Raw genomic sequence first — 56,985 nt, 5'->3', positions numbered from 1 at the left:
CCCCCCCCCCCCCCCCCCCCCCCCCCCCCCCCCCCCCCCCCCCCCCCCCCCCCCCCCCCCCCCCCCCCCCCCCCCCCCAGATCACTCGACCCTACGACCGGCCACCGAACGGCGTCGGGGGCTTGCGCCTCCCGGCAGCTCGGCTCAGTGTGCCGCCGTCTCCCGAGACCCCGCGGCAGCGCGCACACCCCGTGCGCGGATGAGCACGAAGCCCCGCAGCGCCCGCGGCGCGCGCCACGGACCCGCGACCCAGCCCACGACCGCCGCCACCAGCGCTCCCACGATCACGAGCACCGCTGCGCCTCGGAGCGGCGAGAGAGCGGCATCGAGGAGAGCGTCGACCACCCCCGCAGGAATCTCCGACGAGACGATCCCGCCTGGGGCCACAGCGCCGACCACGGCGAGCGCCACCACGAGCACCGTCATCGTCGCGGCCACCGCGATCCCCGCCCACATCAGCGCGATCCACCGGCGCCGGGCGACCGCGACACCCGCGCCGATCAGCAGCAGCGCGACCCACGGCAACCACGCCCCCGAGACGACGGCGACGTCATATCCGCGCTGAATCGCGGGAAGAGCATCCGACTGCGCCACCGCGATCACCCTGTCGGTCGAGGGGATCTGGTCGGCGAACGTGAACCCGTCCGACACCAGCATCTGCTTCGCCGCGTCGACGATCGGTGCGAGCTGGATGCCGATCGAACCGTCGTCGCCCAGACCCACCAACGCATCCGGATCACCCTCGAGGGCTGCGGTCAGCTGCACGTGGCTGATTCGCAGCGTGTTCGTCCAGACCGTGTCGAACCCCTCGGATGCGACGAGGTCGCTCACCTTCGACCGCACGAGCGATTCGAGTCCCTCGGTAACCGATCCCTTCAACGCCTCCAGCGCCTGCGTCGCGACGGGACCGGTGCCGAGGCCGATGATGCCGTCGATGGCGTCGGAGGCGAGCTGCGCAATGCCGACCTGCTCAGCGATGACGCGAACAGTCTCGTCGGTGACGAAATCGCGCACCGCGGGGTCGTTCGCCAGCGGCGCGTAGGTCTCGACGAACCGGTCGGTGTCGGTGAGGGTCGTGTGCGCCCACGCCGCCGCGGCGGCCACCGGTGCGAGAAGCGCACCGACCACGATGAGAACCGCGGCCACGACGGTCCGCGCACGGCCTCGCTCCCGACGCCGGTCGGTCGGAGGCACCTCGGCGTCCCCACCGGTCGTGTGCGCCATCTCTCCCCCGTCGTCACCGCGAGCCCCACGCTCGCTGCCCACAGGGTAGTGCCGCGCACGACCGGCCGCGAGAAGAGCTCGACACCGGCGTCGGCGTCAGAACGAGTCGGCCGCCTCGTGCTCGGCGGAGCAGTAAGGATGCGCACCTCGCCAGACCGCACGGTGGGGGCGAAGCGGCGTGCCGCATTCTTCGCAGGTCACCGTCGTTTGTCCGTAGAGCATGCGGTTGACCGCATCTCGCAGGCTCGGGCCGGGGCTCGCGTGCGCTCGACGGACGGCCACGCTGGCCCGCCGCGGAAAGGCAATCGTCGCCATGTCATCTCCCTTGAGGCCCGCCCCGGTCAGGGGTGCCTCCGTTTCGGGGCGGGCTGTCGGTGAGCATACATCCGTGTCCCCCTTTTGGGGGACAAATCAGGAAAACCCTGGACTTGGAATTGAAAGTCGCCCAGAATTCGCCCGACATGAGAGGGATCTCACCCGCCGCGACCGCGTGGGGGTCTAGCTTGATCCACAACGGTCGATTCACTGGGGAGTCACCATGGTCATTCTTTTTCTGCTACTGCTCGTGCTCTACGTCGTGATCGCCGGCGGGGTGGCACTCGTCTTCGGGCGCGCCGCAGCATCCGCCGACCGTCGACAAGAGACGGAGAACTCCGAGCGCGAACAGCGCCTGAGCGCCGAGCGACCCGCCGTCACCTGATAGCCGACATCACGCGCTGAGCACGCCACGCGGCGAGCGCGGGCCGGATTTCACGCGCGTTAATATGCGGTGACCGATGCCGCGGGCGCCGCGCGGGACCCGAAAGTGAAAGAACGCTTACCTCCCCGTAACCGCCGATCGCCCGACGGCCGATACGCTCAGCCGTGTGACCACGGCTACCCGCATCGCGCATCTCGGTTCGCTCACGGGCGTCCGAGCGTTCGCCGTGTTCCTCGTCTTCTGGCATCACGCCACGAACCGCTTTGACGAGGTTCATTCCTCAGGCATGGTCGGGGTTTCGTTGTTCTACGTCATCAGCGGGTTCGTCATGGCCTGGACCGATCGACGCACCGACACAGCGATGACGTTTTATCGCAAGCGGTTCGCGCGCATCTACCCCGCCTACTTCGTCGTCTTCTTGTTGTCATGCGCCTGGCTGTTCCGCATCGGCGACCTCAATCTCACAGACTTGCCAGCCCTCTTTTTGGTACAGGCGTGGGTGCCCGACCAAGCGATCTACTTCGGAGCACAGGCGATCTTCTGGAGTCTGTCCTGCGAGATCTTCTTCTATGTCGTCTTCCCACTGATCCGCACGTTCACGCGTCAGCTCAACCGGAACGGGCTGTTCGCCCTCGGTGGCGTCGCGACGGTGCTGTCGATCACATGGGGGTCCGTCGGTGCTGCGTTCCCCGATGACACCACCCAGTGGGCGTTCGTCATCTTCCCTCCGATCCGGCTGCCCGAGTTCGTTGTGGGCGTGGTCATCGGCACTCTGGTGGCGGGCGGCTGGCGACCTCGTATCAGCCTCTGGTTCAGCATCCCGCTTGCGACGGCAGCCGTGGTCGCGGCGATGTTCCTGCCGTACCCGATGGGGCACTACGCGATCACGCTCATCCCGTTCGCGATCCTCGTTCTCTCCCTCGCCGTGAATGACCTCGAAGGTCGCCGTTCCTTCATGCGCTGGCCTTGGCTCGTTCGGCTCGGAGTCTGGTCGTACTGCATCTACCTCGTCCACGGACTCGTGCTGTGGACCGGCGACGCTGTCGGCCTGCGACTCGGATTTCCGCCCATCGTGGTGGTGCTCGCAGCCGTACCCCTCTCAATCCTTGCCGCGTGGCTGCTGCACGTCGCCGTCGAGCGACCTGCAGAGCGTTGGCTCCGTCCCGCTCGGCGTGCTCGTCTCGACGACGATGCGAAGGTGTAACCTTCGCCGCGGCGGTTTCATGCGCGTTAACAAGTAGTGGCGGATGCATCGCACCTGGCCGAGTCGGGCTAACCTCCCACGTATGGTGCGCGCTCGGGGCAACGACTCTGCGCCTCGCGTGCGCGTGCTCCACTCACTCGCACCGCCGGACGGCAAGACCCGCTACGTCGATCAGATGACGGAGGGGGCGCCCAACGATGTCGCAGTGACCTACTTCTCGTGGAAGTCGGCACTGCGGGGCGGCTACGACGTCCTCCATATCCACTGGCCGGAGCTTCTCCTCAGAGGTAAGACCCGCCGGATCCGGTTCGCAAAGCGTCAGGCGATGCGGGCCACTTTGATGCTTGCGAGGGCGCGACGCATCCCGGTGATCCGCACCGTGCACAACGTGAGCCCGCACGAATCGGGCACGCGTGCGGAGCGCCGACTCCTCGACCGCATAGACCGTGTCACGGCCATGTCGATCCTCCTCAATCCAACTACTGAGGTCCGGTCGCCCGCCCCGACCGTGACGATCCTCCACGGCCACTACCGAGACCGCTTTGCCTCGCACCCCCGCGCCCCGAAGGAGCCGGGCCTACTCCTCTACTTCGGAATCATCCGCCCGTACAAGAACGTCGAGGCCCTCATCGACACCTTCTCGTCGCGACCGCGCCCGGGATCGCGACTGCGAATCGTCGGGTCACCGACTACTGAGCTGCGCGAGCCCATTCGCCGGCGAGCGGCGGCAGCGGCGAACGTCTCTGCGGCGCTCGAGTTTGTCGATGACGGAGACCTGGTTCGCGAGATCAGCGCGGCCAGTCTCGTCGTGCTCCCCTACGCCGAGATGCACAATTCCGGTGCCGCTCTCGTGGCGCTCTCGCTCGATCGCCCCATCCTTGTGCCGCGAAGCCCGTCGAACACTGCGTTGTCTGCCGAGGTCGGGCCGGGATGGGTACTCGAATATGACGGGCCCCTCACCGACGCTGTACTGTCGGCCGGAGTGGATGCTTCTGCCTCCCTCGCCCCGAGCGATCGCCCAAAACTGACTGGCCGCGACTGGGACGAGGTGGGCCGTCGCCACCGCGACGTCTACATCGCCGCGATCGCGGCAGCCGGGGGAAGGAATCACCGATGAGAGTTCGGGTCGAATCAGGCGCCGTACGCATGATGGCAGCGACTGTGGCCATCGCGTCGCTCGCCGTTCTGGCGGGATGCGGAGGCGGCCGCACCGACATTCCCGATCCCACCTCGAAGGTAGAGCGCAACATCGTGTATCGCGAGATCGATGGCCAGACGCTGGCGCTCGATGCCTGCCTTCCAGTCAATGCGGACGAACCGGTCCCAGCCGTCGTGCTTGTGCACGGGGGCGCTTTCCAGGAAGGCGACCGCAAGACCATGTCGGGTATCTGCGGCGACCTGGCCGATGCGGGGTTCGCGGCGTTCTCGGTCGACTATCGACTCGTGCCGTCCATCTATCCCGCCCAGCAGGACGATGTCGCCGCAGCCGCCGAATGGCTTCGAGACGCGGCCCAGCAAGACAGGTTCAATCTGAACGATTCCATGTCACTGCTGGGGAGCTCTGCCGGTGCGATCATCGTCATGACGGCCGCTGCATCCCTTGCCGGAGCGGGCACCCCTGTCGATGCAGTGGTCGGCCTCTCGACGGCGGGGGTACTCACCGAGGACGCCCGCGAGCTCGGCTCGCCTCCGCCTGAGCTGGAGCTCGTGGTGCAGGGGTACCTCGGGTGCGCGAAGCTGACGGAGTGTCCGTCCGCGGTCGTCGCCTCGCCGGTCTCGGTCGCCGCCGCACTGCCACCCACGCTTCTCATCCACGGATCGGCGGAGCTGATTCCCCTCGCGCAAGCGGAGGCGCTCGTCGCCGCGATGAACGCCGCGGGCGTCGAGAACGAACTCGTCGTCGTGGACGGCGACAACCACGGCCTTAGCCTGCTGAACAGCAAGACGCGGGCATCGTTGTTCGATTTCCTCGAGGCAGCATCGTGATTCGACGACACAGTCCGACTAGAAGCCACAACATCGCGGCAATATGGCGACGGTAGATTCAGAAGGTCTCGAGGGTCTTGGGGGAACCGCGAGACGTGGTTTGTCTCACAGATCCCCCTTTGCACGGCTCGGCTCCTGCGCGACAGACGAACGGAACACGTCATGACTAGCACCACGGTCCTTCGATCCCTTCGGAAATGGTGGTGGGCCGTTGTCGTGCTTACCCTGATCGGCGGCGCCGCTGGCGCGCTGTCCGTCGTCATCATCGCTCCGACGTATAAAGCGACGGGCTCGCTGGTCGTGACGTACAACGCCCCCGTGGGCGCAAGCTCATCAGACCTCGCGCAAGCAAACAGCTTCGCGGTTCAGAAAGCTATCGCCTACCAGCAGATCGCGCTGTCGGAGAGAGTGTTGTCAGCCGTGATCACCGACCTCGGGCTCAGCGACACCCCGGAAGAGCTGGCACTCGACCTCGAAGTGGTCGCTCCGCTCAACACACCCATACTTCAGTTGTCGGGCAAAGCCGGCACGGCGCAGGATGCTGCGGTCCTTTCTCAGGCCTACATCACGGCGTTCACCAACGTGATCACCGAGGTCGAGACTCCGGCAACCGGTGGGGCGGCCCCCGTTCGCATCGAGACCCTTCAAGACCCGGTCGCGCCCCCCGAGCCCGAGACGCCCGACCTGCTCGTGAACACCGCGGTAGGCCTCGGCGCGGGTCTCGCGGTCGGCCTCATCTGGCTCGCGGTCGCTGCGGCGACCGACCGCCGCATCCACACCCGTGACGAGATCACCGCGACGGCGGCACTGTCGAAGCGCCGCATCCTCGGCGGAGTACCCGCGGCGCACGGCGCGGCCGGCGTGGCCCTCGTCTCCCAGCCGCTCGGTCGAGAGGCAGAGGCCTATCGCACGATCGCCGCCACTCTGGGTCACACACCCGATGCGCGCCTGGGTGTCGTGGCTATCGCGGCCGCAACCCCCCGTGACAACACCTCCGCCCTCACCGCCAACATCGCTCTGGCCATGAACGAGTTCGGTGTCCGTGTGGCTGTCATCGACGCGAACCTCCGCTCGGGTCGCCTCTCCGCACTGCTCGGCCTGACAGGGCCAGGCCTGGCGGAGGTGCTGCGCGGAGACGCCGAGCTCACCCCGTCGCTGCACCAGACCGAGGGCATCACCGTGCTCGCGGCGGGCAAGAGCGTCGACAGCCCTGCCGAGCTGCTCTCGGGGGCAGAGCTCGGCAACGTGGTGAAAGAGCTTCGTGCGTCGCACGACATGGTCTTCATCGATGCTCCGCCCGCGCTTCCGCTCAGCGACACGATCTTCGCCGCGTCCGTCGCCCAGTCGACGGTCTTGGCGGTATCGGCGGGCCGCGTCACGACCGGCCAGCTCGATTCGGCGGCGCAGGCCCTCGAGGCCGTCGGCGTCGAGGTCATCGGCGTGGTGATGATGAACGCCCCCGTGCGAGGCAGCGACGCCGACCCGTCGACGTCTCTCTACCGCGAGCTGCAACCGGCTCGCAAGACCGACTGACCGGATAGCTCAGCCGTGCGCATTGCGATCCTCACGACCAAGCTCAGTGGTGGCGGTGCGGAGTTCGTCGCGCGCGTCTGGGCGGAGTGGCTTGCGGCCCACGGGCACGACACTCGCATCATCACGACCTCGCCGACGGATGAGACCCGGCTGCCGGGCGGCGCTCGGGTGCGCCCGCTCGGCGCGACGGGGCACGCCCGACTCGTTCGAGCTCTGCGGCGCGAGCTGATCCGCGAGCCGGCCGACGCTCTCGTCGCGGTGCAGAGCTACCCGAACCTGCTCGCGCTGGCCGCTACCGTCAGGTTGGCGAATCGGCCGGCCGTGTTGATCAGCGAGCGCAACATCACCTCGCGCGAGGGGGAACCCCCGACGCGCGGAGAGCGTCTGAAGCTGCTGGCCGCTCAGCGCTTCTATCGCCGAGCCGATGTCGTGGTCGCCATCTCCCACCCCGTCGCCGCCGAACTGATCGGCGCGTACGGCGTGCTGCGCTCCCGTCTGGTCATCGTGCCGAACCCGGCAGGGCAGCGTTCCGAGGTGAGGGCACGTCACCGGCAGCAACCCTCGCCCTTCGATCCGGAGGCACCGCTCAACCTGGTTCTGCCCATGCGGCTCGTGCCTCAGAAACGGGCTCCGCTGGCCGTGGCGGCGGCCGCGATCCTGCGCGCGCAGGGCGTGGACGCACGGTTGGTGTGCTTCGGCCAGGGACCGGGCCTGGATGAACTGGAGCAAGCTGCACGTGCGGCCGAGGTGCCGCTTTCCATTCCCGGCTGGACGTCGGACTGGGTCGCTGACACCCCGGCCAACGCGATCGCGGTGCTGCCGTCCTACCGCGAGGGTTTCGGCAACGTGCTGGTCGAGGCCGCCTTGGGCGGCATACCGAGCGTCGCGGTCTCGAACTCCTACGGCGTTGCCGACGCTCTCGTTCCCACGATCTCGGGCGAACTGGCCCTTGCGGGCACCCCCGAAGACCTGGCCGCCGCCATCCTCCGCGCACGCTCCGCATCGATCGGTCGCGTCGACGAGTGGGCTCGGCGCTTCTCGAGCGACAACAGCGGGGCGCTCTTGTTGCGTGCGATCGAGAAGGCCACGCGACGCACGTCCCGCACCGGCCCACGCCCCCGGCCGACCGTGATGGTGTCGGCGGTGGGCCAGTTCGACAACGTCGGCGATACGGTCCTGCGCCGCGGTTTCCTCGACCATCTCCGCACCCTCGGCCCGCTGCGCGTGTACGTCGGAGACAAGTCGGACGACTACATCAGCGGCCTCGGCCTGCAGCAGGGCGACATCGCCGTCCGCAATGGCGCCCAGTGGCGTCGGGCGGTCTCACGTCAGCTCCTCGCCGGGCGCGGCATCTATGCCTTCGACACCGGCGAGACCGAAGCACAGGCGCCGTTCGCGCGCCGATATCTCAAGCTCGCCCCGCTCCTCGCGATCAACCGGCTTCGCGGCGGCTTCGCCGTGCAGCTGGGAACGGGCGTGCGCGAGTCGACTCCGTGGCGCCGGCCGATCGCTGCGGTGCTGCGCGTGTGCACGATGGTCACCTGGCGCGACGACATGAGCCGTCGCATCATGGGAATCGGCTCGGTGACCCCCGACTGGGCGTTCGCGCTGGGGTCCGACGACGAGCTCCTCACGGACGACGCTCGACCCCGGCCCTTCCTCGCCATCGCGGTGCGCCAGGGCCTCAGCCATGCGGCACGCGACAAGCCGACGGCAGAGTGGATCGCGACCGTTCGCCGGCTGGCGGACACTCTCGGTCTCGAGCCGGTCGTGCTCGCGCAGATCGAACGCGACGGCCCCCTCGCCGACGAGCTGGCGGAGCGACTCGGATGCACGGCAATCACCTGGGTCGACGACAATCACGCGCGCCAAGAGGAGCGCCTGCGCTCCGTCTACCGCGACAGCGCGATCATACTCACCGACCGCCTGCATGCGGCTGTCATCGGAGCCACCGAGGGTGCGGTGCCGGTCGCTCTCACCACCGGTCCGCTCGACAAGGTCACGCGGACTCTCGAGGGGGCGAACATCGTCGGCACCAGTGTGCCCCGCGCCCTTCCCTCGTACGACGAGGCGCTGTCGGTGATGACGGATGCGCTGAGTCGCCGCTCCGAGATCATGCGTGCTGTCGGGCACGCTCGAACCGTCCTGAACGACCTCACCGCCGCTCTGCGCACGCGCACCCACGGATAGGAAGCCGGCCATGACCAGTCCACTCGTGTCCGTCATCATTCCCGCTTACCGCGCTGCGGAGCATCTGTCTGCTGCGGTCGACCGGCTCGATCGCCAGACGATCGAGGCCCCCTTCGAAATCGTCATCGTCGACGACGGTTCTGACGACGGCACCGCGCAGACCGCCGAAGCACTGGCGCAGACCTACCCCCGGGTCCGCTTCTTCGCCCTCCCCGAGAACGGGGGTGTCGCGAGAGCGCGCCAGCGCGCGGTCGCGGAGGCGCGGGGCGAGTTCCTGTGGTTCGTCGACGCCGACGACACGTGGCCGGATGACGCCCTGCGCACACTCGTCGCTCTTGCGCAGCGCAACGATGCCGACATCGCGGTCGCTGACGCGGAATTCGTCTACAGAGACGGCACGCATCGAAGACTCTCCGCTCCGGTCTCGGCTCCCACCTCGGGCCGAGAAGGATTCCGCATGCTCCTCCGAGGAGAGATCACCGGGCACCTCTGGAACAAGTTGTTCCGTCGCGAGGTCATGACCAGGGCGTCATTCGCCCCCGCCCGGGTGCAATCAGACCTCGTCATGGTCGCCGATGCACTCACTCACGCACGCCGCGTAACATATTCGTCACCACTTGTTTACCAGTATTTACTGAGAGACGACTCGATCATAAATTCGGTATCGAAACGATCCGATAGCCTCGCTATTATCGACGCAGCAGTCAACCGAGACGCTGCAGGTCTCGGTCTGAAGGCATCGAACGATTACCGCTATTTCCGCGCTCGGTACATCCATCTGTCAGGTCTGAAGGATGCCCTGTTCGCGGGCTATTCCCCCGCCGAGCGGGCAATTCTGATCTCGGAGCGACGACGCGCCCTCACCATGCAAAACATGTGGGCGGTCGCTCGACGACGCGATATGAGGCGCCTCGCACTATGCATCACGGCGAAAACATCTGTGCGTGCTCACCGCGCACTGCTCGCCCTCGCCGAGAGGTAGCCGCAAGGTAGGCGAGCGCCTTTCTGTTCGCCGATCTCAGGGGCTGATGATGTTCGACCGACCCATCACAAGGCCTAGCGCCTTTCTTCTCGCATTCCTGGTTGCCTTGACGGGTGTGCTGATCTCGACTCCGGCAACGCCCGCACAGGCGGCCACCGTCTCCTCCGCAGGGACATATGAAGACAGCTCGCCCAACATCACCTACACGGGCAGCTGGTCGCGGCTCTCGTCGTCCGGGTCCAGCGGCGGCAGCATCCGCCACACGAGTTCGACAACCGCGTCCGCGACCCTGACCTTCACGGGTGCGTCGATCACCTGGTACACGTGGAACTCCCCCACCGCAGGAATCGTGAACGTCATCGTGGATGGCAAGACCGTCGCCACCGTCGACAACTACGCACCCTCGAGTACCACCGGCATCGTCGGCTATCAGGCCGACGTCGGTCCTGGCACCCACACGATCAAGATCGTCGGGTCGGGACAGAAGAACGCGAAATCCAGTTCGCGCATCACGCACATGGATTCTTTCGTCGTCGGCGCGGTTCGCTCCGTGCCCAACCTCGACACCCCCGGACGCATCGGCGAGTGCCCGGACGCGACGACGACGGTCTCCACCGCTGCCGAGCTCACCGACGCGCTCGGTAGCGCACAGCCCGGGTCGGTCATCCGACTCAACGACGGCGTCTACACCGGCGAGTTCACGCTGCAGGTAGTCGGAACCGCTGCCCAGCCGGTCTGGCTCTGCGGCGGGCGAGGGGCCGTGCTCCAGACGGGTTCGGTGAACACGGGCCTGGCGTTGCGGGTGCATTTCTCGGCCCACGTGCATGTCGCCGGGTTCAGCGTGACGACCTCGCTCCAGGGCGTGATGGTGAAGAACAGCCGCGATGTGACCGTCAGCGACCTCGCGGTGTCGAACATCGGGTACGAGGGCATCCACCTCTACGCGCAGACGACCGACAGCGCCGTGCAGTACAACACCATCAGCCGCACGGGAGTCCGTGACGTCGCGTACGGCGAGGGCGTGTACATCGGCACGTCTCAGCGCCGGTGGTCAGAGGTGACGGCGGGCCTGCCCGACAAGTCCGACCGAAACAAGATCATCATGAACACGATCTCCGATACGGGCGCAGAGCACATCGAGGCCAAAGAAGGAACGACGGGAGGAATCATCGGGGGGAACACCCTGTCCGGATCCCTCCCCGGGTCCCGCTCCCTGGGGTGGGTGCTGGTCACCGGGAACGCCTGGACGATTGCCTACAACGACGGTTCCGATGCGGTCGAGCATGCATATTCGTCGATGGTGTGGTCGAATTGGGGGTACGACAACGAATTCTTCGCTAACACGGGGACGGCGAACTCCTCTGGGTACGGCGTCTGGGTTCACGACAAGAACCGCCGGGTGAAGGTTGCGTGCGACAACGACATCACCTCATCCGGAAGCGGGCTCACGAATGTCTTCTGTTCTCCATGACGAACATCGTGACCACAACGAACACCAGAGCGACGGGCGCCGCATCGCGGTTATCGTCACTCGGCTGACGGGCGGCGACGCCGAACACATCGGAGTGGACCGCCTGCGTTGGCTGGCCGGCGCGGGGTACGACGTCACCGTCGTCCCCGTGTCGGCCGAGCCGGCCGACCGTTCTCTCGCCCTGCCGGCCGCGGTGACGGTGAGGTACCCCGACGGAGGGCGGAGCGGGAAGGTCCGCAGCATCCGTCGCCTGCTGTCGGAAACGCCGTTCGACATCGTTCTCGCCCTGCAGACCGGGCCGAACCTGCTCGCGGCGGAGGCCGTCGCCGCAATGGCGGCGAGGCCGATCCTCGTGCTCACCGAGCTCGAACTTCTCACGTCCGGCCTCGCTCGCCCCGGTATCACCGCGATGCGACGGATCCGGCGCGCTCGGCGCGCGTATCCGGAGGCCGACCTGGTGATCGGCTCGTCCCATCCGATCAGCGCCGAACTCAGCGCCGCCTTCGGCGTGCCGGCGAGTCGGAGCCTGGTCGTTCACGACCCGGTGCTCCCCGCCGCCGCGAACCCTATCGCGCGCTCGATCGATCCATCGGCCGGTATCCAGCTGGTCATCGCCAACCTCCTCGTCGCCGCGACCCGGCCCCACCTCGCGATCCTCGCGGCGCGAGACCTGAACTCCCGCGGTGTGCCCACGCACGTCGTGGCCCACGCCGAAGGGCCTCTGGCCCGCGAGGTGGCGGCTCTCGCGAAGCGCTCCGATGTGACGTTCACCGTCTCACCGCGCGGCGAAGGGTGGGCCGCCCAGCTCGCCCCGAACGCGGTGGTGCTCCTTCCTCACCGTGCGGTCGGGCTCGGCCGCGTTCTGGTCGAAGCCGCGGCGCACGGCGTCCCGTCGGTAGGCATCTCGACCGCCTTGGGCGTCGCCGATGCCCTCATCCCGGGCATCACCGGTGAACTCGCCTTCGATGATTCACCGTCTGCGATCGCGGACGCCGTGTACGCGGCTGCCCGCCTGGGAGTGACGGGAATCGAAGGCTGGCTCGACCGGTTCTCTTCCGCCACGAGTGGTGCGGTGATGGGCCGAGCTCTCGACTACGCAGCCGCGCAGCGCGTGGCCGTCTGAGGTGCGGGTCCGCCGCAGGTACGCGTTAGCCGCTGTCGCTCTCGCCCTCGCCTTCTTCTGCGTCACGCTGTCTGTCTCGCTCTCCCCGACGACCTCAGGGGAGCCGTCGCCGACACACACCGAGGCGGTCGAGGACCGTACCCTGACGACCAGTGGTGACGCCGAGTACCTCGCCGGGTACGAGTACCTCCGGGGCGTGAACGTCTACAGCTTGATCTTCACCGGCAAGGGCATTCCGGTGGCAGCGCTGGGTGAGCCTCAGTCCAGCTACGACTTTCTCGCGGAGCGCGGCGTGAAGATCGTTCGTCTCGCCGTCCCGTGGCAGCGCCTGCAGGAGATACCCGACGGCGGCGACGCCATCGACGGCCTGAACGAGCCCGTGAACGTCGAGTATCTCGAGATGGTCGCGGAGCAGGTGCGCCGTGCCGGAGCGGCGGGTATCCGCACCGTCATCGACCTGCACAACGGCTGCACCTACCCATGGGGGGCCGCCGCACCCATCGAGGGCAGCGTCCTCTGCGGGCGGGGCATCACCGAAGCCCACGTGACATACATCTGGTCCACCATCGCCGAACGCTTCCGCGACGATCCGAACGTCGCGGCGTACAACATCTTCAACGAGCCGCGCTTCCAGGTGGGCGTAGACGTCTACATGTACTACTCGCAGGTCGCCGTCGACGCGATCCGCGCGACCGGCGACACCCACTCGATCTGGGTGGAAGGCATGCTCAGCGACGAACGCGGCCGGCTCGCCTCGATCGCCCCCTGGGGTCCGTGGATCATCGACCCGCTCGGCCGCATCATCTACTCGGAGCACTTCTACGCGGATTCGCAGCTCGAGTACATCGCCGAGGAAGAGACGCGCACCATCCTCACGCGACTGCGAACGTTCGGCGACTGGTGCACGCGCTGGGAGGTGCACTGCGCTGTCGGGGAGGTCGGATGGGCTGCGGGCGGGCCCGGCGAGCAGTTCTCGCAGGAGTCGGCCGACGGGTGGGCCGCCCTCTTCGAGGAGTTCTACACGATCGCCGACCAGTACAAGCTGGACGTCACCTACTTCGCGGCGTCGGGAACCCACCGGTTCGGAATGCTCCTCGCCTACGTGCCGAGCCAACCCGGCATCCCCGCTCGCAGCGGCATCGACACGGCGCGCTCGCAGGCCGAAGTGATCGAACGGCACCTGTCGAAACTCGCCGGCGAGTAAGGCGCCGCACCTTCGGCCTGCGCGCCACGAAAATCGGCCAACGATTGTTGCACGCTCGCTAGCTTCGCGTAAAGAGCGCGACACCAGATTGTGCACTGGGTTTCCGCTAGGCGTATCTTGTTCACAGGGGGACGCGAACAGATCGCGATCCATCTCTTCACTGGGGGAACGGTGGCGGGGTGGCGCGGTCGTCGTCGTCGATTCGACGTCATCGCAAATGGGGGCATCGCACGTGGGGGAAGAGATCCCGGGTTCCGGGGGGAAAGTATTGTTCGTGTGCTCGAGCGGGGGGCACCTCACCGAGCTTCTGAGGCTGCACCGGCGCTTCGATTCCGATCCAGAGAGCCTGTGGGTCACCTTCGACACACTTCAGAGCCGCCACTTGCTCGAAGGTCAGCGGATGGCGGCACTGCCCTACATCGGGCCCCGCGATCTGCGCGGCACGATCGCCGCGGTGCCCGCACTCGAAAGGATTCTGCGCGGGGAGGGCTTCGACGCCGCCATCAGCACAGGCGCCGCCGTGGCGACGACGGCATTACCGCTCGCCGCCTTGCACGGCATCCCGAGCACCTACGTAGAGAGCGTCAGCAGGCTCAAGGGCCCCTCACTGACGGGGCAGATCCTCCGGCACACGCCGGGCATTCACCTGCGAACGCAGAACCCCCAGTGGGCCGACTCTCACTGGAAGGCATATCCCAGCGTCCTGGAGGACTTTCGGAGCGAGCCGACCACCGATCGCAAGGCCATCCGCAAGGTGTTCGTCGCTCTCGGGACCATTCAGGGCTACCGCTTCGACTCGGTCATCGATTCGTTCCTGGCTACTGGTCTGGCCAACCCCGAGACCGTATGGCAGCTGGGGTATACCTCGCGTGATGATCTCCCGGGCCAGGTCCACGACTTTTTGCAACCCGACGAGTTCAACCGGCAGGCTCGTGAGGCGGACCTCGTCATCACTCACACCGGCGTCGGAACCCTGGTCGACATGCTCGCGTCGGGCATTTACGCGGTCTATGCGGTCCGGCGCGCCTCTCGAAACGAGCACGTCGACGATCACCAGGTGGAGCTCGCAGATCTCGTCACCTCGATGGGCGTGGGCATCCCGGTGGAAGGACCCGACCTCACGCGCGAGATCTGCGAGCGCGCGGCCCGGCGACATGTGATCGACAACGCCCGTCTCGACCCGGTGTGGCGCGCAGCGTGACGGGGCGCGATCGAGCAGACGGTTCTCCGAAGCAGCGACGCCAGATCTTTGCGGTCGGTCGAGGCCAGTACGAGAACATCGGCGATGTGCTCCTGCGTCGTCCGCTCCTCGACTGGGTGCGCGAAGCGGGCCGTCTTCACGTGTACGTGGGTCATTCTCCCGATGGCTATGACGCGGGGCTCGGGCTCCGAAGTGACGATGTCGTCTATCGCTCCTTCGCGCGGTGGTACCTCGCGCTGTTGAGAGCGGCAGTCGCCGGCAGAGCCGACTCCGTCTACAAGCCCGGAGAGGTGCAGCTGACCCTGATCGGCATGAAAGAACACGTCGTGATGTTGCCCGCCGTTGCGCTCGTCCGGGCCCGTGGTGGCCGAGTCGCACGCATCGGCGCCGGAGCGCGTAACTTCGCCCGACTGCCCCGCGCGATCATGTGGCCGTCGAGCGCGCTCAGCAACTACACGCGGTGGCGAGACGACCACACCGCGCGCTACCTCGGGTTCGGCTCATCGATGCCTGACCTCGGATACAGCGATGGACTCTCGGACGACCTTCTGCGCGCCTCCGCGGTCGCGCCGTCGGACGACCGCGACCTGCTGGTGGTCTCACTGCGCGAGGACGACGAAGTCGCTCCTCGTCCTTATCCGGATTCTGCGTGGATCGAGGGCATCCGAGAGGCGGCGAAGCGCCTAGGGCTGCGGATCGCCGTCGCCACGCAGGTTTCGGTGGACGACGAGCGCACCCGGCGGCTCGCGGTGGATCTCGACGCGCACGAGATCGTCGACTGGCCTGTCCTGGCCGGACATCTCGATCAGGAGCAGCGCCTTCGCGCCCTCTACCGGCGTGCGCGCATCGTCGCGAGCGATCGGCTGCACGTGATCATCGCCGGGTACACGGAAGGAGCCGTCCCCGTAGGCCTGCAGCTCGATGACTCCTTGAAGATCTCACGCCACTTCGACACGATCGGCGTGCACGACATCTCCATCAACACCATCGGACTGTCGCCCTCCGAACTTGCCATGCGGATCGTCATGGTCGACGAGCGCCGCGCCGACATCCTCGAGGCGCTCCCGCACGCGCGGACGCGCCTCCTCGGGGTGAAAGAGGATCTGCACCGCCTCCTGCGGCGTGCGGGCTCCGGTCGCCCAGATGCCGAGCGCGCCGCACCCGATCAGCATGGCGCGCGCGGCAGGCAATCGCGCCCTATCGTCTACCACGTCGGGCGGGCCGGTGACGTCCCGGGAGGCATGACGCAAGTCATCAACGCCTACCTCGGGTGGGCCTTCGAGGGATGCGATGTCGACGTGATCGTATCTCGCGGCAACCCCGGCGATCACGTGACCGGAGTCCGTCACCTTCTCGCCGCGCGCACCCGGATCGCAGAGATCGCCCGCTCCCGCCGCCCCGCCGTCATCGTCGTGCACCTCTCCGAGCGTGGGTCATTTCTCCGCGAGGGCCACCTCGCCGCGTTCGCAGCACGGCTCGGCTTGCCGGTGATCGCGCACCTGCACGGCAGCGAGTTCGCCCGATACGAGCGAGAGCACTCTGCGACGGTCGCCAAGGTGCTGGGCGTGTGCGCGCATGTCATCGCCCTATCGGAGGAGACGCGATCGATCGCCGCCGGCCTAGTCGGAGCCGATCTGGTCAGCCTCCTACCAAACGCCATCCCCGTCGCGGACCCGGTCGAGAAGCAGAAGACTGTCGTCTTCGGTGGCGTCGTCTCTTACCGGAAGGGTATTGACGTGCTTCAGGAAGCGTGGCGACGACTCGCTCTGCGCCACGAGGATTGGACGTTGCTCATCGCGGGCCCGGTTCGCGACGCTCAGCTTGTCGACGATTGCTTGACGCGCGCCACCTTCCTCGGAAGCGTGTCGCACGAGCACCTCATGCGCTTACTCGACGAAGCATCCGTCGCCGTCCTGCCGTCCCGGGACGAAGCGATGCCGATGTTCATTCTCGAAGCGATGGCTCGCGGCACCAGCGTCGTATCCACGTCTGTCGGTGGCATCCCCGCGGTACTCGGCGGCGGGCACGGTGTCGTGGTGGCCCCCGACGACGTGGACGCTCTCGTCGTGGGCCTAGAAGGCCTGATGTCCGACGCGGAGCGCCGCGACCGGATCGCCAGCCGGGCGCACGAGCGATTCATCTCGCACTACTCGGCGGAAGCGGTGTTCCCGAACGTCGAGAGGGTTTGGCTCTCGCCTCTCGGTGCGCTGCCGGACCTTGTCGACCACCCTCCGCACGGCTAGGACGGCCATGGCGATCAGCCGACGACTTCCTCGCCGCCGCGCGGCTCCCGCCATCGCAGCGGTCTTGCTCGCCGCTCTGACCATCGCAGCCGTCATCGTCATCCCTCGCGCCTTCGTCGGCCCCGCTCCCCCACCGTTCTCTACTGTCGACCCCGACTACCTCGACGGCAACGACTATCTGCGCGGAGTCAACGTCTACAGCCTGATCTTCGCGGGGGGTGGCGTCGCCACCGCCGATGTGGGCGAGCCGCAAACGAGCTACGACTTTCTGAGCGGGCGGGGCGTCTCGATTATCCGCCTTGCCGTGCCGTGGCAGCGCCTTCAGACGATTCCCGCAGGTGGCACCGCCGCCGACGGTCTGGAGCAGCCGATTGACACCGAGTACCTCGACATGGTCGCCGAACAGGTGCGTCGTGCCGGAGCGGCCGGCATCCGCACGGTGATCGATCTGCACAACGGCTGCACCTACCCCTGGGGCGCGGGCGAGTTCGTGGAAGGGAGCCTGCGGTGCGGCGACGGCATCTCCGAGCAGCACGTCACGACGATCTGGTCGACGATCGCCGAGCGTTTCCGGGACGACGGGAACGTCTTGGCCTACGACGTCTTCAACGAACCCCGATGGTCGGTCGGTGTCGACACCTACAAGCGGTTCGCCCAGGTGGCGGTCGACGCCATCCGCTCCACCGGCGACGCGCACACGGTGTGGATCGAGGGCATCCTCAGCGACACGCGCGGTCGCCTCTCAGCGATCGCGCCGGACGGGCCCTGGATCGTCGACGAGCTCGGGCTCGTGATGTATTCGGAGCACTTCTATGCCGATGAGCGAGGGCCGTTCGAGCCGGGCATCGTAGCAGAACAGGTCTTCGACCGGCTGCGCGAGTTCGGCGACTGGTGCGAGCGCTGGGGCGTGCGGTGCTCGGTCGGCGAGGTCGGGTGGCCCTCCGGAGGTCAAGGCGGGGTCTACTCCCGTGAATCGGCCGAAGGCTGGAACGCCTTCTTCGAGCAGTTCTACTCGATCGCCGACGAATACAGCTTCGACGTCACCTACTTCGCAGCGTCCGGATCCAGCGATGCCGGCACTCTCTTGGCCTACGTCGCCAGCGTGCCCGGCATCCCCTCCACCAGTGGCATCGACACGGCGCTGTCGCAGGCAGAGGTGATCGAGCGGCACCTCACCCGACCTAAGAGTGGGTGAGGTGCGCGCACGACGCCTCGTTAGTTGCGGATCGTGACTCGCACCGCCGACGAAGTGCCGGTCTTCCCCGCCGCGTCGCTCGCCCTTGCCGTCAGCGTGTACGCGCTATTGGGCACCGTCGCGGTGTCGAACGACACCCGCCACTCGCTGGCGCTGTATTTCGTCGCGGCCGCGAGAAGCCTCGTGCCCGAGTAGATCCCGGCGCTGACGACGCCGACGTTGTCCGTGGCGGAGATCCGAGCGGTGACCGTTCCCTTGATGGTCTGCCCCGCGGTGGGCGAGATGAGACTCACGGAGGGCGCCTGCGTGTCGACCACCACAGGGGCGTCGGGAACGCCCCACCTGTCCATAGCCGCCGCGAAGTCGAGCTTGACGAACCCAGGCGTGCTGTGTCCGTTCGTATGAGTGCGCACAGAGGCCTCGGCTGCGGTCGAACTCGCGCGCTGCTGGAGCGCGAGTCCGTGCGACCCCGGGGGCACCGTCGTATCGCTCTCGTTCGGTGTCGAGACGACGACGCGCAGTCGCTTGCCCTGCCACGCCGAGGCGGCGTGTCGCGCCGGATTGGCGGCGTCGATCGCGGCAACGTCGGGGAAGGCGCTCAACATTGCGTCGCGCTGGATCCCGCCCGCGTCGTAGTGCGCTCGCAGGTCGTACGTACCGTTCACGGTGTAGAGCCCCGCGACGTTCGCGATGATGCCTCGCGCATATGTCTCCACCGCAAGGGCCCCGCCCGCCGACGTGGCACGGAGGACATTCGTCGAGATATTGAAGACAGAGTTCATGTAGGCGGTGCCCGCTTCCTGCAGCGCTACCGCCGTAGGGTGCGAGTAAAGCGTCCCGCCAGCCGTCTGGCAGATCGCGATCGACCCCCGGTCCACCACCGCCTCGGAGTGCGAGAGGAACCCCGCCTGAAGCGCGTTGTGATCGGTGCGGGCACCGTGATAGAACCACACAACGGGAACGGGCGCACCGCCGGGCTTCGCAGTCTGCGGCACGAAGATGCGTGCGACGTCGCCGTTGATGCGTACGTTGATGTTGTCGTACTGCGTGCCGGCCGCAGTCCGCTGGTTCGCTTTGCGGTAGTACTCGGCCGGCAACGTCGGCGTCGCCCCTGCCGCCGTGGCCGGTGACAGCGACGACCCCGCGAGGGCGAGACCGCCCAGCCCTCCCGCGGCCCCGGCCAGGAACACCCGTCTCGAAAGGCCGCCCCCGCTATTACCCTTCTGCTCAACATTCTTGTTCATGGCACTTTCCCGTCGTCTGAGAGATCGAGAAGGCCGGATCGCGCTTCCCCCCACGGAACATGGCATCACACCTGGGCGGGTTAAGCACTACTGAATTGCGAAAGGCTTGTTTCAAGACCGTTAAACCTCGCCCCGCGTATCATCCGGTCTCTTCTGCACCTCCGTCGTGGCCGCGCCCCCGTCGGGTGCGCGATCGCGTTCCGAGGCGGGAACCGACCGTGGCGTCTTCGCGCGGAAGGGATAGACGAACAGCCAGGAAACGCGGGTGAGGTAGCGCGTCAGAACGATGGAAACCACGATCACCGCAGCAGTCATGCCGGCGAGCAGGAGCAGCCCCCGGTCGGGGAGAGGATCGTCGAACGCTGGGATCAGTGAGAGCCCCGCGGCGAAGAGCGCGATCACGAACACGTGCACGAGGTAGATGTTCAGGGCGCGCTGCCCGATGTAGCTCACCCAGCCGAGAAACCGCAGTCGCACGAGGTACACCGCGAGCGAGAACACGGCTGCGACGACGAGCGCCTCACCCACGAGCACGACGCCGGGGACGTAGATGGCAATGGGAGCGGCAAAGACCAGTCCGCAGAACGCTAGGAAGGCCGCCCATAGCAAGAACGCCTTCCACGCGCGCGTGGACTCGACGGCGGAGTAGATGCGTCGGTGGAACGCCGTCCCGATCACGAAGAAGATCAGGTACTCCGCCATGCGGTTGAATCCGCTGTTGCCAGTGTCGAGCATCCCCGAAGCAGCGAACGCCCCGACGACTGCGGCAATGGCGAGTAGCACCGCGATCGGCGCTTTGCGGAACACCCAGACTACGAGCGTGAAGAGAAAGAGCGCATAGATAAACCAATACGAGCTGATCGGCCAGAAGAGAATCCCCAGCAGCGCGAGCGGGTCCTGCGCCGAGCTGCCCGCCCCATCCGAACGAACATTGGGGGCGATCAGGTAGAAGATAAACCGGATGACAGACCACAGCACGTAGAGGTACAAGTACTGCCGTAGGCGACGTCGCCATAGGTCGGCGAACGACCAGGTGCCGATGCGAGCCTGGAACATTCCAGATATCAAGAAGAAGGCCGGCATTGGAAAGAGGTCGAGCACGATTCGGGCCCGACCAATACCTGCGATGTCCATGCCCGTAGATGTCAGGAAAAGCGCCGCGTGGTAGGCGACGATCAGAATGATCGCCACTCCTTTGACGAAATCGACCCAGTCTCGTTTTCCGACGTCATCGCGCAGCAGCACGGTGCTCCGAGCTTTCGTTGTCCCCACTCTTACATTCCCCCCGTTGGCCGGCTAACCCGCAGCGCCGGCACCGATTCGTTCGATGTTCGCCCGCGCCGCCCCACGGGCACGGACCAGTCCGCGTTCGACACGCGCCCGGCTGTCGTCTGAGTCGAGGATGCTGCGCACCACGGCGACCATCTCCTCCCCCATCCCGCGCCTCGGCGTGACACACAGTTCCGGCCAATCGAAGAGCCTCATGAGACCCTCGACTTTCCCCTGCGTCGCGACGGTGACCGCCGGCACTCCCCTTGAGAGCGACATCACCGCGAGATGCATCCGGCCGGTGATCGTGACGGTCGCCGCGTCGGCCAGCGTGCGAATGACCGAGGGAGCAAGCATCTCTTCGATCAAGGTCACGCCCGCGCCACCGACCGAGGCCGCGACACCTCGACAGGCCAAGAGATCGTCGGCCGTTGTGCGTATGACATGCGGAAGAAGAACGACATGCAGTCCGCGTGAGCGCAGCTCCTCGATGAGCAACGCATACTCGGGCACCTGATCGACCGTGCGGGCGATCAGGCCGCTCGCGTTGACGAGGGCATACGGGCGCGGCAACGACGCGGCCACGTCGGGGAGCACCGGGGCCAGCCGATCGTCGGTGAAGACGATGTCGGCCGTTTCGACCACCCCGACAATGCCCGCATCCCGAACCCTTCTCGCCGATTCGGGATCACGCAGCAGCAGTCGCGCCCCCGCCTGCCCGGCCGCGCGCAGGGCGTCCCACGCGGGGCGAGGTGCGGCACTGTTCCAGCTGAACCCGATGACGGTCGTATCGAATCCTCGGCGCGCGGCGGAGGCCGCGAGGGTCGCTCGCCGTATCGAGGGTCGCAGCGTGTAGACCCCGTCCATGATGTCGGCACCGATGATCGACACGCTCGCGGCGCCGGTCAGTACCCGCCCGAGGGCACGGACATCACGTTCGTGCGCCGACCCCTGCCCGTAGAACAGGTTCGGCAGCGCCTCGATCCTCGCGTGCTCGGCGAGGTCGGCGGGAAGGTGGAAGTCGTCACGGGCACGGGTGATGATCGTGACGGGCTTGTCGGCCGCGGCGACGAACGCCTCGACCATGGCCTGGTCTCCGATGTTCCCGGCTCCCGGAGGGGCGACGAGCACGTGATGCGACGAGCCCGGACTCCCCACGGAGGCCTCGACCAGAGCACCGAACCGGCGACGCGTGTGTCCCACACGGTCGACGAGTCCGCGTGCCTCTTTCTTCACGCGCTGTGTGATCCTGCGCAGTTTCATAGGTCGGCCTCCTGGGGCTCCGTCGACGGCGGGGCGGTGCGGGCAGACCTCTGACGCTGAAAGAACCGGCGCGCGCCCGCCATGGCCCTCACGTCGCGGCGGAAGGGAGGAAAGACCAGGGCGATGATGGCGAGTGCCGCGAGGAGAACGGCCGCCCCGACGAGGATGCGCACGATCGAGAGGCTCTCGGGGATGGCCATCGTCGACGCATACGACGCCGCGGCGGCCAGCGCATAGACCACGATCGTCCGCAGCGCTCCGACGAACAGCCGCCCCGCCGGGGCGATCGAACCGCGCACGAGCCAGACGATGCCCATGGGCCACAGGAGCGCGTTGCCCAGGGCGTACGCCCAGGCGACGCCTTCCACTCCCCAGAGGGCTCCCCCGATGATGAGCCCGATGACGAGAGGCCGCGTGATGAGGGTGTACCAGAACTGTCGCTTGGTCCGGCCGAGCGAGAGCACGACCCAGTACGTGGCGAAAGAGGCCGCCTGGAAGAGTCCGGCGACGGCCAGGATCTGGAACAGAGGCACCGATGGCGCCCACTGCGATCCCAGCGAGATGGCGATGATCGGCGCGGCCTGCGCGACGCAGAGCGCAAGCACGAGGCTCACGATGTTCAGGAGGGTGATCTGCCCGAATGTGAGGAACTCCCGGTAACGCGCCGGCTCGTCACGGAGTCGTGACAGCGTGGGAAGCGCGACCCTCGACGAGGGCGCGTTGATCTGATTCAGAGGCAGCGACATGAGCTGGAACGCCCGGTTGTAGAAGCCGAGGCTCGAGGCGCCGAAGACGCGTCCGATCACGAGAGCGTCGACGTTGCGACTCGCGTAGACGAGCACCTGGGAGGCGACGAGCGGCCCACCGAAGGTGAAGAAGCTGCGCATCTCCTCACCCCGTCGGGGCAGTCCCGGCATCCACCGTGCCACGAACGGCAGGATCAGCACCTGGAAGAGCACCTGGATGACCTGCTGCGCGACGAGCGCCCAATACCCGAAGCCCGCGACCGCCAGGATCAGCGCGATTCCGAGACCCACGGCCTGCGCGGAGATCTCCACGGACGCGAGCGCACCGAAACGGAATCGGCGGTTCAGATCGGCCCGGAACTGGGTCGAAATACCGTTGAGCAAGAACGTCGCCGACAGCGCCAACGTCACCGCGATGAGTCGATCGTCGTCGTAGAACGCGGCGATCGGTACGGCGAGCGCGGCGACGATCCCGGTCAGGAGCGCTCCGATGCCGGTGTTGATCCAGAACAGGTTCGATCGCTGCCCGACGGAGAGCGTCTTGGCCTGGATGGCCGCGCTCGACAGACCGAAGTCACGAAGAATCTCGCCGACTCCGATGATCGCGATCACCATCGTGGTGAGCCCGTAATCGGCCGGAGAGAGCAGTCTCGCCAGCAGAACGATACCGCCCAGCTGCACGAGGATGCGTATCCCCTGCGCCCCGAGAGTCACCGCGGCTCCCCGCGATGCGACGGCCCCGAGACCTCGCCCCCCCGAGCCCACCGTCACCCTCTCCGCAGAACGGGTTCAGGTGCGAGGGGCTCGAGCGGAGCCGCGTTCGCCAGATCGCTCGGCTCGAAAGCCGCTTCGCGCGCATCCGGCCGACGTCCCCACCGAGCCGCGTCGTCGCCCCGGCCATGGACGGCCATGATCACGAGGAACCCGAGAAGGATGTGCATGGTGCGCACGGCGTCGATCGAGTTGAACCCCGCGAGCGCGACGACATAGGCCACCATCGCGAGAATGATGCTCAGATTGCCCCTGGTGCACGCCTGCCAGATGAGGGCCGTCATGAACAGCGCGAAGAGGATCAACCCCGGGATCCCGATGCTGATCAGCAGCTGGAGGATGGAGTTCTCGATGATGATCGTGTCGAACAGTCGCGACGTGATGCCGGAGGTGCCCGGGCCGGTGCCTATCCATCCGGAGAGGTCGGCCGCCCGGAAGGCCACGTCGACGGCCCGGTCACGGACGTCGGCCGAGATCTGCGACTCGATCGAGTCCGATCGCTCCACCAGGGGCCCGGCGTTGAGCACGACCACCGCACCGATCGCGGAGACGACCAGCAGCTGCGCCCACCGCGAGATGTTCTTCCACCCCAGGAACAGCGGCGCGAGCAGGAGGGCGAACGCCACGGCGACGCCGACCCCCGCCACAGAGCCGCGGGACACCGTTGCCACGACGCCGCCCACCGAGATCGCACCGGCGAACAGCGGCCACAGCTTTCCGGACTGCAGCCAGGCGCCGATGCCGATCGACGCCGGGATCGTCATGAACGCCGCCGCGAAGAGCGGGTGCGAGAACGCGGCGCGAGCCCGGTATACCGAGAACTCGAACTCCTCCGTCGGGGCTCCGTACACCGGCGAGAACTTGAGCACCATCTCGATGAGCAGGTAGATCCCGACGAGCACGCCGATGACCAAGACCACCTGCGCGAGTAGACGTGCTTCGGCTCGGGCATTCGGAACCAGCAGCGGCATCAGCACGCTCACGGCGAAGGCGAGGGTCCAGCCGACGGTGGTGTCGGATCCTCCCTCGAGCGCCGTACTGACGATGAGCCAGAACAGCAGCAGCACGGCGATCGCACCGATGGCGAAGCGCGGACCCATCGGGCGATGCTCACCGTCGGTGGGGAGGTTCTCGGCCGGGGTCTGACCCAGCACGAGACGTCGGAACACCCAGATCCCCATGAGGATCGCCAGCGGTGGCAACGCATTGAACGGACCGTCGCTCGGGATGAAGCGCGTCGGTGCGAGGGTGAGGATCACCAGCGCGATGGTCGGAATGACATGCACCGGGATCACGAAGAGCGCGATCATCACCAGGGCCGCGACGGGCAGCGCGATAGCGATCACGAGCCCGACGAGTTCGGGTGGAATGGCCGCGAGGCGCACGATGACGTTCAAGAACCTGAGGATGCCGAGGGTCATCCCGCCGGCGAAGAGGCCGCCGAGCGCGATCAGCAGGGCGATGCGCGCACCGCGTCGCCACCCGCCGCCGACGACGACGAGATGGCCACGACGACGCGTCGGGCGGTCGCCCTCGCGACGCGGCGTGAGCCGATCGATCATCGAGGTCATCGACGCCCCCACCCCGGACGACATGACTGTTCCATAGTCACGAACCTAGCCGCCCGGAATGAAATCCCTGTTTCCGAGCGATTAATCCTGCACCGTCGTGTGGCCTCTCGACAACTGCCGGTCACGTGCGTCTGCTAGAAAGAGGCATCGCCCCTTGTCGCGATATCTCTTCCGCCGCCAATGATCGCCGGCTTTCAGGCAGTTCCTTCCGTCCCTCTGAGGAGTCTCATGCGTCTGTCCGTGATCGGCTGTGGGTACCTGGGTGCGGTTCACGCCGCGGCGATGGCGTCGATCGGCCATGAGGTGGTCGGCATCGACGTCGACGAGCGCAAGATCGCTCAGCTGTCGAAGGGTGAGGCGCCGTTCTTCGAGCCCGACCTGCAGGAGCTGCTGACCGCCGGCATCGCATCGGGCAACCTCACCTTCACCACCGACATGTCGGCGGCCCAGGGCGCGAAGGTGCACTTCATCGGCGTCGGAACCCCGCAGCAGAAGGACGGCTACGCCGCCGACCTCACCTACGTCAACGCCGCTGTCGAGGGGCTCCTGCCGTACCTGAGCGAGGGCGACCTCGTCGCCGGCAAGTCGACCGTGCCGGTGGGCACCGCCGCCCGCCTGGCCGAGAGCGTCACCCCGACGGGTGCGACGCTGGTGTGGAACCCCGAGTTCCTCCGCGAAGGGTGGGCGGTGCAAGACACGATCGACCCCGACCGCCTGGTCGCCGGCGTCCCCTCCGACGCGAACGGCGCCACCGAAGAGGGCGAGCGCGCAGCATCCGTGCTCCGCGAGGTCTACCACCCGTCGGTCGCGAAGAACACGCCGTTCATCATCACCGACTACGCCACCGCCGAACTCGTGAAGGTCTCCGCGAACGCGTTCCTGGCGACGAAGATCTCGTTCATCAACGCGATGGCCGAGATCGCCGAGGTCACCGGCGCCGACGTCACCACCCTCGCCGATGCCATCGGCCACGACGCCCGCATCGGCCGCCGCTTCCTCGGCGCCGGCATCGGCTTCGGCGGCGGCTGCCTCCCGAAAGACATCCGCGCCTTCGCCGCCCGCGCCGAAGAGCTCGGCCGCGGCGAATCGGTCGCGTTCCTCCGCGAGATCGACGCGATCAACCTCCGCCGCCGCGACCGCGCCGTCGACCTCGTCGTGCAGGCCTTCGACGGGCAGGTCTTCAAGAAGAACATCACCGTGCTCGGCGCCGCCTTCAAACCCCACAGCGACGACATCCGCGACTCGCCCGCCCTCGACGTCGCCGTCCGTCTCCACGGCCTCGGCGCCTGGGTCACCATCACCGACCCCGCCGCGATCGAGAACGCCCGGCGCATCCACCCGCAGCTGAACTACGTCGAAGACCGCGACGAAGCCCTCCGCGGCGCCGACGCCGTCATCGTCGTCACCGAGTGGGACGAGTACCGCCGCGAGCTCCCGCCCGAGCACGCCGCATCCCTCACCAGCGGCCACATCGTCATCGACGGCCGCAACTGCCTCGACGCGAACGCGTGGCGCGCCGCCGGATGGACCTACTACGGAATGGGACGCCCGTGAGCTCCGGCCACCCGATGGCAGAAGTGAGCCCCCGGTTCGTTCTGGGGGGATGAACGTCGCCGGGGGCCGGCGCTCAGACCGGAACAAGTACGTGGGGGGATGACTTGCCCGATGCGCGAGTGAGCGCTCCTCCAGATTACGCGGGGCCCCGCACCACCGATGTAGGCATTTCGGGGGACACGACACGCGCGCCGCGGCGCGCGCACTGTCAAGCGGTAGCCGTGGTGGCGTTCGTCGCGTTGAGTTGACCGAATGCAGCCACCCGCGAATCGCCCGCCCCACCCCGTCGTCATCATCGGCGGTGGAAACGCCGGGCTGTCGGTCGCGGGCCGGTTGCGCCGTCAGGGCGTCGGCGACGTCGTCGTCATCGAGCCGCGGGAGCAGCACGTATACGCGCCGCTGCAGTCGCACGTGGCGGGCGGGCTCGCGCGCGCCTCGGAGGCGGTGCGCCCCCAGGCCGACGTCACACCATCCGGGGTCGAATGGATCCGCGACCGTGTGACGAGCGTTGCTCCGCACGACGACAGCGTCACTCTCTCCTCGGGCACCGTGGTGCGGTACGCGCACCTCATCGTCGCCGCGGGGATCGAGCTGCGGTGGGATGCGGTGCCGGGCCTCGCCGAGGCGATGCGCACGCCGCTCGGCATCTCGAGCTACACGCACGAGCTCGCGGCCAAGGCTTCTCTCGCCCTGCGCGATATCCGTGACGGCACCGTGGTCTTCGTCCAGCCGCCCGAGCCCGCCACCTGCGCCGGCGTCGCCCAGAAGCCGATGTATCTGGCGAACGACTGGTGGCGGCACGATCCGCGACGCCGCGTGCGATCCGTTTTCGTCTCGCCGGAGTCGCAGGCCTTCCGGATCGATGAGATCTCCGACGAGCTGCAGCGCAAGATCGACGACTACGGCATCGAGACGCGATACGCGCACGACCTCATCGAGGTGCGCCCCGAGAGCCAGGAGGTGGTGATCGGGCGCGGCGGCGTCAGCGAGACCGTGCGCTACGACCTGCTGCACGCGGTCCCACCGCAGGCCCCGGCGGCGTGGATCGCCGAGAGCGGGCTCGGCGACGCGGACGGTTTCGTCGATGTGGACGAACGGATGCTGCGCCACCGCCGCTTCGGCAACGTCTGGGCGTTGGGCGACGCTACCGCGATCACCCCGACGCGGTCGGGCGGCGGCATCCGGCCGCAGGCCAAGGTGCTCGTGAAGAACCTCGTGGCGGTCGTGGCGGGCAGGCAGCCCCACGCCGTCTACGACGGCTACACGGTGACCCCGATCACCGTGAGTCGACGCACCCTCGTGTTCGCCGAGTTCGATCGAGACGACCGTCTGGCCCCGACCGTACCGGGGTGGCGGACCCTGTTCCGCGAGCGACGGCTGACGTACCTGCTCGACCGGTGGGTGCTGCCGTGGGTGTACTGGAACCTGATCCTTCGCGGGCGTGCATGACGGTGCCCCGGATACCCTTATGCTGAGCGCCATGATCGCTCTCAGCAGAATCACCGACCAGGCCGAGTTCACCGCCCTGAACGGCGTCTCGGGCTTCTTCGGGTTCCTCATCTACGTCGTGGTGGTCATCGCGCTCTGGCGCGTGTTCTCCAAGGCCGGCTACCCGGGGTGGCTCGCGATCATCCCGATCGTGAACGTGTTCGTGCTGGTGAAGGTCGCCGGGTTCTCCGCGTGGTTCGGCCTGCTGTACCTGATCCCGATCGTCAACATCGTCTTCCACATCATCGTGTCGTTGCGCACCGGTAAGGCGTTCGGCCAGGGCGCGGTGTTCTCGATCTTCCTGCTGTGGCTCTTCTCGTTCATCGGGTACCTGATCCTCGGCTTCGGCTCCGCCACCTACGACAAGCGCCGCATCGACGCTTGAGTCCCGCCCCTCTCATCGAAGAGCTCGGCGCCCGCACGCGCACCGAGCGCTGGCGGCGCACCGCGCTGCTGGCACTCGTCGTCTACGGTGTCGCCGTGCTGCTCATCGCGTTCTGGCCGGTGCCCGTCGACAGCGGCGCCGTGGGGTTGCTCGACCGCATCGAGCGTCTGCTGCCGTGGGCGACGTACGGACGGATCGAGGTCGCCGCGAACGTCGTGTTCTTCGTGCCCCTGGGGTTTCTGCTGAGCCTCGTGCTCGAGCATTCCCGCTACCTCGTGCTGCCCATCGGGCTGCTCACGACGATCGCCATCGAGGGGCTTCAGGCCGAGCTGCTCGACGAACGTACGGCGAGCATCTCCGACGTGCTCGCGAATACGGCGGGCACCTGCATCGGCATCCTCGTCGCCGCTGCGATCATCCACCGCCGCGACGTCGACCCTCCGGGGCGGCGTAAAGTCGCGGGATGAGTAGCGACGAGAACGACACCGCCCCGACCGGCTCCGACACCGACCTCGGCAAGCTGATCGCGAAGGTCGACGACGAGCACGGCGAGGACGGCGCGGCCGCGATGGCCGACCAGCTGCGCGGCAAGGTCGAGGAGACCGAGGCCGAACCCGAAGCGCCCGGCGACCTCGAAGACTGACGGCTCTGCACCGAGAGCCCAAGACACCCGGGCGCGCTTCGCGCAGCATCCGGGTGTCTGGGGCTTTCAGCGTGGAAATGACCTCGGTCAGCTGAGCCTGCGGCGGTAGATGGCGATCGCGGCGGCGTAGGCGACGACGAGGATGCCGAGGAGCCACGCCAGCGCCACCCAGATCGCGCCTCCAACGGGCTGGCCGGCGAACAGGGCGCGCACCGTGTCGACGACCGACGTGACCGGCTGATTCTCGGCGAACCAGGCAACCGGGCCTGGCATAGAGTCGGTCGGCACGAACGCCGAGCTGATGAAGGGCAGGAAGATCAGCGGGTAGCTGAAGCCGCTCGCCCCGTCGATGGTTCTCGCCGCGAGGCCCGCGACCACCGCGATCCATGTCAGCGCGAGCGTGAACAGCACCAGGATGCCGGCGACCGCCAGCCAGGCGCCGACCGAGGCGCCGGTGCGGAAGCCGAGGATCAGCGCCACCCCCACGACGATCGCGAGGGCCGTGACGTTCGACGCGAGCGACGTGAAGACGTGCGCCCACAGGATGCTGGAGCGTGCGATCGGCATCGACCGGAACCGCTCGAAGATCCCGCCCTGCACATCCAGGAACAGCCGGTAGGCGGTGTAGGCCACCCCCGATGCGATGGTGATCAGCAGGATGCCGGGCAGCAGGTAGTCGATGTAGTGCTCGTTCGACCCGGTGTCGATCGCTCCCCCGAGCACGAAGACGAACAGCAGCATGAGCGCGACCGGTGTGACCGCGGTGGTGATGATCGTGTCGGGGCTGCGCAGGATGTGACGCAGCGAACGACCGGTCAGCACTCCGGTGTCGCTGAGGACGTGCCCGGTCATGAGAGGTCCTCCCGGTGCGCGGGCCCGTCTCCCGAACGGCCGACCAGGGCGAGGAAGACGTCCTCGAGCGTCGGCTTCTTCTCGACGTACTCGACCTGAGCGGAAGGTAGCAGCCGCCGCAGATCGTCGAGCGTGCCGTTCTGGATGATTCTGCCCTCGTGGAGGATTGCGATGCGGTCGGCCAGGTGCTCGGCCTCATCGAGGTACTGCGTGGTCAGGAGCACCGTGGTTCCACCCGCGGCGAGTCGGGCGATCGTCCGCCACACCTCCGCGCGCGCCTGGGGGTCGAGGCCCGTGGTCGGTTCGTCCAGGAAGATCACGGGAGGGTCGCCGATCAGACTCATGGCGATGTCGAGACGACGTCGCATGCCCCCGGAATAGCCGCCCGCCCGACGACCACCGGCCTCGACGAGGTCGAAACGCTCCAACAGGTCGTCGGCGATCGCGCGGGGATTCTCCAGATGCCGGAGCCTCGCCACCATCACGAGGTTCTCACGGCCGCTGAGCACCTCGTCGACGGCAGCGAACTGCCCCGTGAGGCTGATCGACTCCCGCACCTCGCCGGGTTGGGTCGCGACGTCGAATCCGTGCACCACCGCGCTCCCCGCGTCGGCCCGCGACAGCGTGGAGAGGATCCGCACCAGGGTCGTCTTCCCCGCCCCGTTCGAGCCGAGAAGGGCCAGGATGCTGCCCTCTTCCACTTCGAGGTCGACCCCGCGCAGCACGGGGACGTCGCCGAAAGACTTGGTGACGCCTCGCACGTCGACGGCGTTCATGACGGTGAGCTCGACCCACCCGCCGCGGCGTCGATCGCCGAGGTGAGACGGGCTCGTTCCTTATCGATCCACTGCGCGCCGGAGTAGGCGCGGGCGAAAGACTCGGCGAACTCGACGGGATCGTCACCCACGATCTCGCGCACGGGCGTCGCATCGACCGCGGCGCGTTCCCAGAGGTCGGCGTGGTCGCCGAACATCGCCACCAGCGTGTCGCCGTCCGTGACGCCGGCGTAGTACATCAGGTACCGGCTCAGCGCTTTCGCGGCCCGGTGATAGGGCTCGGGCAACGCCTCGATCCTCGCGGTCGCCTGTCGATACTGCTTCTTCTGGTCCAACGACCCGGTGACGGCTTCGATCCACTTCGCAGCCATGGCTACTCTCCTTGGTTTCTCGCGTGCGGGGTGTGGAGGTTCTCTATCCGCTCGACGAGAAAGCTCCACGACTTCCAGAACTCGTCGAGGTACTCGCTCCCCTGCGCATTGAGCGAGTAGACCTTGCGGGGCGGCCCCTTCTCCGAGGGCACCTTCTCGACGGCGACGAGCCCCCGCTGCTCGACGCGGATCAGCAGCGCGTAGACCGTGCCCTCGACGATGTCGGAGAATCCCTGCTCCCGCAGCCGGGCGGTGATCTCGTATCCGTAGGCGGGTTGCACGGCCAGCAGCGCCAGCACGATGCCCTCGAGCGTGCCCTTGAGCATCTCGGTCATCTGTTTCGCCATACGAACCCTCTCTACTCCGTGACACTGGGTACCGGTAAATAGTAACGCCGGGTACCGGTACCTGGCAAGACCGAGTACCGAGATCGGGGCTCGCCTCGCCCCTAGCGCGACAGACCCGCGGAAGTCGAGCCCGCGCAAGGAGTTGGCGCTCCCGCGCGGCGGGGGTCAGACTGTGGCGACACCATGACGACACCTGTCGTCGCGAACAGGTCCTGACTGAGGGGGAACCACGAGAATGAGCACCCGTGTGGCGGTCGTCTGGAACCCGTCGAAGACCGAGCGGGAGGCGCTGGAGGCGCCCGTGACCGCGACGCTCGGCGCCGATGCCGATGTCCAGTGGTTCGAGACCAGCGTCGACGACCCCGGCCAGGGGGCCACCCGCCGGGCCCTCGAGGCGTCACCCGACGTCATCATCGTCGCCGGCGGCGACGGCACCGTGCGCGCGGTGGCCGAGCACCTCGCCGACGAGAAGGCCGATGTCGACCTCGGCATCGTGCCGCTCGGCACGGGCAATCTGCTCGCGCGCAACCTCGGCGTGCCGATCAACGACATCGACAAGGCGGTCGACCGCGCACTCACCGGTACGGCCACCGCCATCGACGTCGGCTGGGTCGATGTCGACCTCGACACGGGAACCGAGCGTCACGGCTTCGTCGTCATGATCGGTTTCGGCATCGATGCGCAGATGATCGCCGAGACCGATGACGAGCTCAAGAGCAAGGCCGGCTGGCTGGCCTACGTCGAGTCGCTCGGGCGGGCCCTCGCCGCCAGCGACATCGTGCCCTTCCACCTCACCGTCGACGACGAGCCCGGTCGCGACGAGGAAGGCCACACCCTCCTGATCGCCAACTGCGGCACGCTGCAGGGCGGCTTCACGCTGCTGCCCGACGCCGACCCATCCGACGGCGAGCTCGACTTCCTGCTGCTGAGCGCCGAAGGACTCGGCCAGTGGATGGGAACCCTCAAGACGATGATGTGGGACAACGGGCTCATGCGTCTGATCACCAAGAAGGACGACACGACCAGCTCCGAGTCGGTCACGCACGGCCGAGCGAGGAAGATCCGTGTGACGCTTCCCGATCCCCGCGCGTTCGAGATCGATGGCGAGGAGATCGGCGAGACGCGGGAGTTCACGGTCTCGCTGCAGTCGTCCGCGGTGAAGGTGCGCTGACCCGGGAGAGAAGAGGGACCCCCGCCCTGTCGAGACAAGACGGGCGGGGGTCCGATTTCTTCACGTGACGATTCGCGGTGCCGTGCGTCTCGTCGCTGAACACAGACACTAGCGGATTCTGTCCCCTGAATGGGGGACAGAATCCCCCTGTCACCGTTATCCCCTAGTTTCGGTGGTTGTCCCGCCCCGAACGGCGCGCGTTCGCCGCCCCGTGGCGCGTCCGCGCGGCCGTCGCCGCGTCGCATAAGCTCTTCGAGCCGGGCGGGGGGCCTCCCGGCAAAGGGGGAACGACGCCGGTGCCAACGGACGACAGTACGAACGACGATTTCGACGACATCGCGAGCAGCTTGCGGGATCTCCGCGCCCGCGCCGGCGGACCCTCGTACGCAGAGATCGGGAGCCGCATCGCGCTCGCCCGGATCGAACGCGGGGTGCCCCTCTCGGCATCCACGCCCGCCAGGACGACGGTCTACGACGCTTTCCGTCTGGGTCGCTCCCGGATCAACGCCGCGCTCGTGGGCGAGATCGTCCGCGCGCTCGGAGCCGACGACGCCGAGGCCGAGAAGTGGGAGACTCGCTGTGGTCTCGCCCAGAAGGCGCGGCGCGCGGCACCTGCGCCGGTGACACCCGCTGCGGCGGGGGCGTCCACCGGGCCGCGCTCCACGATGTGGACCGCGATCCTGCTCGTCGGCTGCGTCGTGCTGAACTTCTCGGGCAGCGCGGCGGTCGCCACACTCGGCCTCCCCCTCTTTCTCGACATGATCGGCACCGCCGTGGCCGCGATGGCCTTCGGGCCCTGGTGGGGAGTCCTGGTCGCTGCGGGCTCCACGGGCATCGAGACGGTCACCGGCACCCCCGACTCCCTACCGTTCGGAATCGTCAACATCGCCGGCGCACTCGCGTGGGGATACGGCGCTCGTGCGCTCGGCGGGGCGCGGTCGCTGCCGAGGTTCCTCGCGCTGAACCTCGTCGTCGGGGTCGTCTGCACGATCGTCTCCGTGCCGGTGCTGATGATCCTCTTCGGCGGCGAGACGGGTCACGCGAGCGACCAGATCGCCGAAGGACTCATCTCCTCGGGCGAGCATCTCGCCCCCGCGGTCTTCACCGCGAACCTGCTGACCTCACTGGCCGACAAGCTCCTCTCGGGCTTCATCGCCCTCGCGGTGATCGGCCTGCTCCCGGCCCGCATGCTGAAGCACGATCTGGTCGGGTCGATGGTCGGCCGCATGGCGACGGGTGAAGCTCGACGCGATGGCGAGACGCGGACGGATGCTGCGCTGCGCGCCTGACAACAGCGGCGAGCGCAGCATCCGTCGCGCACGGATCCACCGACACCGTCGGCGGTGAATCACTCCGCCCGCAGGCGGAGAGGAGAGACCGGATCCCCCACGGCTCGGCCTCTCCACGGGAGAGATCTGTGAGCGGGCCGGGAGACAAAGGGGCTGCCGTCCGACCCGCTCGTCTTCGACGCTATGCCGGTGCCGCCGGGCTCGCAGCCCGATAGGCCTACTCCGAACAACCCCGAACACGCCCGGACACAGGCGGCAGGTGGACGGCGGTCGTATCCCACCGCCTCTCCGATGGCAATGGGTCGGCCCCGAGAGAGGGGCGGACGACAGAGTGGGGCCATGAGAAGCATCACCTACGCGGGCGAGACGATCATCACGACCGACGAGGTCGCCGAAGCACTGGTGAAGCTCACAGCCGCCATCGCGAACGACGGCCGGGCCGAGGCGGTGACGATTCCGATCGTCTCGCGCACGACCGATGACGGCGGCACGGCCGACCTCGTCATCGGGGTCGGCAACGACGTGCTGTCGGCCCCCGCCGAGTGGGAGGGCGACGAGCTCGACTTCTCCGAGGCGGCCGAGACCCTGCGTTCGCACCCCGGATATCCGCGCCGCGCGGAGACCGGCACCGAGCCGTATGCCGCGAACGATCCCGACACGAGTTGGGACCCCGACCTCGACGGCTTCACGCGCGCCTAGCGGGCCCGACGGCCTCCGAAACCCCGAACGATATCATCCGCTGAAGGTCGGTCTCCGAACCACCCGATGTGCACCGCGCGGGTGCAATGCTGTTCATGGTTGGGGAACCGGAACGGCGGATCGGAGACGTACGTGGAACCCACCTCGACCCGTCGGCCGTCGATCGCGTGGAGCGACCAGGTAGCGGTCTTCGCGATCATCGAACTCGACCGCACCGGCATCGTGCAGAGCTGGAACTCCGGCGCCGAGCGCATCAAGGGCTACTCCCGCGACGAGATCATCGGGGAGCACTTCTCCCGCTTCTATCGACCCGAAGACCGCGAGCGCGGCGTGCCTCAAGCATTGCTGACCTCGGCGCTGGCACACGGCTATGTCGAAGACACCGGCTGGCGCGTGCGGTCCGACGGCACTCTCTTCTGGGCGCACGTCACGATCACCGCGGTGCGCAACAGCGTCGGCACGCCGACGGGCTTCGTCAAGATCGTCCGCGACCTCACCGCGTCCAAGCGCGCCGACGACGAACTCAACGCGTTCCTCCGGTCGTTCGTCCACGACTTCCTCTCGCCCGTCACGGCCGTGCGCGGATACGTCGATCTGCTGCGCGAGGGTGTCGGAGACGCCGACGAGATGCTGGGGCACCTCGAAGCCACCAGCGACCACCTCCTGGCGATGGCCACCGCGCTCGCCGAGCGCGTGCGCGACGACCCGCCGCCGCGGCGCGACGAGGTCGCCCACGCCGGCACTCTGGTGCGCGAGGCGGCGGGCCTCGTGCTCCCCGGCGACCTGTTCGGCCGCCTGTCGTTCTCCCTCACCGACGACGCCGCTGTTCAGGGTGACGCGACCGAACTGCGTCGCGCCGTGCAGAACGTTCTCGAGAACGCGGCCAAGTACTCCGAGTCGACCATCGACGTCGACGTGCAGGCCACCGACGACACCGTCGACATCGTCGTGCGCGACCGGGGCCGCGGCATCCACCCCGACGATCTCCCGGCGATCCTCGACGACGGTGTGCGCGGGCGGATGGCCGGGGACGACGACGGCGGCAGCGGCATAGGACTCGCCAGCGCCGCGCGGGCCGTCGCGAACGCGGGCGGCACGATCGAGCTGGAGAGCTCCGTCGGGCACGGCACGACGGTGCGCATCCGCCTGCCCCGAGCCCTCGACGAAACCGGGCGGTAACAACACGACCCCCGCCCGAAACGGGAGTCTGAGAGGGTGCTGGTACCCACACGGGACGCGCCGACGCGAGCACGCGTCGACGCGTGCGTCAGCGAGTCCCTCTACCCGTAGAAGGGCTACTCACGCATGTCTGACACCACTGGCAGAGGCAGGATGCTGCGCGCTCGCGGCATCGCGCTCCTCGTCACCACGTTCGCCCTGGCGAGCGGATCGGTCGCGCTCGCTCCCGCGGCCTTCGCCGCGGCCCCCGCCGCGAGCATCTCGATCGATGTCTCCCCCGATGAGGCGACGGAGGGCGACACTCTCGAGGTGACCGTGACCTCCACCGGCACGACCGACCTGTACGCGTACGACCTGATCTTCACGTACGACCCCGCGGTGCTCGAGTTCGACGAGGACTCGACAGTCGGCCCCGACGGAGGATTCACCACCGGCGCGCTCGGCGACGGCCTGATCGCGGTGACCCACACCCGCCTGGGCACCTCCCCCGGCCTCACCGGTGCGGTCGAGCTCGCCTCGTTCTCGTTCCGCGCCATCGACGGCGGCGACACCGAGATCGCCCTCGCCTCGGCCGAACTGGTCAGCTCGACCGACGAGACGGCGACCGAGACCGACATCGACTCCGCGTCGGTGTCGCTCGTCGCCCTCCCCGACCCGACGCCGTCGCCGACGTCGTCGCCGACCGACAGCGCGACGCCGACGCCGACCCCGAGCGCGAGCGCCTCCGCGACCTCCGTCCCGGTCGGCTCGACCGGCCAGCCCCTGGCCGCCACCGGCGCCGATGCCACCCCCTGGCTCGTCGCGGGTGCCGGTGCCGTCGTCCTCATCGCCGCGGGTGCGCTCCTGGTGATCCGTCGTCGTCAGGCGGTGTCCGAATGATCCGCACGCAGACCACGACGCCCTCCTCCCCCTCATCCCGTAAAGGCCCCCTCGTGACAGCATCCACCCGGCGCATCCTCGCCGTCGCGGCCGCGCTGGGAACGGTCGCCGCCGCTTCCCTCGCCGTCCCCGCCACCGCGGCACCCGCCGCGGCGGCCGAGAGCGCACCGTTCCTCGCGCCGTACTACACCGAGCTCGACCAGACGGGCGACGAGCAGGTCACCGACGCCGACCTGTCGGTGCTGTCGGCCGCGATCGGTGCGACGAGCACCGACCCGCAGTGGGCCGAGTACGCGCCCTTCGACCTCGACGCCGACGGCGCCGTGACGGTCTCCGACCTGGCTCTGCTGTCGCAGCGCATCATCTACGACGACGGCCCGTTCGCTCTCGTCGAGGCCGACGTCATCGAGATGCAGGCCGCGATGAATGCCGGCGTCACGACGTCGGTTCAGCTGACGCAGGCCTACATCGACCGCATCAAGGCCCTGGACAAGGTGACGGTCGAAGGCGGTGCACGACCGCTGAACTCGATCATCACCGTCGGCGAGCAGGCGGCGCTGGCCGCCGCCGCCGCGGCCGACACCGTGCGCGCCGACAAGGGCATGACGAGCATGCTCCTCGGTGTGCCGATCGCGGTGAAAGACAACTACAACACCGTCGACATGCCCACCACGGCCGGCTGCGGGTGCTGGAGCGGCAACCAGACCACGACCGACGCGACGATGGTGAAGGGCCTGCGCGCCGACGGTGCGGTCATCCTCGCCAAGGCGAGCATGGACGAGTTCGCGATCGGCTTCACCTCGCAGTGGTCGGCGTTCCAGGCGCCCGGTACGGCACTGACGGTCTCGAGCCCGCTCGACACGTCGCAGTCCTCTGGGGGCTCGAGCGGTGGCACGGGCGCGTCGATCTCGGCGAACCTCGCCGCGATCGGCTTCGGCACCGACACGGGCGGCTCGATCCGCATCCCGTCGACGTACAACTCCCTCGTCGGTGTTCGTCCGACCGTCGGTCTCGCCAGCCGCGCCGGCATCGTTCCCCTCGCCCTGTCGCAGGACACCGGTGGCCCGATCGCCCGGTCTGTGACCGACGCCGCGGTCGCCCTGGATGCGGTCGTCGGCGCGGATGCGGCCGACCCGATCACGGCGAGCCAGGCCGGCAAGGTACCGACCTCGTACACGTCGTACCTCGACGCCGACGCGCTCGACGCTAAGACGTTCGGCTACGTTCCGGCGATGTTCGGAACCAACGCCAGCACCCTGGCGCTGTGGGAGCAGACCAAGGCGGAGCTCGTGAAGCAGGGCGCGAAGGTCGTCGAGGTGACCCCGCCGGCCGGGTGGGACGCCATTCTCGCCGAGGGCAGCGGCAGCGGTCCGGAGTTCAACCACGACCTCCAGGAGTACATCGCCACCTACCTCGACCCCGACGTGTCGGCGAACAGCCTGCTGAAGATCAGCCAGTCCGACAACGCGGTGCCCGGACGCAGCGCCCGCCCCTATGGCGAGCGCGCAGCCGTGACCGAGGAGGCGTACCAGGCATGGGCAGGCCCGACCGGAACCCACACGACGCAGCTCGCGAAGGGCAAGACGCTCGTGACCACGCTGATGGACGACCTGGATCTCGACGCCATCGTGTACCCGAGCGGCAACCCGTACAGCCCGATCGGGAGCAACATGCGCCTCAGCCCCAACACGGGGCTCCCCTCGGTCACCATGCCGATGGGCTGGGCGGCCGCGGTGGGCACCTCCCCGGCAGGCAACGTCAACCTCGAGTTCCTCGGGCGCGGCTTCGCCGAGGGTCCGCTGCTCGGTTACGCGTACGCGCTCGAGCAGGCCATCGACGGTCGCACCGCGCCGACCCTGTACGGCCCGCTGAAGTAACCCGCGCATGAGGAAGGGCCTCCCGGTGTCGACCGGGAGGCCCTTCTCTCTGCACGCGGCGACGACCGCGTCACATCACTCGAAGTTGCGGTGGCGGGCGACGAGATCTTCGAACTTCGCCCCCGTGCGACGCACCAGCATGAGGTACAGCACGTCCCAGAAGATCCAGAGCGACTGCTCGAACAGGCTCCCCATCGCCTGGATGGTCGGCACGAGACCGCTCGGGTCGTCGGCGCCGTAGGTGTGGGCCGGAACGGTCAGCACGATGTCGGCGAGCTGCGCGGTCGGCCCGTCGGGCACGGCGGTGGCCACGAGCAGCGTCGCACCGGTCTTCTTCACCTGCTCCGCGATGTAGTGGAGGTGCGGGATGTTCGCCGGACCCGACGGCATGATGAACAGATCATCCGCGGTCACCGCGGGAGTCGTGTCGTCCCACCCCCAGTGCACGGTCTTGCCGAAGTGCGTCAGGCGCATCGCGAACGCCTTCGACCCCAGGCCTTCCCGCCCGATGCCGAGCACGAAGATGCGCTGGTGGCTCTCGAGCGCGTCGAGGGCCGCCTCGATGTTGTCCAGCGGCACCCGGCGGAAGACCTCGCCGAGCTCCTGGACGACGGTGGCGCTGATCTCGCGGAATTCCGACATGTCCACTCTCCTCTCTTCGGATTCTTCCCGGTGCTTCTCTACAGATTCTTCCCGGTGCTCTCTACCGAGCTCGTGCTGATCGCGGGTCATCGCACGCCCGGCTTGGCGCCGAGCCGCCCGACGAGGAGAGCCAGCAGGATCACCGCGCCGTAGACCGCGTTGATCCAGAAGGTCGGGACGCCCGCGAGGGTGAGGACGTTGGTCAGCGTACCGAGCAGTAGCACACCCATGAGCGCGCCGACGATGCGGCCTTGCCCTCCCGTGAGCTGCACACCCCCGATGACAGCCGCGGCGAGGGCGCTGAAGATGAGGTTCTCCCCCATCCCGCTCGTGACCGAGGCGAGGCGCCCGGCGAGCATCAGACCGGCGAACGCGGCGAGCGCGCTGGCGGCGACGAAGGCCGTGATGAGCACGAAGTCGACCCGGATGCCGGCGGCGCGCGCGGCCTCGGCGTTGCCGCCGATCGCGTAGAGGGCACGGCCCCACGACGTGTAGCGCAGGAGGAGGCCCGCGATCAGGAAGAGGATTCCGGTGATCCAGATGGCTGCGGGAATCCCCGCCCACCGAGCCGAACCGACGTAGCGGAAGGCCTCGGGGAGGCCGGCGAGGGTCTTGCCCTCGCTGATACCGAGGGTGATGCCTCGGAGGAGAATCAGCATCGCCAGAGTGACGATGAAGGGATCGAGTTTCACCTTCACGACGAGGAATCCGTTGAACAATCCGACCAGCATCCCGATCCCGATCGTGATGCCGATCGCACCGAACTCGTTGATCTCGGTACCCAGCCCGCCGACGGCGGCGGGGATGAGCAACCACGCGGCGACCATCGGCGCCAGTCCCACGGTGGACTCGAGCGAGATGTCGAGCTTGCCCGTGAGGAGGATGAAAGTCAGGCCGATCACGACGATGCCGAGCTCCGCCGACTGGCGGAGGATCAGCGTGAGGTTGGCCGCCGAGAGGAACGCGGGGCTCACGACCGCGCCGATGATCGCCACGATGACGAGGCCGGGCAGCACGCTCAGCTCGCGGACGTTCTTCACGACGGTGCGCGCGAAGGGGTTCTTCGCGGCGGGGGTACGGATGACGGTGGTTCGCACGTTGTTCACTCCAGGCCTTCGATGGCTCGAACGATGTCTTCTTCGGTCGGTTCGCGGAGCTCGGCGCCGATGCGCCCCTCCCGCATGATGAGGACGCGGGGGCTGACGAGCAGCTCCTCGACGTCGTCGGAGATCAGCACCACGGCGACGCCGTCGGCGAGAGCGCGCAGCATGAGCGCGTAGATCGCATCCTTCGCCGCGATGTCGACACCGGCGGTGGGTGAGATCAGCACGAGCACGCGCGGATTCCGGGCGAGGGCGCGCGCGAGCACCACTTTCTGCTGGTTGCCGCCGCTGAGCCCCGACACCGCCAGCGACGGGTCCGGTGGCACCAGGGCGACGTCGGCGATCAGGTCGCGGGAGATCTCGGTGCGCTTCTTCGGAGAGAAGAAACCCCGCGGGGCGATCTGGTCCATCACTCCCATGGTCATGTTCTCGGCGACGCTCAGCTGCGGCACGTATCCGTCGCGGTGCCGGTCAGCGGGAACGAAGCCGATGCCGGCGCGCTGACTGGCCTTGACGTTCCCGGCCGCCACGGACTCGCCGTTGACGGCGATGCCTCCAGCGGCGGTCTTGCGCAGGCCCGCGATCGCTTCCCCGACGGAGTACTTGCCCGAGCCGCCGACGCCGCCGATCGCCACGATCTCGCCCGGCGCGACCGTGAACGACACGTCGGTGAACGCGCCCTCCCGGTCGGTCGCGTTCTCGACAGCGAGGGCGACGGCGGGTGACCCCTGCGCATCCGGGGCGACCGTCGACTCCGCCCGGTGCCGACGCTGCTCCTGTCCGGCGAGCAGCGCGTCGACGAGATCGTCGGATCGGATCTCGTCACCCAGCCGAGACCACAGCAGCTTGCCGTCGCGGAGTACCGTCGCGGAGTCGCAGATGGCCGTGACTTCGCGGAGGAAGTGCGAGACGAAGACGAACGTCACTCCCGCCGCTTGGAGCTCCTGGACCTTGTCGAAGAGCCTCCGGATCGCCGCGCCCTCGAGCTGGACGGTCGGCTCGTCGAGCAGCACGATGCGGGTGCCGGCTTCCAACGCCTTGGCGATGGTCAGCATCTGCCGCTCCTCCAGCGGCGCGTCGGCGAGCAGCATCCTGGGGTCGAGCTGGATGTTCCACTCCGTGAGGATGCGCTCGGACTCCTGCTGCATGCGCCGCCACGACACCCCGGCGCCGCGCTGCGGAAGCCGGCCCGTGAAGAGGTTTTCCGCGATCGTCAGGTTCGCGAACACGGAGGGACGCTGGTAGACGCAGGCGACGCGCTGCTGCCACGCCTTCGGGTCAGACGCGGGCGGCGCCTCGGACCCGAAGAACTTCACGCTCCCGGTGTCGGGGGTCTCCAGGCCGGTGATCATGCGCAGGAGCGTGGACTTGCCGGCGCCGTTGCGGCCGATGAGACCGTGCACCTGTCCGGGCAGGATCGAGACGGAGACGTCTTGGAGGGCTCTCGTCGCACCGTACGTCTTGCTGACGCCATCGATCTCGATGGCGGGCACGGTGACGGGCACGGTGGTCGGTGAAGCGGTCATGACGTCTCCGTCTCGGATGCTGCGCGGTCGGGCGGTGGGGTGTCAAGCGACGCCGAAGGCGTCCAGGGCGAACTGCTTGTTGCCCCAGAGTTGCGGGTCGTCGACGTTCTCCTTGGTGACGACCGGGGTCGGCAGCAGGTCGACGAGGTTGCCGTTGCGCTCTTCGATGACGCTGCCGTGGTCGGTCTCACCGGGTGCGAAGGTCTCGCCCTCGATGGCGCGCGTGAGGTAGTCGGCCCCGTAATCGATGTAGTCGGTCATCGGCTGGGCGATGGCCGCGTCGAGCCATCCGTCGCGGATCGCGGTCATGGCCATGGGGCTCGCGTCGACCGACACCTGCACGATGTGACCGGCCTCGCCGACGGGGATGAGCTTGCCGATCGACTGGAGGGTGTCGAGGATCGTCGGGAAGAAGGTCGCGTCGCTCTGGTTGTAGATGCCGGCGACGTTCGAGTACTGGTTCAGCGCGGTCTCGATGCCGGTCGCGGCCTTGGCCGGGTCCCACTCGGTGGCGACGTTCACGAGCTGCACGTCGGGGTAGTTCTCTTTCATGCAGTCGTTGAACCCGTTGGTGCGGTCGCGACCGTTGGAGGTGACCGGGTCGCCGTCGAGGGTGATCACGGCCGAACCCGCGGCGACGCGCGAGCCCATCTCCTCGCAGGCCAGAGCGCCCATGTTGACGTTGTCGGCGCGGACGATCATCGCGATGTTGCCCGAGGCGGGCGCCTCGTCGATCGCGACGATCGGAACTCCCGCGTCGTTCGCGTACTCGATCGCGGGCACGATCGCGTCAGCGTCACCCACCGAGATGACGAGGCCCTTGGCGCCCTTGTTGATGAGCGTCTGGATGTCGGTGATCTGCTGCGCAGCATCGCGGTCGGCGTTCGTCGCGGGGATGGTGGCGTAGCCGAGCTCGGCGAAGCGCTCCATCGAGCCGACGTTCTCGGCGTTCTGGAACGGATCGGTGTGCGGCTGCGAGTAGCTCAGCGGCGTGGACGCCGGATCGCCGCTGTCGGTGCCGGTGCCGGCGGTGTCGCCGGAGCACCCGGCGAGCAGGAGGGCGCCGGCTCCGAGGAGTGCGACACCGGTGATCATTGAAGTTCGCATGCGACTTCCTCTCTGAAGTGCGGGACAGGTGACGGCTGCTGCCGACGTCATTCTGAACGTATCGTACGTCTTGTACGTACAGAATGTACAGCTAACGCCACGGAATGCAAACCGTGGACTCCCGACCGCTCGGGTGCGGAGGGATCGTGCTTGTCTGTACAGTCGGACGACAACGTACCGATAGATCATTCTCGGCCCGTTCATCGATGCAAAGGAGTGTGGTCGTGTCCCAGATCATCGAGCGCACCTCTCCGGTGCCGTACTACGAGCAGCTTTTCGAGATCCTGCGCGCCCGCATCGTCGCGGGAGAGGTGCCCACTGACGAGCGGCTCCCCAGCGAGCTCGAGCTCTGCCGCGAATTCGGCCTCTCGCGCGCGACCGTGCGGCAGACGCTGTCCAAGCTCGAGTCCGACGGCTTCGCCCGTCGAGTGCCCCGACGCGGCGTGTTCGCCACGTCCCCGGAAGCCCCCTCCGGGTGGACGGTGCAGGAGGGGTTCCTCGAGTCCCAGATCCGGCACGGCCGCACCGGCATCGAGACCGAGGTCACCGACGCGGGCTTCGTCACCCCGCCCGATCACGTGGCCGAGGCGCTCCGGGTCGCCTCCGACGACCGCGTGTTCGCGATCGAACGCGTGCGATCTCTCAACGGTCGCGTGGCCATGTTCAGCACGAACTGGTTCCCCGATGCCGTCGGCCGCACCATGTCGACCGCCGACGCCGTGCTCGACGGCACCGGGTCGGTCAACGAAAGACTCCGCGAAGCCGGATTCGTCACGAGCGGCGCGCGGCGGCTCATCCACGCCACCCTGCCCCCCGCGGTCGTGGCGCAGCACCTGCGCATCGACACCGACCAGCCCGTCCTCCGCGTGCGGTCGCTTTCGTGGGACCACAGCGACACGCGTTTCGACTACTACGAGACCTGGGTGCTCACCGACGTCATCCCGCTCGAGGTCAGCGTGGCGGCGAGCTGACGCTCACCCGAGCATGGACGCGGTGAACCCGCCGAGAGAGACGACCGCATCGGGTCGCCACCCGCGCGCCGTCGCCGCCAGCAGGGCAGCGCCGACCGCCGTCACCTCCGGCTCCAGGATGGGCGCCGCCCGCAGGCCGTGCACGGCGGACTTGATCTCGATCCACCCCGGCGAGCGCACCCACCCGCCCGCCAGACGCACCTCGCCTCGGCTGGGCATCCCCGCCGACACAGCGTCGACCGCGTCGCGTCCGGCCACGGCGAGCGCACCGAGAACGGCCGACGCGCGCGCACGCGGATCACGGGGAGCATCCGATGAGTACGAGGGCGCGCCCCCGCCCCTCTCCCCCGGCACGAAATAGCCCGAGTCCCACAGCGGCAAGGGCTCGGCCGCGCCCTCGAGCAGCGCGCGCACCTGTGCGGCCACGCCCGCGTCCTGGGACGCCCACTGCACGTTGCGGGCGAGTTCCTCCACTCGCAGGAGCGTCAGCCCGTCGGAGCGTATGCCGGGGGCGACGTCGACGTGCTCGCCGCGCGCAACCGGCATCCCGGGAACCTGCGCGACGACCACCTCGGCGGTTCCCATCGAGTCGAGGATCGCGCCGGGCACGACCTGCTGCACGCCCCACCCCGCGATCGGATGATCGTGACCGCCCGCGACCGTGATCGCGTCGGCGGCGATGACACCCGCGGCACGAAGGGTCGAGGACTGCAGGGGGCCGACGATCTCACCGGTCGCGACGACCGGGGGGAGCAGCTCGGGCGACCCGAGGGTGGCGGTGACACGGTCGAACGCCCACACCCGGTCGCTTGATCGCCACGCCGCGGTGCGGGAGGCGAGGGTGTCGCTGAAGAACGGTCGTGCGGCCCACCGGCACGCGGCGAGGTCGGTCAACGCGAGCCACGAACGCGCACGACCCGCGGTCTCGTGGGCTCGCGCCCACGCCCACCCGACGACCGTGCGCACGGGGTCGGTCTCGGAATCGAACGTCTCGTCGTCGACCAGCTGCGGCCGGAGCGCCCGGAAGAGGTCTTGGCGGCGCGGATCGAACCACGTCAGCGCAGGCGTGAGCACGCCGAGCCTCTCGTCGACGAGAACGCCGTCCTCGCCGACTCCCGCGACGCAGATCGCGTGCACCTCGAAGATGTCCCCGCAGACCTCGACCACCATCTCTTCGACGGCGTCGAAGAGACGGTCGACCTTCACCGACAGATCGACGGCATCGCGCGGTGTCGGACGACTGGCACGAGCGACGACCACGCCCGACTCGTCGATGGCGACGACCTTGGAATTGGTGCTCCCGACATCGACACCGCAGGCGACGGGCACGCGCGAACTGGCAGACACGTGACCACTCCTCCCCGGGGCGCCTCGCGGGCGACCTGCCGAAGACGCCGACCGGGCAGTGGCCGCGCCTCGTCCACGACCATAACCGCCCTCGCGACCCGGGGCCGCCCGCGACGGTCAGGAGGGGACGACGAGCGCGGGGTCGAGGTAACCGAGCGCGCGCTGCGCCTCGACGTGCTGCCTCGCGATCTGCGGCTCGAGCGCCACGCGAGGCAGCTCCGTGGCGGCCAGCGGCCACGACGGGAACGCGCCGTCGAGGACCGCCGCGGCCTGCATGGCGGCGCCCTTCGTGACGTACTCGTCGAACTCCGGCACGACGATCGGCAGGTCGACCATCTGAGCGAGCACGCGTTGCACGGCGTGGTTCTTCGCCGCCCCGCCGATCAGCAGCATCCGTGTCGTCGACACCCCGCAGACGTGCAGCGCGTCGAGCATGGCGACCTGGCTCGCGAGGGTCCCCTCCACGACGGCGCGAGCGAAATTCGCGCGGGTGAGGTTCGTGAGCGTCGCCCCCTGGAGCGACCCGCGGGCGTGCGGCAGGTCGGGGGTGCGTTCGCCCTCGAAGTAGGGCAGCAGCGCGAGCCCGCCGGCGCCGGCGGGCGCCTCCAGCGCGAGGTCGGACAGCTCGGCGTACGTGCATCCGAGAAGGCTCGCCCCCAGGTGCAGATTGCGTGCGGCGTTGAGCGTCGCGACCAACGGCAGGTGCGCGCCCGTCGCGTCGGCATAGCTGCACACGTACCCGGAGTAGTCGTGCACGGGCGCGGGCGTGCGGGCGTAGACGACGCCCGAGGTGCCGAGGCTCAGCACGGCGTCGCCGTCGGCGAGTCCGAGCGCCAGTGCCGCGGCCGCGTTGTCGCCGCTGCCCACACCGATCGGTATGCCGGCCGGCACACCGGGGATCCCCGCCCCGGTCATCCCCGCTCGACCGAGGGGCCCGAGCACCTCCGGCAGGATCGCCGACGCCCCGAAGGCGTGTGCGAACAGGTCGGGAGTGTAGGCCTCGTCCTGGCCCGACCAGTAACCGGTCCCGGATGCTTCGGATCGATCCGTCGTCAAGCGGTCGACGCCGCCCGTGCCCGGCCCGTATCCGCGGAGGCGCCAGGTCAGCCAGTCGTGCACGACCGCGACGGCGGCGGTGCGTCGAGCGGCGTCCGGATCGGTGTCGCGCAGCCACCGCGCTTTGACCACTGTGTCGGAGAGCGTGAGCGGCAGCCCCGTGCGACGGATCCACTCCTCCCGCCCGAGCTCGGCGTTGAGCGCCACCATCTGAGGGTGCGACCCGGTGTCGTTCCACAGCGGCGACCTCGCAACGACCGCCCCCGACGTGTCGAGGAAGATGGGCGTGTGCTGCTGGCCGCTCACCGAGACGGCTGCGACGTCGTCCAGTCCACCTGCCGCGCGTACGGCCTCCAACAACGCCGCCCACCAGACCTCCGGGTCGACGACGGTCGCGTCGGGATGGGCGGCCTTGCCCTCGCGCACCCGCGCGCCGGTCGCGAGATCGCGCACCGTGACCTTGCACGCCTGCGTGGACGAATCGATTCCGGCGACGAGCGTCATCGCTTCTCCCCCTGGTCTTCGTGGGCGGTGCCGTGGATCAGCCGACGGCTCACCACGGCATGGCCTTCATGTGCTCCCAGCGCGGGCCGACCGACGTGGCCCAGGCAGCGACGCGCTCGGCGTTCGCGGGATCGACCTCGACCTCGCGCGGCTCGCTGCGCGCCCACGAAACGACCTCTCCCGACGCGAGGGCCTGTGCCCCGCGCGAGACCACCTCGGGAAAGCGCGAGACACTCAGAGGCACACCCAGCAGATCGGCCTTCAGCTGCAGCCAGAGCGGATTCACGGCGGCCGGTCCGATGACCTTCACCCGCTCGACGGGGTGCTCGAACAGACCGAGCACGTCGCGGAACTGAAGGGCCATGCCCAAGAAGCAGCCGAGCACGATGTCGGCGGTGGTGGTATCGCTGCGCACCCCGGCGATGACGCCCCGCGCGGCGGCGTTCTTGTCGGGCGGCGGGCTCCCGCGGAACTGCGGCAGCACGACGGGCACGGTGTCGAGGTCGATCGCACCACGGGCATAGCGCCGGGCGAGGTCGTCGACGCAGGCGGTGAGCTCGCCCGCAGTGAGCGAGAGCATGCCCTGCAGCGTCGCGAACGCCGACCCGCCCGTGGGGATCGAGGCGAACAGGGTGAACCCCTCCCCGCCACAGTCGATGCCGTTCGCCAGCTTCGCCGCGGCGGCGGTCTCGTCGAGCCTCGGGCTCTGACCGACGAAGAGCAGGCCCTCGGTCGTTCCAGTGGAGTTGAGCAGTTCGCCCGGCTGCAGGTCGGCACCCGCGCCGCCGACCATGTGATCGTGGCCGGCGACGTGCACCGTCACGTCATATCCGAGACCCAGCCGTCGTGCGGCATCCGCGGTGATCGCAGACCCGTCGACGGCGGCCCTCAGTGACGGGAACAGCGACGTGTCGAGACCCACGAGGCCGACGATCTCGGCCGACCACAGGCGTTCGCCGAGGTCGAGTGCCATCGTGCGGCTCGCCAGCGAGTACTCCGACCACCGATCCCCGGTCAACGTCCCGGCGAGGTACTCCGCCACGTTGAGCCACTGCGCATCGCCGACGTCGTCGGCGTGGGCGACGGCCCACGCGACCTTCGACAGGCCGTAGTTGGCGTTGATCGGAAGCCCCGTCACCTCGTAGACACGACGACGCTCGCGCGCGCCGAGTCGGGCGAGGTAGTCCGAGCCACGATGGTCGTGCCAGAGGATCATCGGCGACGCCATCGACATGTCGCCGCGCACGAGACCCCCCGATTCCCCGACGCCGGTGATGGCGATACGGCGGACTGTCGCCCGTTCGTCCGCGCCGAGGGAGAGGACGAACCGTTCGATCCCCGCCGTCAGCTCGGCGAGGTCGTAGACCTCCCCCCAGCGGTCGCTCGTCGTCGGCGTCGCCAAGCGGGAGGTGGCTCGAGGGTCGCCGGCCGCGTCGAACAGGCAGAGCTTGACGCTGGTCGTTCCGACGTCGACGGTGATCGTGGGAAGCATGGGGCCCGACCGCTCAGGCCACGGAGGGATTCAGCATCCGGATGCGTCGCTCCACCACGTCGGAGATCGCCGAGACCGCCTGCGTGGAGACGCGGATCAACGACACCTCCTTCGGGTTCGCGGCATAGGCCTCGCCGAAGGCGCGGATCATGGCGTTGCGCAGGTCGCTGGCGACATTCACCTTCACGACGCCGAACTCGTGCAACCGAGCGAGCTGCTCCGGCGGGAGGCCCGAACCGCCGTGGACCACGAGCGGCACCGAGCTTGCCGCGCGCACCCGCCCGAGCAGGTCGAAGTCGATGGCTGCCGCCGGGGAGTATCCGTGCACGTTGCCCACGGATACCGCGAGCATGTCGGGGCGTACCGACGTGACGAACCCCTCGACCTGAGAGGGGTCGGTGCTCAACTCCACCTCCGGACCGTGGTCGTCTTCCTTGCCGCCGATGCTGCCGAGCTCCGCTTCGAGGGCGAGGTCGTTCGGGGTCATCTCTCGCGCGATGGACGAGATTCGTACGTTCTCGTCGTACGGCTCCTCGGAGGCGTCGATCATGATCGACGTGAAATCGGCGGCCAGGGCGTCTTCGACGGCGCCGAGGGACTTGCCGTGGTCGAGGTGCAGTGCGACGGGAACGCGGGTGCCGGCGAGCCGGCGGCTGACCATGTCGTAGATGTACTCGAAGCCCGAGAGTGCCGCGTTGGTCGGAGCGACCTGGATGAACGTCGGCACCCCGACCTTCTCGATCGCATCGACGATCCCCATCGTCGTCTCGATGTTCGTGGTGTTGAAGGCACCCGCGACGAGCCCGCGCGCAGTGCATTCCTGGATGACGTCGAGGCCGCTGACCAGTGGCATAGGGGGTCCTTTCGAAGAGACAGCGTCACTCTAACCTGAACAGTACAGATCGTCCAGTCTGTACGTACAACCTCCCCGGGCGCTCGTGCCCGCATACCCCGTGCGCGGCTGCGCGTCCAGGCTCCGGGCCTGCTCCATGCATCCGCCTAACCTGGCTGGACCGTCGGAAAGGACGCCCGTGCTCACCGGACTCGTCACCTCGCTCACCCTCTTCACCGCTCTGCTGTCGGGGGCTCTCGCCGACGGCACGCCCGAGACGCCCGCCGACGGCGCCGCCGGCGTCGTCTATGTCTTCGTCGCCATCGCGGGACTGATCGCCGTGGCTGCGGTCGGCGGGATCGCCTTCGTGCTCCTCCGCGGGCGTCGCGGGCGCAAGCGGCGCTGAGTCCACACCTCTGCGCGCCGCTCACCACCGAACGGCAGCATCAGCGCGTGGACTCGCGCAGCATCGTGGGGATTCGATCCCGCGCGAGCCTCGCCTAGGGTCGGAGACATGACCGCGCGCATCTCGCTCCTCGGCCGGTTCGTCCTCGCGCTGCTGATCGCGGTCGCGGCGGTTCTCCTGCCGGCCGCGGCGGCCACGGCCGACGTCGACGACTTCGCGTTCGACTCGTTCCATGCCGACATGCTGCTCACACGCGCCGCCGACGGGCATGCCGAGCTCTCGGTCACCGAGACGCTCGTGGCCCGCTTCCCCGACAGTGATCAGAACCGCGGCATCGTGCGCGCGATCCCCGACGACGACGACGGCGTACCGCTGCACACGACCGTCACCTCGGTGACGTCGGGTGGCGGCGAGCCCCTCCCCTACGAGGTGAGCGAACGCGGCGGTTTCATCGAGGTCGCGACCGGCGACGACTCCTACGTGCGCGGAATGCAGACCTACGTCATCTCGTACACGCAGCGCGACACGATCCGCGCATTCGCCGACACCGACGCCGACGAGTTCTACCGGGACCTGAACGGCACGGGGTGGGAGCAACCCTTCGGCGAGGTCAGCGCCTACATCGTCATCGACCCCTCGCTGTCCGATGCGCTCACGGGGAACACCGCCTGCTACGTCGGCGCCGAAGGCTCGAGCGACACCTGCGAGATCGTCGAGCGCGAGACGGCACAGGGCGAGCCGAGGGAGTTCTTCCCGCAGGCGTTCGACCTCGAGCCCCGTGAGAACGTGACGGTCGCCATCGGCTTCGCGCCGGGCACCTTCGTTCCCGGCGAGGTCGAGCGCAGCGCGGTGCAGGACTTCGCCACCGACGCGGCCCCCGCGTTCCAGGCCGGGGCCGTCGCCGCGATCGCGGCGAGCATCGCGGCGGCGACCGCGGCCCTCCTCGCCCGACGCCGCAGCCGCGACGCGGAGGGACGCGGCATCATCGTGGCCGAGTACGACCCGCCGCGCGAGGTCTCGGTCGTGCAGGCCGCACACCTCGTCGCGCGCCCCGCCGCAGCCGTGCCCGCCGCGATCGTCGATCTCGCCGTCACCGGTCATGCACGCGTCATCGCGCACGACGATGCGGCCTCCGACGTGTCGCTCGAATACCTCGCCCCGAGCCCCGACGATCCGGCCCGCCAGCGCACGCTCGACGCGGTGTTCGGACTCGCCCCCGAGCCCGGCCGACGTCTGCGGCTGAAGGGCGCCGACGCGCAGATCGCGTCGCGTTTCACCAGCCTCTCGGCCTCGGCCGTCGGCGAACTCCACGCGGCCGGCTTCACGCAGAAGCAGTCGCATCGGCTGCCCGGTGCGGCCTTCACCGTGGCTCTCATCGCGTTCGCCGTTGCCGTCGTCTGCGCCGTGTTCGCCGCGATGGGCGACGCCCCGCGCTGGGTGCCGGGGGCCGCCGTCGCCGTCGCGATCCTCGCCGGGATCGTCACGGTCACCATGTGGCGCACCCGCGACCGCATCACCGAGCTCGGCGCGCCCGTCCGCGACCATCTCATCGGCCTGCGCGACTACCTGCAGTTGGCCGAGGCCGATCGCATCCGCATGCTCCAGAGCCCCGAAGGGGCCGAGCGCACGGGGCCGGAGGCGGCCGAGGTGCTGCACCTCTACGAGCGCCTCCTCCCCTACGCGATCATCTGGGGCATCGAGAAGGAGTGGGCGGGTGTGCTCGCGGCGCAGGCCGAGCAGACGGATGCGTCGATCGACTGGTACCGCGGAACCCAGGCGTTCTCCTCCGCCCAGCTGGTGGCCCTGATGACGGCGTCGCGGACGGCGGCGAGCCCGCCTGCGCCGGCGTGGGACTCCAGCGGCGGGAGCAGTTTCTCCGGGGGCTCCATGGGAGGCGGGTTCTCGGGCGGCGGCGCCGGGGGCGGCGGAGGCGGAGGCCGGTAGCGTCCGCGTCACACACGCGTCACGTGCGCCCCCTATGCTTCGAGCATGTCTGCCCGAAGACGTACTCGCCGCCGCTTCTCGTCCACCCGCCCCCCGCACCGCCAGCCGGTGTGGCTCATCGTCGGGGCGGTGATCGTCGCGCTCGGAACCGTCCTGCTGGTCGCCGCGGCCCTGCTGACCCGATAACCGGTTAGGGATACCCCGGTATCGACACGACGATCGCCCTCGCTACGGTGGGTGGCATGGAGTTCCTGTCGTGATCGAAGCCCATTCCCTGACCAAGCGCTACGGCGCGAAGACCGCCGTCGACACCATCGACTTCACCGTCCGTCCGGGACACGTCACCGGATTCCTCGGACCCAACGGTGCGGGAAAGTCCACCACGATGCGCATGATCGTGGGCCTGGACCGCCCCACGAACGGGTCGGTGACGGTGAACGGCAAGCCCTACGCCGAGCACCGCGCGCCGCTTCACCAGGTCGGCGCGCTGCTCGACGCCAAGGCGGTCCACACCGGCCGCAGCGCACGCAACCACCTGCTGGCCATCGCCGCCACCCACCGGATCGGCGCGAAGCGCGTCGACGAGGTCATCGGCCTCACCGGACTCGAGTCCGTCGCCCGCAAGCGGGTCGGCGGGTTCTCGCTCGGCATGGGCCAGCGCCTCGGTCTCGCCGTGGCGCTGCTCGGCGACCCTGCCACCCTGATCCTCGACGAACCGGTCAACGGCCTCGACCCCGAGGGCGTGGCGTGGGTGCGTCAGTTCGTTCCTGTCCTCGCACCTCATGAGCGAGATGGCCCAGACGGCCGACCACATCATCGTGCTCGGGCGCGGACGGATCGTGGCCGACGCCCCCGTCAACGAGATCCTTGCCAACGCCTCGGGCGGGTCGGTCAAGGTGCGTACCCCTCAGATCGCGCGGCTCGGCCCGCTCCTCGAGAGCGAAGGCGCCGCCGCGACGGCGACCGCACCCGACCTGCTGTCTGTCACGGGCATCGCCGCGCAGCGCGTCGGCGAGATCGCCGCGAGCGCGGGTGTGGTGCTCTACGAGCTCACGCCGCTGACCGGCTCGCTCGAGGACGCTTACATGGAGCTGACTCGCGACAGCATCGAGTACGCCACCGCCGACTACGACACCCCCACGACCGCGGAGGCGAACCGATGAGCACCTCGACCCCCACCCCCGTGTTCACCCCCACCGGGCGCGACCTCAGCTTCGGCGGAGCCGTGGCGTCGGAGTGGATCAAATTCCGCAGCATCCGCTCGACCTGGTGGTGCTACGCGATCCTGCTCGTCCTGACGGTCGGCTTCACTCTGCTGCTCGCCTCATCGCTCAGTGTCGACCCCGCGCCCACCGGCGATTCGGCGCAGGCGCTGTCCGTGCAGGCGGTGACCATCAGCACGACCTTCGGTGCGCTCGTCGTCAGCGTGCTCGGTGTGCTGATCATCTCGGGCGAGTACGGCACCGGCATGATCCGTTCCACGCTCACGGCCGTGCCGAAGCGGACGCCCGCGCTCCTGGCGAAGGCCCTCGTGTTCGCCGTCGCGACGTTCGTCGTCGCCGTGATCTCGTTCGGCATCTCGATCGTCGTCGCCGTGGCGCTGCTGTCGGGCAAGGGACTCGATACCGACCTCGCAGACCCGCAGTACTGGCTCTCCATCCTCGGCGGCGTCGGCTATCTCGTGCTCGTCGGGCTGATCGCGTTCTCGCTCGGCGCGATCATCCGCAACACGGCGGGCAGCGTCGCCGTGGCGCTCGGCCTCGTGCTCGCCGCCCCGATCGTGCTGAACATCGTGGGCGTGCTCACCCAGCTGGTGTGGATGCAGAACCTCGAGAAGATCCTGCCGTCGTCGGCGGGAAGCGCCCTCGCGGCCTACCCCGTCGAATCGCCGGGCGCCCCCACCACGGAGGGACTCTGGACCATCGAGCCCTGGGCCGGCGGGCTGATCCTCGTCGCGTGGGTCGTCGTGCTGTTCTCCACGGCGATGGTGCTGCTCAAGCGCCGCGACGCGTGACGCTCGCGCTCGGGCCCCTACCATCTCGGGGGCCCGAGCGCGAACCTGTGAGCACGTACATGTGAAACGCATAGCGTTCGATGATGGACAATCCCTCAGAACGTTCAGCCCCCCGCCCCACCCCTCCCGCCAGCGCGGAGCGGTTCGACCCCGCCGTCGGAGCGACCCGCAGAGCCGCGGCCCCGACCCCCGCCCGCTCGAAGAAGCCGCGGACCATCGTCGGTCGCCAGCCCTTCTGAGCCCCGGCAGGATGCCCTAACGCACCCGCTTCGGCAACCCCGGCATGACGTCACGCCGCCCCGCTTATCGTCGAAAGTGCCGCGCGGGAGAACTCCGCGACGCACGACGACGAGGGAGCACAGCATGACCCGTTTCGGCTACACCCTGATGACCGAGCAGAGCGGTCCTCGCGAGCTCGTGCGGTACGCCGCGTCGGCCGAGGACGCCGGGTTCGACTTCCTCGTGTCGAGCGACCACTTCTCCCCGTGGCTCACGAGCCAGGGCCACGCCCCCTACGCGTGGACCGTGCTGGGCGCGGTCGCGAATGCGACGTCGAAAGTGGAGCTGATGACCTACGTCACCTGCCCCACGCTGCGCTACCACCCCGCCGTCGTCGCGCAGAAGGCCGCGACGTTGCAGATCCTCTCCGAGAACCGCTTCACGCTCGGCCTCGGTTCGGGCGAGAACCTGAACGAGCACGTCATCGGCGAAGGCTGGCCATCGGTGCAGCCTCGACAGGAGATGCTCGTCGAGGCGATCGAGATCATCCGAGCACTGCACACCGGCGACCTCGTCACCTACGACGGCGAGTACTTCCGCGTCGACTCGGCTCGCATCTGGGACGCGCCCGACGACGGCGTGCCGATCGGCGTCGCGGTCTCGGGACCGAAGTCGATCGAGAAGTTCGCCCCGCTCGGCGATCACCTCATCACGACCGAACCCGACGGCGACCTGATCTCCGCGTGGGACGACGCACGATCGGGTGAACCCGCGTCGCGCAAGATCGGCCAGATCCCGATCAGCTGGGACCCCGACAAGGATGCGGCGATCGCCCGGGCCCACGACCAGTTCCGCTGGTTCGCGGGCGGCTGGGCGGTGAACTCGGATCTTCCGACGCCGGCCGGTTTCGAGGGCGCGAGCCAGTTCGTGCGGCCCGAAGACGTCGCGGAGTCGATCGCGTGCGGCCCCGACCTCGACGCCCTCGCCGAGAGCGTGCGCCCGTTCATCGACGCCGGCTTCACCGACATCGCGATCGTGCAGGTCGGCGACGAGCAGCAGGAGCGCTTCGTCGGCGAGATCGCCGAACCGCTGCTCGAGAAGCTCCGCGCCCTCTGACGCCGGTCAGAGGAGCGACCGCGTAACCAAGACCGAGCTGCTCGTGGTCCCGCCCGACCCGCGCACGGTCAACGTGTAGAGCTGCTCCTCGTCACCACAGGCGAACGCAAGTTCGGTGTAGCCGTCGGACGAGAGCGGCACGGCGGCGGACGGCACGACCGAAGCATCCGTCGTCCCGACTCCGATCCATGCCTCATCGGCTCCGGTGGCGGTCCAGGTGAAAGCGAGGGGCACGGTTGCCGAGCGGTCGTCGGCGCACTCGGCCACGGTCGTGCTCACCGCGAAGGCGGCGATGACCGGCGCGGTGCTCTCCGCGGGCCCGGGTGCCCCCACGCTTCCCGGTGCGTCACCATCGGCCGGCGGCCCGGTGGGCGACGACGCCGGGCCGGACGGCAGAGCAGAGGATGCCGCGTCCGATCCCGCCGGCGACGAGGACGGTGTCGACGAGGACGGTGTCGACGAGGACGGTGTCGACGAGGCGGGAGCAGCTGGCGTCGAACCGTTGCCGATCGCCCACCAGGCCAGCACGACCGCGGCGACGATCAGCGCCGCGCCGCCCACATATCCCCAGACGATCCGCCGACGCACGGTCGACTCGACGGTCGCAGCGCCGGCCGGGTCGTTCGATTCGGTCATCAGGTGCTCCTCGGTCTTGGGGACGACGAGGGGGAGGACGGGATGCGACGACCCCGCCCTCCCCCTCGGTGGATCACTCGGCGGAACGCCGTGCCCGCGTGCGGGCGAGCACGAACACACCCGCGCCGAACATCATGAGCGCGACGGCCCCGGCCCACAGCGACCCCGGGTTCGACCCACCCGTGGCCGCGAGGCTCGAGTCGTTCGGCGGCACCACGACCGCCGGCGCGCCGGTGGTCGTCGGTTCCGGCGTCGGTGCCGTCGTGGGCTCCGTGGTCGGAGCCGTCGTGGGCTCCGGCGTCGGCGTCGCGGTCGGCTCGGGTTCGACGACCGGCGGTTCCACAGCACTCGCCGTCTCGGTCGCCCAGAAGATCGACCGTGCGATGTCGCTGAACGCACCGACCGGGTGGTTGCGGTACGTCGGCGACGTGCCGAACAGGAAGACCCTCTCGCCGGTGACGGGCGAGACGGCCGATACCGCGGCCGGCTGCCCGGCCGCATCGGCCTGCGATGTGCCAGCGGTCGCCCCCGCGGCCCAGTGGCCCGAGATGAACGGTTCGGCCGTGTACGTTCGCTCGACCGTCACCCCCTGGCCGAGGGCGGTGAACCACGTCGCCGGCGAGACGAATGCCGTGTCCTGCGCGTAGTCGCCGAGCACCCCGTCCGCCGGCGTGTCGATGGAGACGATGCCGTTCGAGCGGCCCGTGCCGTTCACCCCGGTGATCGGTGCGAGCCCGTAGGTCGCGACGAACGATGCCGCGCTCGCGCCCCGGCCGACGACCGCCGGTTCGGCTGCGGCCAGCAGTTGCGCCACGCGCGCCTTACCGGCGGCGCTCTGTTCCGGGTTCCACCCTCGGTCCGACACGGGGAACGACAGCGACGCGCCCACGAAGAGCACGTCGATCCCGTCCAAGGTGGCTGCGCCCGAGAGGATCGACGTCTCGTTCACCTCGACGAGGTCGGTGAACCCGAGCTTGGTGAGCGCGTCGCGGTCATCGGCGTTGCTCGCGTATCCGACGCGCACCGAACGCAGTCCGACGACACCCTCCTCGCGCAGACCCGATCCGTCGGAGGCCTCGACGTCGACCCCGTAGATGTCGGCGATGGCCTGGGCCGCAGCATCCGCCGTCGCATCGCGTCGGAAGACGACGGTGCCGTCCTCCAGCTGCGAGAGCGCGATCCCCTCGCCGAGCAGCTCGTTGATCGCCTGGTAGTCGGCGACGCCCCGCGGCTCGAACGAGAGGTACGCGCCCCCGGAAGCCAGCGAACCCGTCAGAGGCGCCTCGACGATGCGCTCGAGCGCCGTCGTCGGGGCGGGATCGGTCGTGTAACCGAGGGCCTCGACGTCGGCTCCCCACAGCAACGACAGGCTCCACGCGGAGATGTCGTACATGTCGGGCACCCGGTCGGTGATGTCGGTGCCGTCGGCGAGCAGCACGT

50 protein-coding genes and 1 pseudogene (1 of these 51 running past the window's edge) are annotated in these 56,985 nt (G+C 68.6%); 31 read left to right on the top strand and 20 right to left on the bottom strand.

What is annotated here, in order from left to right; all coding sequences use genetic code 11:
• Nucleotides 1–144 precede the first annotated feature (144 nt).
• Nucleotides 145–1,224, bottom strand: coding sequence for a hypothetical protein (locus DEA06_RS12750; RefSeq protein WP_116648376.1), 1,080 nt, complete (start codon nucleotides 1,222–1,224; stop codon nucleotides 145–147).
• A 538-nt stretch (nucleotides 1,225–1,762) separates the two neighbouring features.
• Here DEA06_RS12750 and DEA06_RS16605 point away from each other — a divergent pair.
• From DEA06_RS16605 to DEA06_RS12690, 13 genes are all read left to right on the top strand, one after another.
• Nucleotides 1,763–1,924, top strand: a complete 162-nt coding sequence (locus DEA06_RS16605; protein ID WP_165818005.1) for a hypothetical protein — start codon at nucleotides 1,763–1,765, stop codon at nucleotides 1,922–1,924.
• Between the two features lie 166 nt (nucleotides 1,925–2,090).
• On the top strand, nucleotides 2,091–3,128 hold the full coding sequence (locus DEA06_RS12745) for an acyltransferase (protein WP_116648375.1): 1,038 nt from the start codon (nucleotides 2,091–2,093) through the stop codon (nucleotides 3,126–3,128).
• An 82-nt stretch (nucleotides 3,129–3,210) separates the two neighbouring features.
• A complete protein-coding gene (locus DEA06_RS12740) occupies nucleotides 3,211–4,245 on the top strand; it encodes a GDP-mannose--glycolipid 4-beta-D-mannosyltransferase (protein ID WP_116648374.1) in 1,035 nt (344 codons plus the stop codon).
• A gap of 29 nt (nucleotides 4,246–4,274) precedes the next feature.
• Nucleotides 4,275–5,114: an alpha/beta hydrolase gene (locus DEA06_RS12735; protein WP_165818004.1), complete on the top strand. Its 840-nt coding sequence runs from the start codon at nucleotides 4,275–4,277 to the stop codon at nucleotides 5,112–5,114.
• Nucleotides 5,115–5,276: 162 nt separating this feature from the next.
• Nucleotides 5,277–6,647, top strand: coding sequence for a polysaccharide biosynthesis tyrosine autokinase (locus DEA06_RS12730; RefSeq protein WP_116648372.1), 1,371 nt, complete (start codon nucleotides 5,277–5,279; stop codon nucleotides 6,645–6,647).
• 15 nt (nucleotides 6,648–6,662) lie between these two features.
• Complete coding sequence (locus DEA06_RS12725; RefSeq protein WP_116648371.1) at nucleotides 6,663–8,837, top strand: glycosyltransferase; 2,175 nt, start codon at nucleotides 6,663–6,665, stop codon at nucleotides 8,835–8,837.
• A 10-nt stretch (nucleotides 8,838–8,847) separates the two neighbouring features.
• The gene (locus DEA06_RS12720) at nucleotides 8,848–9,819 is read left to right on the top strand and encodes a glycosyltransferase (protein WP_116648370.1); all 972 of its coding nucleotides are present in this window, start codon (nucleotides 8,848–8,850) and stop codon (nucleotides 9,817–9,819) included.
• Between the two features lie 115 nt (nucleotides 9,820–9,934).
• Nucleotides 9,935–11,290 carry a right-handed parallel beta-helix repeat-containing protein gene (locus DEA06_RS12715; protein ID WP_165818003.1) on the top strand — a complete coding sequence of 452 codons (1,356 nt, stop codon included), beginning with the start codon at nucleotides 9,935–9,937 and terminating at the stop codon, nucleotides 11,288–11,290.
• Nucleotides 11,271–12,413, top strand: a complete 1,143-nt coding sequence (locus DEA06_RS12710) for a glycosyltransferase (RefSeq protein WP_116648368.1) — start codon at nucleotides 11,271–11,273, stop codon at nucleotides 12,411–12,413. The genes DEA06_RS12715 and DEA06_RS12710 overlap by 20 nt, the downstream gene beginning before the upstream one ends.
• A 1-nt stretch (nucleotide 12,414) precedes the next feature.
• A complete protein-coding gene (locus DEA06_RS12705) occupies nucleotides 12,415–13,617 on the top strand; it encodes a cellulase family glycosylhydrolase (RefSeq protein ID WP_116648367.1) in 1,203 nt (400 codons plus the stop codon).
• A 232-nt stretch (nucleotides 13,618–13,849) separates the two neighbouring features.
• Entirely contained in the window at nucleotides 13,850–14,818 is a 969-nt protein-coding gene (locus DEA06_RS12700; RefSeq protein ID WP_165818002.1) for a glycosyltransferase, read from the top strand.
• On the top strand, nucleotides 14,815–17,061 hold the full coding sequence (locus tag DEA06_RS12695; RefSeq protein ID WP_133241766.1) for a glycosyltransferase family 4 protein: 2,247 nt from the start codon (nucleotides 14,815–14,817) through the stop codon (nucleotides 17,059–17,061). Before DEA06_RS12700 ends, DEA06_RS12695 begins: the two co-directional genes overlap by 4 nt.
• A 7-nt stretch (nucleotides 17,062–17,068) precedes the next feature.
• Entirely contained in the window at nucleotides 17,069–18,256 is a 1,188-nt protein-coding gene (locus DEA06_RS12690) for a cellulase family glycosylhydrolase (protein WP_116648364.1), read from the top strand.
• 20 nt (nucleotides 18,257–18,276) lie between these two features.
• Here DEA06_RS12690 and DEA06_RS12685 read toward each other — a convergent pair whose 3' ends face one another.
• From DEA06_RS12685 to DEA06_RS12665, 5 genes are all read right to left on the bottom strand, one after another.
• The gene (locus DEA06_RS12685; RefSeq protein ID WP_133241765.1) at nucleotides 18,277–19,500 is read right to left on the bottom strand and encodes an Ig-like domain-containing protein; all 1,224 of its coding nucleotides are present in this window, start codon (nucleotides 19,498–19,500) and stop codon (nucleotides 18,277–18,279) included.
• Nucleotides 19,501–19,620: 120 nt separating this feature from the next.
• Complete coding sequence (locus tag DEA06_RS12680) at nucleotides 19,621–20,745, bottom strand: acyltransferase family protein (protein WP_165818001.1); 1,125 nt, start codon at nucleotides 20,743–20,745, stop codon at nucleotides 19,621–19,623.
• 51 nt (nucleotides 20,746–20,796) lie between these two features.
• The gene (locus DEA06_RS12675) at nucleotides 20,797–22,005 is read right to left on the bottom strand and encodes a polysaccharide pyruvyl transferase family protein (RefSeq protein WP_165818000.1); all 1,209 of its coding nucleotides are present in this window, start codon (nucleotides 22,003–22,005) and stop codon (nucleotides 20,797–20,799) included.
• Between the two features lie 23 nt (nucleotides 22,006–22,028).
• A complete protein-coding gene (locus DEA06_RS12670; RefSeq protein ID WP_205781277.1) occupies nucleotides 22,029–23,492 on the bottom strand; it encodes a lipopolysaccharide biosynthesis protein in 1,464 nt (487 codons plus the stop codon).
• A 53-nt stretch (nucleotides 23,493–23,545) separates the two neighbouring features.
• Nucleotides 23,546–25,144, bottom strand: coding sequence for a hypothetical protein (locus DEA06_RS12665; RefSeq protein WP_116648359.1), 1,599 nt, complete (start codon nucleotides 25,142–25,144; stop codon nucleotides 23,546–23,548).
• A gap of 204 nt (nucleotides 25,145–25,348) precedes the next feature.
• On the opposite strand from DEA06_RS12665, the gene DEA06_RS12660 reads away from it, so the two are divergent.
• From DEA06_RS12660 to DEA06_RS12640, 5 genes are all read left to right on the top strand, one after another.
• Nucleotides 25,349–26,674 carry a UDP-glucose/GDP-mannose dehydrogenase family protein gene (locus DEA06_RS12660; RefSeq protein ID WP_116648358.1) on the top strand — a complete coding sequence of 442 codons (1,326 nt, stop codon included), beginning with the start codon at nucleotides 25,349–25,351 and terminating at the stop codon, nucleotides 26,672–26,674.
• A 252-nt stretch (nucleotides 26,675–26,926) separates the two neighbouring features.
• The gene (locus tag DEA06_RS12655) at nucleotides 26,927–28,123 is read left to right on the top strand and encodes an FAD/NAD(P)-binding oxidoreductase (protein ID WP_116648357.1); all 1,197 of its coding nucleotides are present in this window, start codon (nucleotides 26,927–26,929) and stop codon (nucleotides 28,121–28,123) included.
• A gap of 31 nt (nucleotides 28,124–28,154) precedes the next feature.
• Entirely contained in the window at nucleotides 28,155–28,547 is a 393-nt protein-coding gene (locus DEA06_RS12650) for a DUF5684 domain-containing protein (protein WP_116648391.1), read from the top strand.
• Nucleotides 28,544–29,014 (top strand): VanZ family protein, encoded by a 471-nt coding sequence (locus DEA06_RS12645; RefSeq protein ID WP_165817999.1) that lies wholly within the window; start codon nucleotides 28,544–28,546, stop codon nucleotides 29,012–29,014. Before DEA06_RS12650 ends, DEA06_RS12645 begins: the two co-directional genes overlap by 4 nt.
• On the top strand, nucleotides 29,011–29,190 hold the full coding sequence (locus tag DEA06_RS12640; RefSeq protein WP_116648355.1) for a hypothetical protein: 180 nt from the start codon (nucleotides 29,011–29,013) through the stop codon (nucleotides 29,188–29,190). Before DEA06_RS12645 ends, DEA06_RS12640 begins: the two co-directional genes overlap by 4 nt.
• A gap of 87 nt (nucleotides 29,191–29,277) precedes the next feature.
• Here the strand turns inward: DEA06_RS12640 and DEA06_RS12635 are convergent, their stop codons facing one another.
• Genes DEA06_RS12635 through DEA06_RS12620 form a run of 4 tightly spaced genes read right to left on the bottom strand, consistent with a single transcriptional unit; the run spans nucleotide 29,278 to nucleotide 31,536 of the window.
• Complete coding sequence (locus DEA06_RS12635) at nucleotides 29,278–30,042, bottom strand: ABC transporter permease (protein WP_116648354.1); 765 nt, start codon at nucleotides 30,040–30,042, stop codon at nucleotides 29,278–29,280.
• Nucleotides 30,039–30,818 (bottom strand): ABC transporter ATP-binding protein, encoded by a 780-nt coding sequence (locus tag DEA06_RS12630; protein ID WP_116648353.1) that lies wholly within the window; start codon nucleotides 30,816–30,818, stop codon nucleotides 30,039–30,041. The genes DEA06_RS12635 and DEA06_RS12630 overlap by 4 nt, the downstream gene beginning before the upstream one ends.
• On the bottom strand, nucleotides 30,815–31,189 hold the full coding sequence (locus tag DEA06_RS12625; RefSeq protein ID WP_116648352.1) for a DUF1048 domain-containing protein: 375 nt from the start codon (nucleotides 31,187–31,189) through the stop codon (nucleotides 30,815–30,817). Before DEA06_RS12625 ends, DEA06_RS12630 begins: the two co-directional genes overlap by 4 nt.
• Before the next feature lie 2 nt (nucleotides 31,190–31,191).
• The gene (locus DEA06_RS12620; RefSeq protein WP_116648351.1) at nucleotides 31,192–31,536 is read right to left on the bottom strand and encodes a PadR family transcriptional regulator; all 345 of its coding nucleotides are present in this window, start codon (nucleotides 31,534–31,536) and stop codon (nucleotides 31,192–31,194) included.
• A 235-nt stretch (nucleotides 31,537–31,771) separates the two neighbouring features.
• Here DEA06_RS12620 and DEA06_RS12615 point away from each other — a divergent pair, with 235 nt between their 5' ends.
• The 6 genes from DEA06_RS12615 to DEA06_RS12590 all read left to right on the top strand — a co-directional run bounded on the left by DEA06_RS12615 (nucleotide 31,772) and on the right by DEA06_RS12590 (nucleotide 38,630).
• Nucleotides 31,772–32,707, top strand: a complete 936-nt coding sequence (locus DEA06_RS12615) for a diacylglycerol kinase family protein (RefSeq protein WP_116648350.1) — start codon at nucleotides 31,772–31,774, stop codon at nucleotides 32,705–32,707.
• Nucleotides 32,708–33,003: 296 nt separating this feature from the next.
• Complete coding sequence (locus DEA06_RS12610) at nucleotides 33,004–33,996, top strand: hypothetical protein (protein WP_133241764.1); 993 nt, start codon at nucleotides 33,004–33,006, stop codon at nucleotides 33,994–33,996.
• 339 nt (nucleotides 33,997–34,335) lie between these two features.
• Nucleotides 34,336–34,695 carry a hypothetical protein gene (locus DEA06_RS12605; RefSeq protein WP_116648348.1) on the top strand — a complete coding sequence of 120 codons (360 nt, stop codon included), beginning with the start codon at nucleotides 34,336–34,338 and terminating at the stop codon, nucleotides 34,693–34,695.
• Nucleotides 34,696–34,827: 132 nt separating this feature from the next.
• Nucleotides 34,828–35,874 (top strand): ATP-binding protein, encoded by a 1,047-nt coding sequence (locus tag DEA06_RS12600; protein ID WP_240606936.1) that lies wholly within the window; start codon nucleotides 34,828–34,830, stop codon nucleotides 35,872–35,874.
• A gap of 126 nt (nucleotides 35,875–36,000) precedes the next feature.
• A complete protein-coding gene (locus DEA06_RS16730; RefSeq protein ID WP_205781276.1) occupies nucleotides 36,001–36,753 on the top strand; it encodes a cohesin domain-containing protein in 753 nt (250 codons plus the stop codon).
• A 53-nt stretch (nucleotides 36,754–36,806) separates the two neighbouring features.
• Complete coding sequence (locus DEA06_RS12590) at nucleotides 36,807–38,630, top strand: amidase family protein (protein WP_240606935.1); 1,824 nt, start codon at nucleotides 36,807–36,809, stop codon at nucleotides 38,628–38,630.
• A gap of 75 nt (nucleotides 38,631–38,705) precedes the next feature.
• Here DEA06_RS12590 and DEA06_RS12585 read toward each other — a convergent pair whose 3' ends face one another.
• The 4 genes from DEA06_RS12585 to DEA06_RS12570 form a co-directional block, all read right to left on the bottom strand.
• Complete coding sequence (locus DEA06_RS12585; protein ID WP_165817998.1) at nucleotides 38,706–39,272, bottom strand: SIS domain-containing protein; 567 nt, start codon at nucleotides 39,270–39,272, stop codon at nucleotides 38,706–38,708.
• A gap of 86 nt (nucleotides 39,273–39,358) precedes the next feature.
• Nucleotides 39,359–40,369, bottom strand: a complete 1,011-nt coding sequence (locus tag DEA06_RS12580) for an ABC transporter permease (protein WP_205781275.1) — start codon at nucleotides 40,367–40,369, stop codon at nucleotides 39,359–39,361.
• Between the two features lie 5 nt (nucleotides 40,370–40,374).
• Nucleotides 40,375–41,901, bottom strand: a complete 1,527-nt coding sequence (locus tag DEA06_RS12575; RefSeq protein WP_116648344.1) for a sugar ABC transporter ATP-binding protein — start codon at nucleotides 41,899–41,901, stop codon at nucleotides 40,375–40,377.
• Nucleotides 41,902–41,943: 42 nt separating this feature from the next.
• Nucleotides 41,944–43,008 (bottom strand): sugar ABC transporter substrate-binding protein, encoded by a 1,065-nt coding sequence (locus DEA06_RS12570; RefSeq protein ID WP_165817997.1) that lies wholly within the window; start codon nucleotides 43,006–43,008, stop codon nucleotides 41,944–41,946.
• Between the two features lie 224 nt (nucleotides 43,009–43,232).
• Here DEA06_RS12570 and DEA06_RS12565 point away from each other — a divergent pair, with 224 nt between their 5' ends.
• A complete protein-coding gene (locus DEA06_RS12565; protein ID WP_165817996.1) occupies nucleotides 43,233–43,979 on the top strand; it encodes a GntR family transcriptional regulator in 747 nt (248 codons plus the stop codon).
• Nucleotides 43,980–43,982: 3 nt separating this feature from the next.
• Here DEA06_RS12565 and DEA06_RS12560 read toward each other — a convergent pair whose 3' ends face one another.
• The 4 genes from DEA06_RS12560 to DEA06_RS12545 form a co-directional block, all read right to left on the bottom strand.
• Complete coding sequence (locus DEA06_RS12560) at nucleotides 43,983–45,326, bottom strand: FGGY family carbohydrate kinase (RefSeq protein WP_116648342.1); 1,344 nt, start codon at nucleotides 45,324–45,326, stop codon at nucleotides 43,983–43,985.
• A gap of 117 nt (nucleotides 45,327–45,443) precedes the next feature.
• On the bottom strand, nucleotides 45,444–46,886 hold the full coding sequence (locus DEA06_RS12555; protein ID WP_116648341.1) for an FGGY family carbohydrate kinase: 1,443 nt from the start codon (nucleotides 46,884–46,886) through the stop codon (nucleotides 45,444–45,446).
• 49 nt (nucleotides 46,887–46,935) lie between these two features.
• A complete protein-coding gene (locus DEA06_RS12550; RefSeq protein ID WP_116648340.1) occupies nucleotides 46,936–48,378 on the bottom strand; it encodes an FGGY family carbohydrate kinase in 1,443 nt (480 codons plus the stop codon).
• Between the two features lie 13 nt (nucleotides 48,379–48,391).
• Nucleotides 48,392–49,231 carry a class II fructose-bisphosphate aldolase gene (locus DEA06_RS12545; RefSeq protein WP_116648339.1) on the bottom strand — a complete coding sequence of 280 codons (840 nt, stop codon included), beginning with the start codon at nucleotides 49,229–49,231 and terminating at the stop codon, nucleotides 48,392–48,394.
• A 178-nt stretch (nucleotides 49,232–49,409) separates the two neighbouring features.
• Between DEA06_RS12545 and DEA06_RS12540 the strand changes: the two genes are divergently transcribed.
• From DEA06_RS12540 to DEA06_RS12520, 6 genes and pseudogenes are all read left to right on the top strand, one after another.
• Entirely contained in the window at nucleotides 49,410–49,616 is a 207-nt protein-coding gene (locus DEA06_RS12540; RefSeq protein ID WP_116648338.1) for a hypothetical protein, read from the top strand.
• Between the two features lie 108 nt (nucleotides 49,617–49,724).
• The gene (locus tag DEA06_RS12535) at nucleotides 49,725–51,560 is read left to right on the top strand and encodes a DUF2207 domain-containing protein (protein WP_116648337.1); all 1,836 of its coding nucleotides are present in this window, start codon (nucleotides 49,725–49,727) and stop codon (nucleotides 51,558–51,560) included.
• A gap of 45 nt (nucleotides 51,561–51,605) precedes the next feature.
• Complete coding sequence (locus DEA06_RS16600; RefSeq protein ID WP_165817995.1) at nucleotides 51,606–51,746, top strand: hypothetical protein; 141 nt, start codon at nucleotides 51,606–51,608, stop codon at nucleotides 51,744–51,746.
• A 70-nt stretch (nucleotides 51,747–51,816) separates the two neighbouring features.
• Nucleotides 51,817–52,723: pseudogene (locus DEA06_RS12530) on the top strand (ATP-binding cassette domain-containing protein).
• Nucleotides 52,720–53,574, top strand: a complete 855-nt coding sequence (locus tag DEA06_RS12525) for an ABC transporter permease subunit (protein ID WP_116648336.1) — start codon at nucleotides 52,720–52,722, stop codon at nucleotides 53,572–53,574. The pseudogene DEA06_RS12530 and the gene DEA06_RS12525 overlap by 4 nt, the downstream one beginning before the upstream one ends.
• A gap of 363 nt (nucleotides 53,575–53,937) precedes the next feature.
• Nucleotides 53,938–54,909, top strand: a complete 972-nt coding sequence (locus DEA06_RS12520) for an LLM class F420-dependent oxidoreductase (RefSeq protein WP_116648335.1) — start codon at nucleotides 53,938–53,940, stop codon at nucleotides 54,907–54,909.
• A gap of 6 nt (nucleotides 54,910–54,915) precedes the next feature.
• Here the strand turns inward: DEA06_RS12520 and DEA06_RS16595 are convergent, their stop codons facing one another.
• Nucleotides 54,916–55,545, bottom strand: a complete 630-nt coding sequence (locus DEA06_RS16595) for a hypothetical protein (RefSeq protein WP_165817994.1) — start codon at nucleotides 55,543–55,545, stop codon at nucleotides 54,916–54,918.
• 73 nt (nucleotides 55,546–55,618) lie between these two features.
• A protein-coding gene (locus DEA06_RS12510) for a M14 family zinc carboxypeptidase (protein ID WP_116648334.1) crosses the window boundary here: on the bottom strand, nucleotides 55,619–56,985 show its end. It continues 1,492 nt past the right edge of the window; 1,367 of the gene's 2,859 nt are visible here — the last part of the coding sequence; its start codon lies off the right edge, out of view; the stop codon is at nucleotides 55,619–55,621.

It is taken from the genome of Microbacterium sp. Gd 4-13 (assembly GCF_003095395.1).
In the GTDB taxonomy this organism is placed as follows: domain Bacteria; phylum Actinomycetota; class Actinomycetes; order Actinomycetales; family Microbacteriaceae; genus Microbacterium.
This window is presented reverse-complemented; position numbering and strand designations above follow the sequence as displayed.

Coding starts and splice junctions, on each gene's coding strand:
- DEA06_RS12750 (WP_116648376.1), bottom strand. CDS start 1,224: ATGGCGCACACGACCGGTGGGGACGCCGAGGTGCCTCCGACCGACCGG.
- DEA06_RS16605 (WP_165818005.1), top strand. CDS start 1,763: ATGGTCATTCTTTTTCTGCTACTGCTCGTGCTCTACGTCGTGATCGCC.
- DEA06_RS12740 (WP_116648374.1), top strand. CDS start 3,211: ATGGTGCGCGCTCGGGGCAACGACTCTGCGCCTCGCGTGCGCGTGCTC.
- DEA06_RS12735 (WP_165818004.1), top strand. CDS start 4,275: ATGATGGCAGCGACTGTGGCCATCGCGTCGCTCGCCGTTCTGGCGGGA.
- DEA06_RS12730 (WP_116648372.1), top strand. CDS start 5,277: ATGACTAGCACCACGGTCCTTCGATCCCTTCGGAAATGGTGGTGGGCC.
- DEA06_RS12720 (WP_116648370.1), top strand. CDS start 8,848: ATGACCAGTCCACTCGTGTCCGTCATCATTCCCGCTTACCGCGCTGCG.
- DEA06_RS12710 (WP_116648368.1), top strand. CDS start 11,271: ATGTCTTCTGTTCTCCATGACGAACATCGTGACCACAACGAACACCAG.
- DEA06_RS12690 (WP_116648364.1), top strand. CDS start 17,069: ATGGCGATCAGCCGACGACTTCCTCGCCGCCGCGCGGCTCCCGCCATC.
- DEA06_RS12685 (WP_133241765.1), bottom strand. CDS start 19,500: ATGAACAAGAATGTTGAGCAGAAGGGTAATAGCGGGGGCGGCCTTTCG.
- DEA06_RS12665 (WP_116648359.1), bottom strand. CDS start 25,144: ATGTCGTCCGGGGTGGGGGCGTCGATGACCTCGATGATCGATCGGCTC.
- DEA06_RS12660 (WP_116648358.1), top strand. CDS start 25,349: ATGCGTCTGTCCGTGATCGGCTGTGGGTACCTGGGTGCGGTTCACGCC.
- DEA06_RS12655 (WP_116648357.1), top strand. CDS start 26,927: ATGCAGCCACCCGCGAATCGCCCGCCCCACCCCGTCGTCATCATCGGC.
- DEA06_RS12650 (WP_116648391.1), top strand. CDS start 28,155: ATGATCGCTCTCAGCAGAATCACCGACCAGGCCGAGTTCACCGCCCTG.
- DEA06_RS12640 (WP_116648355.1), top strand. CDS start 29,011: ATGAGTAGCGACGAGAACGACACCGCCCCGACCGGCTCCGACACCGAC.
- DEA06_RS12635 (WP_116648354.1), bottom strand. CDS start 30,042: ATGACCGGGCACGTCCTCAGCGACACCGGAGTGCTGACCGGTCGTTCG.
- DEA06_RS12630 (WP_116648353.1), bottom strand. CDS start 30,818: ATGAACGCCGTCGACGTGCGAGGCGTCACCAAGTCTTTCGGCGACGTC.
- DEA06_RS12625 (WP_116648352.1), bottom strand. CDS start 31,189: ATGGCTGCGAAGTGGATCGAAGCCGTCACCGGGTCGTTGGACCAGAAG.
- DEA06_RS12620 (WP_116648351.1), bottom strand. CDS start 31,536: ATGGCGAAACAGATGACCGAGATGCTCAAGGGCACGCTCGAGGGCATC.
- DEA06_RS12615 (WP_116648350.1), top strand. CDS start 31,772: ATGAGCACCCGTGTGGCGGTCGTCTGGAACCCGTCGAAGACCGAGCGG.
- DEA06_RS12605 (WP_116648348.1), top strand. CDS start 34,336: ATGAGAAGCATCACCTACGCGGGCGAGACGATCATCACGACCGACGAG.
- DEA06_RS16730 (WP_205781276.1), top strand. CDS start 36,001: ATGTCTGACACCACTGGCAGAGGCAGGATGCTGCGCGCTCGCGGCATC.
- DEA06_RS12585 (WP_165817998.1), bottom strand. CDS start 39,272: ATGTCGGAATTCCGCGAGATCAGCGCCACCGTCGTCCAGGAGCTCGGC.
- DEA06_RS12575 (WP_116648344.1), bottom strand. CDS start 41,901: ATGACCGCTTCACCGACCACCGTGCCCGTCACCGTGCCCGCCATCGAG.
- DEA06_RS12570 (WP_165817997.1), bottom strand. CDS start 43,008: ATGCGAACTTCAATGATCACCGGTGTCGCACTCCTCGGAGCCGGCGCC.
- DEA06_RS12555 (WP_116648341.1), bottom strand. CDS start 46,886: ATGACGCTCGTCGCCGGAATCGATTCGTCCACGCAGGCGTGCAAGGTC.
- DEA06_RS12550 (WP_116648340.1), bottom strand. CDS start 48,378: ATGCTTCCCACGATCACCGTCGACGTCGGAACGACCAGCGTCAAGCTC.
- DEA06_RS12545 (WP_116648339.1), bottom strand. CDS start 49,231: ATGCCACTGGTCAGCGGCCTCGACGTCATCCAGGAATGCACTGCGCGC.
- DEA06_RS12535 (WP_116648337.1), top strand. CDS start 49,725: ATGACCGCGCGCATCTCGCTCCTCGGCCGGTTCGTCCTCGCGCTGCTG.
- DEA06_RS16600 (WP_165817995.1), top strand. CDS start 51,606: ATGTCTGCCCGAAGACGTACTCGCCGCCGCTTCTCGTCCACCCGCCCC.
- DEA06_RS12525 (WP_116648336.1), top strand. CDS start 52,720: ATGAGCACCTCGACCCCCACCCCCGTGTTCACCCCCACCGGGCGCGAC.
- DEA06_RS12520 (WP_116648335.1), top strand. CDS start 53,938: ATGACCCGTTTCGGCTACACCCTGATGACCGAGCAGAGCGGTCCTCGC.
- DEA06_RS16595 (WP_165817994.1), bottom strand. CDS start 55,545: ATGACCGAATCGAACGACCCGGCCGGCGCTGCGACCGTCGAGTCGACC.